The following is a 53,973-nucleotide window of genomic DNA, read 5'->3' as shown; positions in this document are numbered from 1 at the left end:
AAGCAGGACCTTGACCACCACCACCGACCCGAAACATACGTAAAAGGCGGGTCAATTCTCGGCGCAAATGCCGGGTCACTTCTCAGTGCAAATCAACATTCAACGGTTCTGAAGCGAGTGCAAAGGACCGCGAGCGCTACCGCCGCCGACCGCTCTGCTCCTGCCGAAGCCACGCCTTGCATGTCGCAAATCCATTTGGGCAGGGACTCTGCGCCGACGGGAGAAAGAAACATGCCTTTCGATATTCGCCAGCTTCGGCATGCAATCGCGGCTGCGGACTGTCGCAGCTTCCATCGCGCTTCGGAGGCACTCAACATCAAGCGATCGACGCTTAGCCGAAGCATCTTCCGCTTGGAGGATTGTTTAGGCGTAACGTTGTTCATGCGGACGCCTTCCGGGATTTCGCCCACCCGGGTTGGCAGGGAATTCATTCGTGAGGCGCGCCACATCGTCAACAAAGTCGATCAACTCGTTGCGGACATGCATGCTGCCGGACAAGGACGCGTCGGGGGCCTGACTATCGGCTATAATGTCCCCGTTTCTGCCGGGAACCTGCACGCTACACTGCTCAGCTGGCGCGAAAGCAATCCCGACGTGGAGATCGATGCCGTTGAAGCTCAACGCACGGATCTCGTGGACGGTCTCAACAAGCGCGCTGTCGATATTGCCATATTACCCGGCGAGGTAAGCTATTCTGAGATCAAACGGGCCGCCTTCTGGAGTGAGCGGGTGCTGGTCGCGATGGCGGCCGACCACCCGCTCACTGCATACGAGTCAGTGCAATGGTCGGACCTGCGCAACGAAACTTTCTGGCTTACTGCAAATGATCCGGGGCCCGAGACTCGCGACATGCTATTGGGTCGTCTATCGGCATTCGGAGCGCGTCCAAAAATCAAGATGCAACCGGTCAGCCGCGAATCGATCATGAACATGCTCGGCGCTGGGGTCGGCGTAACCATCACCTGCGAAGGCGCCGCAGGATTGCAGTGCCCGAACGTCGTCTTACGGGAGGTTCGCACCTCTCGCGGACTCTGCTTGATCGCATATTCCGGATACTGGCGCGAAGACAATTCCAATCCGGCGTTGAAGAATTTTCTTGGCTTCGTGCGCGATCGCTTTGCGCTGCCGTTTTGCCTCCCCTAGCGGCCATAAGGATCCTTGGCGGCATTCGCCTCCTGGACAGATCAGGACAGGACAGCCCTTGGGGTAGTGAGAGGAGGAATGGTGGGATTTCTTATCAACCATTTAGTCTACGAGCAGGTATGCGAGCAAATCTTCGCTCGCCCTCACTTCATTGTTGGGGGCGTTGCTGCCAAACCATTGGCGCACGATATCGGAACAAGCGTCATGCCGGTTCGCGAGGCCCTCATCCGCCTCGCCCAGCAAGACGCGCTCGACAGCATTCCTTCGAAGGGATTCTTTATTCCTCCTCTCAAGGCGCGTTACATCGAGAAGGCATTCAATATTGCGCGCCAACTCGTTGCCAAGCAGGACAGACCCGCCTCGGACGACGCTCGAGCCGAACTGAAGGACGCCATCGTGCAGAACGTGCTACTGGCCTGGCATTGGGACGTTTTTGAGTGGGTTGCCGCACCTTCAAGCTACAGTTCACTTAAGAGGGGGCAATGCGCTGATTTCGACAGGAAATTCCTTGCGGTGGCATCAAAGAGGATGGCGGAGGTCGATTGGACGATCGTGCGCTACATATGGGGCAAAACGATCCACTATCGATACTACATCTACAGCAACTTTGACCTCTACGCCGCCCCGGAGCCAAATGTAATCAAACAGCCCAGCCACTGGGACGAGGTCGCGTGCTTTGTCGACGAGGTGTTCAGGCGATATGCAAGCCTGGCCGGAATCGTCGCAGCATTGGCCGACGCCAACCAGCGCCCTTCGCCCTATATGTGATGGCAAATCACCGCTGCTCTATACGCATTCAGTTACGCCTGCCCGATCGTGTAGATCGACGACGTTGTCTGTATGATGGATCGTGCTCTTGCGATGGGTGATCGCCAGGACGGTCACTTCGCCTACAATCTTCCGAATATGGTCCATGATAGCCGCTTCCGTGGTCTCATCGAGGGCGGAACTCGCCTCGTCCAGGAACAGAAACTTCGGTTCACCGTAGAGCGCCCTGGCAATTGCAATTCGCTGACGTTCGCCACCAGACAGCTTCAGGCCACGCTCCCCTACGATCGTTGCGAACCCCGCGGGATACTCTTCGATCCGATCGAGGATCGCCGCCTTTGCAGCGGCCTCGCGCAGTCGCTGCTCAATTATCGGCCGCCCGAGAGCGATATTGGCTGCAAGGGTGTCGTTCAACAGCATCACGTCCTGCGGAACAACCCCTACCGCTCCATACCAATCCTGGCGGTTAACATCGCGCAGGTCGACTCCGTCTACACGAATTTGACCCTTGCAGGGTTCGAGTGTTTTCAACGCAAGCCTGAGAACCGTCGATTTTCCCGAGCCGGTCTCGCCAGTGATGAAGGTAATGGCCCCCCGCTGGGCGACAAAGCCTACGTCCGCTATTCCACGCCCGTCTTCGTAGGAAAAGCTAACGTTCTCGAATTCGAGCCGTCCGTCGCCTGTCGCGAATTCGCCTCGCGCGGCAGTCAGATCACTCTCCTCCGGATATGCCCACATGTCGGCGAAGGGCCTGAATTGCGCATAGGATCTCATCAGGCTTTCGATCGCCGAACCAACCATCTCGAAAGGCTGGTTGAGTTGAATGAGAAGTGCATTGAACAGCACGATGTCGCCGACAGAAACGATCCCCTGTCGGTAGCTGGGCAGGAGAATGGCGAAGGTGACCGCGTACTGAAGCGCGAGAGCAAGACCGTAGATGCCTGCATAGGCGATCCGTTTGAGACAATAACTCCGCCAGTTGTGGAGGACCTCTTCAGCGCCGCGTCTGAACCGGTCACTCATCCATCCGCAGCTTGCGAAGTAGCGCAGAGTCTCCATGGAGGAAATCGCGTTACCCACCAACTGCGCATTGGCTTGCCCGGCCGTTGTCGCTTTTTCAAGATGCGGCCGCGTCCATTTGTTGGAGAAATACGTCAGCGGGATGAACACCGCCCCGTATACGAGGACGACAAGGACGACCCTTGCATCAATGGCGGCACTCAACACGGCCAGGGTCAAAGCAAGCTGCACCAATCCGGGTATGAGGGCCATCAAGGCCAGTTCCACCACGACGATGAGGGCTTGGGCCCCTTGCATCTGCGCGGACTGAATCTCCGCGGGATTGTGCTCAACGAAGAACCGAGGTGACTTCTTGACCAAGCGCTCGAAAAAGCGAGTGTCGGCGATGAAATTCAGATCCTCGGCGCTCATCGCTGCGAGGTAATTCACGATGCTTTGCAGCGCGAGCGAGAGCCCAATGACGACGGCGTAAATCAAAAGACCCGCAGAAATCGTCTCCAGCCACGGATCAGCACTCAGGCGATCGACAAGCCGCGAGAAGAGATAGGGCGCGAAGACCGAGGCCAAAGACGCGCCGATCACGACGGCAGCAGCGAGCACTATCGTCTCCCGCGAGGCCTTCCAGAAGCTCAGAAGGATCCCGCCGAGCGGAGCCATCACAATGCGCCAGTCGCTCGGCTTTTCCGAAGTGGGCATCTCTAATGATTTCCTTCGGGCTAGCGGCGTCGACACGGGTCATGTCGCCACAAGCATCTGAAAGATGCCCGGACGCCGCGACTACGGCTAACGTTAATAGGAAGGGACCCACCGAGCGTAATAAGCGAAATATACCTCGATTATAACGTACGACTGACACGGAGCGACGACGCCATCACGGCAGGAAACGTGCTTTATAGATGATGCGGCTGAGACGGCTTGTTGAAGTTCTGGCAATATCAGCCGCCTTCACTCTGTCGTTCTGGTCTCCCCAACGTCAAAGAGTTGGTTTCGCCCGGCTTCTGCGCTTCAAAGATCACGCGGTGCGCGCATAACGTACGTCCTCGCTTTCGGCCATGTCCACGTTTGCCCCATCCAACAAAGCCACGAGCCGTCACTATCGGCTGGCCGTTGCCCTCGTCCAAACGCGCCTACCGCGGCCACTCGTGCTCAGAAGATAGATGTGACGACGACGCGAACACTGTAGGTCCCGGCCGTGATTGATGCTGTAGGGCGTCTCGTAGGTGCGGATGCCGATCTCGCGGATTTGCAGCGCGCGACATCAAGCTCGGATGGTCTTGTGGCGTAGGAACCGCGTGCCTGAGCTTGCTCTTCGCCGCCGAGGCGACGCGTCCTTGCGCGGGATGCCACTGGCCGGTGCAAGACAAGGCCCGTCCCAGGCTCCTTTCCATTGCGGCCCCTCGGTTCTCGCGCTTCTGCCGGACGGCGCCTTGCCGTCAATGGCCTGCCCGCGCCGGCCTTCGTGGGCGAGACGCCCCGGCGAAGGCCCGTGTTGGCCATGACGGCAGCGGTCGATGCCGCCCGGCCTTTCACGCCGCGTCCTTCGGGACAGAGCAACGAAAGGAGAAAGTCATGGGACTCGACATGTACGCCTGCACTCTTCGCGAACCGCCTGCCGCGCCGGTCGACTTTGAAGTCGAAGAGGCCACGGCGCTCCACTACTGGCGCAAGCATCCGAACCTTCACGGCTGGATGGAGCGGCTCTACCGCGAGAAGGGCGGCAACGACGTAAAATTCAATTGCGTGAACCTTCAGCTAACCGCCGACGATCTCGATCGCCTGGAAACGGCGATCCGCGATCGTACCCTACCGCCGACCGAAGGCTTCTTCTTCGGCGTGTCCGACGGCAGCGAAGTCAACGATGATCTCGCCTTTGTCGCCAAAGCCCGCGAAGCGCTGGCAGCAGGCTTTGTTGTCTTCTACACATCCTGGTGGTAGGCACGCTGCACCGGGACGGTCGGACCGTCCCGGTTTTCCGCCCGTCGGGAGGCGCCAGGCGGCGCGGCGGCGCTCGATTGATCCGTTGCTCATGAAACTGTCGGATCCTCCTTATGGTTGTTATCTGGAACTGTCCCGGCAATCCAGCGCCAGTTTCCCGTCCCGGGAAGCCCACGATGTGAGACTGAGCAGACTTCCGGCGCCGCCGGAAGTGCTTGATGCGACCTGTCCCGGGCAGCGGCTTCGTCTCGGCGCCGCTCGCGCCGTCAAAAGGTCGCAGTCACGACGACGAGATCGGTGTAGGTGCCAGCGGCGGGTGCCAGCGGCAACGGTGTGGTTAGTTGCCCGCAGACCTGGTGCTCGTTGATGTAGCGCACGACGGTGCCGATGCCGCCCAGCGCAGATGTTGGTGCCGTTGTCCAGGGAATGCTGCAGCCCGGCTGGAACAGCTGGTAGGCGAGGAAGTTGGTGCCGCTTTTCATTTGTCGCACGCCACCGCTGGCATTCTGTCCGTCATCGATGGTGATGGTGTAGTCCGTCTCGTAGGTGCAGCGGATCCCGACTTTGCCGAAGGCCCGCACTCCCGTCGAACTGGCCCGCGCTGCGGCGACAGAGCCCCAGGACCCGAAATCGATATTTTCGAAGTTTTCGAATTGACAATTCTCCGGAACACCCGAGGTGACGGTGACGATGGTGCCGGTTGGGTTGGGCAAGCCCGTGTCGCAGGTCGCATTGCCGGAGTTGACCAGGTACTTCGTTACGAGCTGGTAGGTGTTGGTATACGGGCCGGGCCGCACGCGATCCTGCTGCTGGCGGTCGAGATAGGTGAGCGTCAGCAAATTCTGGCCGCTGCCATTCGTAATCCACCCGCCGTTGCGCTCAAGAATCTTCAAGCCGCCGATCGAAATGCTGCCGCCGCCGTCCCGGGCATAGCGGCGGTTGTACTGATCGGTCATCTGCCAGGCCAGCCGGGAATCGGCATCCTTCGTCTGATAGAAGGCGTAGTCGCTGGGGCCCTCCTGGTCGCGCGGTTGGCTACTCCGACGTAAGCGCACAGCCGGACGTCTTTGAAGGGTACGAAGGATGAGCAGTTGTAGACGACCCTGCCAGATGCCGACGCCGCCGCATTCGGCACGATGTCCACCGTTGTCGTCCCGAAGTTGCTGATCTCGGTGACTTTGCAGGTCTGCGCCTGAGCGTCTGGGACCGCGAACAGCATCGCAAGCGCAACAAACGGTATGAGTAACAGCAGGCGGGAAGGCTTGGTCATCGGGGGCATTCAGACATTCTCTAATAGACGAGGTGAGACGGAAAAGTCGTGCAATTTGAGCGGCTCCTTGTGGCAGCGGATACCGACGCACAGAAGATGCAGCGACGGAGCGCGTCGGGTCCGGCGAGCCGAACCACGCATGTCCGGTCAACATGTTCGCAGACCGCCAACTTGCATCGAGAGCCGGTCCTAACAGGCGACACGGGCGCATCGCTCCCTCCTCTCTCATTGGCAAGGGACGGGACCGATCCCGGGCTAAGCGCCCATGTTCGGCCTCGTAATCGAAGCTGGCCCGGCACGTACCGGCCGCCTCGGGAAGCGTAACAGTGACCGTGTTTCGCCCTGCGAGGCCGGTCAAATAAGCCGGGCCGTCATGCCGGCCACCGTGGCCTGGTCGGGGCCGTCAAGCTGAACGACCGACCCAACGGGGTAGTGGCGATCCATCGGGGCCCGTCAGGGTGACGATGGCGGCCTCCACTTTCCTCACCCCGAAATCAACCACGGCCCCGGAGCGGTCGGCCGGCACCACCACCGTCTGTGTCGCTTCCGGCTGCACGTCGAGCGGCAGGTTGGTCTCCCCATTTTTTTGCCTTTGGCACAACAGTCCAAGCCGCCTCTGGTCTACCGAGCACAACCACGACGTCTGAGAGCTTTGGTTCCCGCCCGCGCGTGTTTCGGACGCGCTGATCACGCATGCAGTTCCAAGCGCGCCCGTTCCGGACCCGGGCCGGACGAACTGATGGCGATCGCCAATAAGATCATTGCCGAACTCGAAGCCGGTCGGTCTCCACTCGCCCGTACGCTCGTGCCGCATGTCCAGGTGCTGACGTTGCGCGTCGCCGAGCGGGATCACCGGGATCGACAGACTGCGCCCCCGATCCGTTGGACGCCAGTCACTCCACTGCGGCGTCAGTTTCACCACGGCGCCGGCTGAAAGCCGCCCACAGTCCTCATAGCGTCCGGTCCCCGCGCGCCGATCATGGCCGGTGCCTCCCGTGCTCGCCCGTCGAGGTGGGTCTCGGATGTGGCAGACGCTGCCGACCCTTCAACCCTGTTCCGCACCAGCACCGAGAACAGGGTGTGACAGGCCGGCCGATCGCGTCTGCCCCTGTCGCCTCGCCCTCGACGAAGAGGCGAACTTAAGGAGGCAGCCATGACCACGGATCACATCCCTCACACCCGGAACGACATCTACGAGCGCGTCACCAGCCAGATCATCGCCGCCATTGAGGCCGGCGCCGGCGACTACCGGATGCCCTGGCACCATGACGGATCAGCTATCACCACGCCGATCAACGTCGCCTCGTCCAAGGCCTATCGCGGCGTCAATGTCATAGCGCTCTGGGCCGCGGCACACATGGCGGGCTACCCTGCGAGCATCTGGGGCACCTATCGGCAATGGCAGGAACTCGGCGCCCAAGTCCGCAAGGGCGAACGCGGCCACCTGGTCGTGTTCTGGAAGATCGCCGATCGCCGCTGCGACGATCACGACCGGAACGGCGACACGGATCGCGATGAAGCCGGCCAACGCATGTTCGCTCGCAGCTACACGGTCTTCAACAGTGCACAGGTCGATGGCTACACACCGCCCGTGACGCCGGTGCTCCCGGAGGCCGAGAGAATCGGGCGAGCCGATCGTTTCTGTGCGGCGCTGGGCATCGACATCCGACACGGCGGATCACAGGCCTACTATCGCCCGTCTACCGACCACGTGCAGATGCCCGATTTCGCCTGCTTCCGGGACGCCGTCGCCTATTATGCCGTCATGCTTCACGAATGCGGGCACGCCTCCGGAGCCAAGCACCGCCTGGATCGCGATCTCTCCGGACGGTTCGGCTCGGCCGCCTACGCAATGGAGGAATGCACGGTTGAGCTATTGAGCGCGATGATCTGCGCCGATCTCAACCTCAGCCCCGAGCCGCGCCCCGACCACACCCGCTATATCGCCTCCTGGCTCGAGGTGCTGCGCATCGACAAGCGCGCCATCTTCACCGCCGCCAGCAGGGCGCAGGAGATTGCCGATTGGATGCATGCACAGCAGACTGACGCCCAGCGAGACAAACTGTCGGGTGCCGTATAGGCACCCCGGAGCTCACAGCGGTGTTCTGGTTCACGCGGTGGTCTCCATCGGCAACCCGGCGGCATTCCATTGCGTTAGCCCTCCCCGAGTTGGCGGACGATGTGGCCGCGCATTTTCGGGGCCGCAACCGCTTCGACAGGGACAAAGTAGGACTGCGGCGGTAGGCGATCAGTTCCGGATCTTGACTCCCCGCACGATGAGAACATAATAAGAACATTCATCGGCGCTGCGGCGCGCCAATCCGACAGACTGAGGTTATAAGGACTGCCTTGCAGTCGAGGGAGACGCGTGCCATGCGAACACTTAGGGATGAAATCGAAGCCGCCGTCGCCGTCGATCTTGCAGTCTTGGAGCCCCATCAGAGACGAGCCTACGCCGGGCTTGATCAATACCGTCGACCGGTCGAGGTGCGCGGAGTCCAGGAACTCGCCCGGAAGATAGCAGAGTCTTTTGGGGCTTTCGCGATTTTCGACGTCGGGACCGTGCTCCGCCATCCCGCGATTGCGCCTTTCGTGACTCAGACCCTTTACTCGGTTCCGATCGAGCTCCGGCGGGCGGCCTGTGACCGCGATCGGTTGAAAGCAGAGGGGGCGCGGAATGAGATAGCGCGGATGATCTCGGAGGCTCTGCTGAAAAGATATCACTTTGAGCCTCTGAAGCATGTGGGTACTTCCGGCCATCCCAATTGGGATCAGGCGTTCGAAGAACAGTTCGGCTCTCGCCGAGGAGAGCGTAAACATGAGTGATGAGGCGAGCACCACCGCCAACCCCCGGCAGGACCTGGCACTCTTCGTCCACTATTGCGAGAACCCAGGCTGCACGAAGTGGGGCAGCTTTGGCTTCGCAGTTGGACGGGCCGAGCCGAACTGGTTTTGTTTCGAGCACCGCCCGGACTGGAAAGCCCGACCGACCACCAGACCGTGTTGACGGCGCTGTTCGCCGCGATACCTTTGCCGCCGGGGAGGAAGGCCATGTGCGGACGCATCTACATCAAGAGCACGCTTGGAGACTTGCTGCGCAATTTCTCTTTCGTACAGCGCGGAGGCGTCGAGGGGCTCTCAAACCAGTTCCCGCGCTACAACGGCGCGCCCTCGCTCTACTATCCGATCATCATCAGAGATGTTGTTCGTGATCCGGATGTCTTCGGACCCACCTTCGTCAGCGCACGCTGGGGCTTGATACCGGGTTGGGCCAGGGAACAAAGGCCCGGCCACCCGCCTCCGGTCAACGCCCGACGCGAGGGCATTGCAACGAACGGCATGTTCAAGAAGGCCTATGCCAGCCGGCGCTGTCTCGTCCCGATCGACGGTTTCTTCGAGTGGAAGGACATCTACGGCACGGGTAAGAACAAGCAGCCCTATGCCATCGCCATGAAGTCGGGCGAGCCGTTTGCTCTCGCCGGTATCTGGGAGATCTGGCGCAATCCGCAAACCAGCGAGGACATCCGCACCTTCTGCGTGATCACCTGCCCACCGAACGAAATGATGGCGACGATTCATGACCGGATGCCTGTCATTCTGCACCGCGAGGACTATGAACGCTGGCTGTCGCCAGAACCGGACCCGTTCGACCTGATGAAACCGTCCCCAGCAGAACTCATGACCATGTGGCCGATTGAACGAAAGGTGGGCTCGCCGAGAAACGACACCGCCGATATCCTCGACCCAGCCGACCCCGTCCCATGAAGCCTTCGCATTTTCTGTTCGTCGCGGTCTCCCTCGGGATCGCCCTGCCCGCCCACTCTGCCGGTCCGATCATCGGCCGCGCCACTGTCATCGACGGCGACACGCTCGAAATCAAAGGCGAGCGCATTCGACTGCACGGCGTCGATGCTCCAGAGAGTTGGCAAACCTGCGAGGATGGCGACGGCGGCACCTACCGGTGCGGCAAGGAGGCAGCCTTCGCGCTCGATCAGTTTCTCGCCGAGTCCCGCCCTACGCGCTGTGAGTTCGTTGAGCGCGATCGGTATAAGCGGTTCGTCGGCGTCTGCTTTCGCGCCGACGGGCCGGAGGTCAATCGTTGGCTTGTCAGGAGCGGCAATGCAGTGAATTGGGAAAAATACAGCAAAGGCGCCTATGTAGGCGCTGAACAGCTCGCGCGTGCACGCGGAGCCGGCATCTGGCGCGGCAAGTTCCAGTTGCCGTGTCAGGCGCGGGCGGAGCGGGCCGGACAAGAGCCGGCTTGCTGACTGGGACCGAATGGATGCCGACAGAAGAAACGAAGAACGATCGTCGATCGATTGACCAGGAAATCGGAGCGCGGGTCCGGGCAACGCGAGAGGTGCTGGGCGTCAGCCAGCAAGCGCTCGCCGAGAAGCTCGGCGTGACCTATCAGCAAATCCAAAAGTACGAGCAGGGTATCAATCGCATATCCACGGCGACGTTGATCAGGCTCTGCCAATCGCTGAACATCAGTCCGATGGAGATCATTGGCATGTATTTCCCGCTCGAGAGGCCAAGCGGCGACCGCATGGACCGATTGCAGGAGAAGCTGCTGACAGCTGAGCGAAAACTTGCCGGAGTCCGACGGGCACTGCGGGACGAATAGTGCCCGAGCTGGAGCGGGCGCGAAGCCTGTGATGCCGGGGACGGCGCCCGAGTCTCGAATCACCGACTGTCGGGATGTTCTCCTTGAGACCAGCTGTCAGTCCTCCCGCTCCCCTGCGACCTCTTCAATGGCCTGATCTGCCCGAAGGTCGGCTGTCACCTCGATCGCCTGGCACGCAATGGCGTGGCAGCGACTTTCTTCCCCTGGGCTTCGCCCATTCCTCGCGAAATAACAAAGTCGCCTCCGCGCCATCCTCCGCTGACGCTGCGGTCGCAAGCGATGCGTCGTCGCTCGCCTCCGGCCGAAAGATCGCCATCGAGACCGCAATGGCGCGGGCTCGAAACACCAGATCAAGGAGAACTACCATGACGACCATCGGCACCTTCAAGAAGTCCGGCAACGAATTCGTCGGCGAAATCGTCACCCTCTCGGTCCAGGCCAAGAACGTTCGGATCGCCCCCGAAGCCGGCAGCGTCGGCAACAACGCGCCCAGCCACCGGGTCTTCGTGGGTCGTGCCGAAATCGGCGCCGCCTGGACCAAGCGCTCCAACGAAGGCCGCGACTATCTCGGACTGAAGCTCGACGATCCGAGCTTTTCCGCTCCGATCTACGCCAACCTCTTCAATGATGAGGACGGCAAGGGCTGGTCCCTCATATGGTCCCGTTCCAGCCGCCAAAACGTCGACTGAGCCCCACATCACCCTCGCCTCGCCCGAAACTCACCGGGCGAGGCGATGACCCTTAAACGACCGAATCAGTTCGCGCCAAACTGCTCTTTCTCAGGCGAATTGGGGCTACAAATGCTTGCTCATTTCGGCGAAGAACGACTATTATAGCCGTAGTTGTGGCGCAGGCGCTCCCGTCAGTGGGAGGTGATCGTTCATGATCACCGCCCGCCAGACGCGGGCCGCACGCGCGTTGCTCGGTTGGAACCAGGAGACGCTCGCTGATAAGGCCCGAATATCCCTGACTGCGCTCAAGCGCCTTGAGTCACCAAGTGACCTCAAGGTTTACGAGTCCACGCGTGATCAGGTTCGTCGCACGCTCGAGGCCGCCGGCATCGTCTTCATCCAGTCCAGCGATGGTGAAGGAGTGATGCTTGTACGTCGGAAACACACGAGCCGCGACTGACTTGGGATATGCCGAATTCAACTTGGCATGCAGATGTAAGGACGAAGGCCGGCGAACACGAAAAATCGCGCCGCCGATCACTAACAAAGGCACGGTTTCGCAGGCGCGTCGATCAGACGTTGTCGTCAGGCATGACCAGTTCGACGTGATTGACACCCAGGGCTTGGGCCAGCTCGTAAAGCGTAATCACAGTCGGGTTTCGCCGACCGCGTTCGAGGCTGCTAAGGTATTGTTGGCTAAAGCCGGAACGTGCTTCGACCTCTTCCTGCGTCAGGCCCTGCTCCCGACGCAAGCGGGCGAAGTTACGACCGACCAGTTTGCGCATGTCCATGCGCCGGAGGATCGTAATTTACACACTTTAAGTTTATCAACTATAGTATGTAAATGTGGTCGGCGCGACGAGTACGGTGATCAGGAGGATTGAAGTGACCGAGCCATCTTTTCTGGACGAGCCGCCGCAAAAACCGGCGCTTACGACCTATGACCGCCAGCACATGAAACTTTACACGCGCCTTCTCGACGCCGCAGCGGACGGGGCCACCTGGCAGGAAGCCGCGGCAGTTCTATTCGGGATAGATCCACTACTGGAGCCGGTGCGTGCACGGAAAGTCCATGACGGTCATCTGGCTCGCGCCCGATGGGTCAGCGAAAGCGGCTACCGACAGCTTATCGGGGAAGGCAACCGCTGATGTTTTTTGTGTTACATGAAATGCAACACGTGGCCCCCTCGCGGGGACTTCCGCAAGGCAATTAGCCCGGGAATCATCCTCAGAGCGCATGCGGAAAGGTTGCATGCGCTTGGAGGAAGCGGATGCGCCCAGATACGTCACAATGGCGATCCTCATCGACATACGACTATGTCGATGACCTTTCTTGCCCCGACCTCGCTTGGGAATTCCTGCGTCGTAACCCGGGCTACCAGCAAGATTTCCTGGCACTGCAACAAACCACCGCTGACCGCAAAGCGCTCTTATTAGCGCTCCGTCAGCGATGGGGGTTGCAATTTCGCAATTGCGCCGACACTCAAAGCCACTCAAACGATCGTAGCGTGGTCGCCGGAACTGAATACCGGCACAGTTCTGCTGACATCCACCCCCACCGTCCTGCCGACGGAGCAGAACCTGTTCCATCTGCTCGACCAGACCCAAGCTCAAACAGACGAGTTCGGCTCGTTCTCCCGCCTCGTCCTGCCTGACGGGGACGCGGTGCAGCTCCTGCGTCTCGCCGGGGTCGGGGCCGATCAACCCCTCGCCGCCCTCATCCCCCTCGATTTAGACGCGCTCGATCGGATCGAGGCGCTGCTTCGATTGGTCCAGAGCCTTTTGGGCCGACGCGTCTCAGAGGACACGCGTCTGACGCACCAGAAACGTCGTCGCGTGCGACGCATGCTGCAAGCCGTGGACGCGCGCACAAATGGCGCCAGTTACCGCGAAATCGCTGGTGTTATCTACGGACGAGAACGCGTGGCCTTCGAGCCTTGGAAAACCTCGGCTCTGCGTGACGCGACCATCGATCTCGTGAAGGACGGCCTCGCCATGGTCGCCGGCGGCTACCGAACCCTTTTGCGCCACCGCCGCCGCCGGTGAAGGGTACCCTTCCGCAGGGGTGGGACTTTTGGCTTCCTTATCTTCGCACTCCCCTCCGCCGGGTGTTCTTCGCCACCCTGCCCTTCGTCCGCCGCTCACGTCCGGCGCGCCCCATCGACATCCACGGAGGCTCTACATGGCATCGAATACCGCCGGCTTACCGCCACGCTATCTGCGCACGCCCGAGGCTGCCCGGTTCCTGGGCTTGTCCGGCCGCACTCTCGAAAAGCACCGAACCTACGGAACGGGGCCGGCCTACAGGAAGCTCGGCGGCCGCGTGGTCTATTCGATCGAGGATCTGCAAGCCTGGGCCGATCGCGGCATGGTGACTTCGACCTCCGACCCAGGAGGCAGCGTCCTTCCGGCGAAGCGCCATAGCGCCGTCGCGCAGGCATACACCAGCCGCCAATCACGTTGAGGCCGCCCTCTCATGAAGCGACCGCGTATCATCGCCCTCAGCGAACGGGCCAAGCTTGCCCCCTTCATCGTCGCCACAGGCGTCGCCAGTCCGCGCGATCAGCGCGACCTCATGGAGCGCCCCTTCTTTTCGTTGGCCAAGGCCAAGCGGGTTACGCCAATCCTCTACAAAGCCGGGGACGTAGAGGTAGAGGTGTTTGCCTTAGCCGAGCATGGCATGGCCACGATATGGGACGCCGACGTTCTCATCTGGGCCGCGGGCCAGATCGTCGAGGCCGAAAATATTGGCCTGAAGACGTCCCGCTTTCTGCGCTTTACGCCGTATCAGCTCCTGACATCCATCGGCCGTGATACCGGAGCTCGCGAGTACAACCTCCTCAAGGGCGCTCTGACACGGCTTCAATCCACTGCGATCCGGACAACCATACGGCAGGGAGAGCATTGGCGCCGGCATCAGTTCTCCTGGATCAACGAATGGGAGGAGTGCACCACACATGACGGGCGGACAGAGGGCATGGAATTTGTCCTGCCCGACTGGTTCTACCGCGGCGTCATCGACCGCTCACTCGTGCTCGCGATCGACCCGGCCTATTTCCGCCTGACCGGCGGCATCGAGCGCTGGCTCTATCGTGTTGCCCGCAAACATGCCGGCCGACAGATCAATGGTTGGATCTTCGAGATCGCTCACCTCCACGTGAAGTCCGGCAGCCTCGCTCGCGTTTCCGATTTCGCCTTTGATCTCCGGCGCATAGTCAGGCGACAACCGCTTCCTGGCTATCACCTGCGGATCGACCGAGATGGCCGGCGCGAGTTGTTGCGGATCCTCCCCGCCACTCGACCCAAGTGCCCTGTGGACGACGCTGAGGAACCACTCGGGACTTCGGGCGCAATGGCTATCGGGATTTCGGGCGCATCAACATCGGGATTTCGGGCGCATGGATCGCAACCAACCCTTTGGCCAGAAACGACCGTTCCCGGGCTTAACGTAGAATCTAACAAGGAATCTAACTTTCTTTCTGGCAGCGGCGATGTGGAAAGCACGTCCGCCGAACAACACCCGGACAATCGCGGACATCCTTGCGACGTCCAGACCTGTGAATTCCCAGCATCAATCGGAGACAACTCATGACCGGCACCGCGAAGCGCCGCGGGCGTTCGACGCCATTCGCCCGCACATCCGATAACCTGACCCGCGTCGAACTGACCTGGATCGAGAAGAAGATCGAAAACTGGATCCGCTTCGGCGAACCCGCGCACGAAAAGATGCTTAGTCGCAGCCGGCGTATCCTGTCTTTTCGCCCGGCGACAATATTTGCCTTTGTCCGCTGGGCGTCGAACGACTTCGGCACCATCATCTCGCGGATTGACATCGTTCGCACAGTTGCACCAGGCGAGGCTTACCAGACGCTCCCCTTCGTGCGGCCCGGCGGCGAGATTCTCCTCAAGGTCGAAGGCTGGCCGAAAGTCGAGCAGGTGCTTCGCAGGATCGATGCCATAGAGGCGCTCGACATCGCCGCGCCTGACGTCTCTCCGGATCACTGGCGTCACATCCATAACCGGTTAGCCGCAGGTCATGAGCCTCGCGCCTACACGCGCGAGCAACACCAGGCATACCTCCTGCGCCGGAAAACGACGTCATGACCCGCTTCGGTTATTTCATTACGACGCATCTCGCGACGACCGCGATTTTGCTCACGTCCGGCTTCCCAATTCCGCTGAAGCTTGTCTGGAACGCGTCGGCCAGCGCGCCGATCGGTCTCTATGTGATCGAGGCTCCTGAACAGCTCAAAGTGGCTGACTTGGTCGCTGTTTCTGCGCCCGAGTCGCTTGCAACCTTCCTCTCCGACCGTGGATATCTGCCGCGCGGCGTGCCGCTGATCAAGCACGTCGCGGCCCTGCCGAAGCAACAGGTCTGCCGCTTTGGTCGCATGATCATCGTCGATGGCGCGCTCATTGGCGCCGCGCTCAATCGCGACCGCCTGGGCCGCAATCTGCCCGTCTGGCAGGGCTGCCGCCTCATCGCTGATGACGAACTCTTCCTCATGAACTGGCAGGTCCAGGACAGCCTGGATGGCCGCTATTTCGGACCAATCCCAGCCAGTCTTGTTCTCGGCCGCGCGGTCCCGCTTTGGACCAGCAAAGGCGGCTTCAGCGAGCATTAGTCTGTGCACTGAATCTTCCATCCTCACACATAAAAGGAGACTTCCATGCCCAAGATCGGTCAATTCTTACGCACGAACACTGGCTATGCCGGCACGCTGCGGACCCTCTCGCTCAACGTTGAACTCGTGCTTGAGCACGCCGAGCCAACTGATGCCGAGAAGGCTCCGGACTTTCGCGTCCGCATCGGGGAAGACGGGCCAGAAATTGGCGCCGGATGGAAACGGACCGGCGAAAAGGCAGGCGAATACGTGACGCTGCTGATCGACGATCCCGCTTTCGCAGCACCGATCCGCGCCAACCTTTTTCAGTCTGGCGAGGACAGAAGCGCGTGGGATCTCTACTGGAACCGTCCGCAGAGACGCGCCGAGCGGAACTAAGCCGATGCATTTCAATCCATCGGCCCGCTTCACCCTCCCCGCGCTCGGACTGCCTGGTGGAGTCCGCCTCGGACGGCTCCTCCTCATTTCCGGCGTGCTCTCTGCTCCCACCCTCGACGTTAGCGTCTCCGCGCAAACTCAACCAGCAGCCGGGGATGCATACGCCGCTCACATCAACGAGGCGGCCCGCCGGTTCGCCATTCCGACGCCGTGGATACGCGCAGTGATGCGCGTTGAAAGCGCAGCCGAAGTTCACGCGCTTTCCCACTCCGGCGCCATGGGTCTGATGCAGATCATGCCTGAAACCTGGACCGAACTGCGTAACCGGTATCGTCTCGGCAACGATCCCTTTGATCCACACGACAACATCCTCGCGGGCGCGGCTTACCTTAAGGAAATGCATGATCGCTACGGTGCCCCGGGCTTTCTCGCCGCCTACAACGCGGGACCGGCCCGCTACGACGAGTACCTCGCGTCAGGTCGCGCCTTGCCCGACGAGACACGCGCCTATCTCGCGGCGATTGCTCCCCTCCTCGGCACCGGAGGTCTCCCGGTCTTCAACACGTCGAGCGCGGCGGATGAACCATCCTGGCGCCAGGCGCCGATCTTCTTCACCCGAACCGGCGTGGCGTTCGACGCCAAACCAATCCCGCAGCCGTCGCGCACCGACGGCGCAGAAAATATGGCATCACCGCGCGATTTTTCCGCGGCGAGACCGCGCCAGGACGGGCTTTTCGTTGCACGAAATGATTCAGGTGGTGCGCCATGAGCACCACCTGAGCGAAGCGTATCCCTGAGGGGTCCGGCGCATATCGGCGGGCGTTGGTGTGGGAAGCCGCGGCCACGGACGGGCGATGGCAGGATAAAGGGCCGCGATGTGCAGCTTGGGACGGACGTGGTTTTTCAATGGCTTGCAGTATGAATTCGCGAGGTGCGCCGGGGCGCCACGCCTCGCTATATCAACGATTATCGCGTTATTTCAATACGATATGACGATGTGCGGAACTATTCCATGAGCGATGACATTGAATTCCGCATCCGGCCTGGCCGCATCCGCTCGTCGAAGGCGGAGCGTTCGCGCCCGTTCGCTTGCCGCTGCCCAGCGCGCCGGGGGATTTGTGTCGCGCGGTGGCGCGATCAATTCCGGCCAACGATCTCACTTCGGCCGTGGCCGGCGCGCCTCCGTCCAGGCCAATCGCCTGATCACGTCGCGTTCGCGCGGCGCCGTCGTAAAGGCGCGCGTCGTCCAACTCCGCGGCCGCCGCGCACCGCTTGCCACTCACCTCGCCTATCTCCGCCGCGAGGGTGTGACACGTGACGGGGAGAAGGCGCGCCTGTTCGGCCCTGGTGGAGACGATGCGGATCCGAAGGCGTTCGCCGAACGCAGCGAGGATGACCGGCATCATTTCAGGTTTATCGTGTCGCCAGACGATGCGCTCCAGATGTCCGACCTCAAGGGCTTCACGCGCGACCTCGTCAGGCAGATGGAGAAGGATCTCGATACTCGCCTCGACTGGATCGCGGTCGATCATTGGAATACCGGGCATCCCCACATCCACCTGATCGTCCGCGGTGTGCGGGACGATGGCGAGAATCTCGTCATCTCGCGCAGCTACATCACGGAAGGGATGGGCGACCGCGCCCGCGACCTCATCACCCAGGAGCTAGGGCCGCGGACCGATCACGACATCCGCCAGACGCTCGAGCGCCAAATCGAAAGCGAACGCTGGACCAGATTGGACCGTCAGCTCGCGCGCGACAGCGACCGCACCGGCATGATCGATGTCGCACCCTATCCCGATCGACAGCCTGACGAGTTCCAAGCCCTCAAGATCGGTCGCCTGCGCAAGCTCGAAAGCCTCGGCCTCGCCGATCAGGTCGGCCCGGGCCAATGGGTCATCGCCGAGAATGCGGAAGCAACGCTACGCGAGCTCGGCGAACGCGGCGACATCATCAGACGTATTCATCGCGGCCTATCGGAACGCGGCATCGAACGCAGCACCGCCAGCTATGTCCTCGCGGGCGAGAACCTCGACATGCCCGTCATCGGGCGGCTCGTCGACCGTGGTCTGGATGACGAGCTCAAGGGCACGGCCTATGCAGTAATCGACGGCGTCGACGGACGCACTCACCACATCAAGCTTCCCGATCTCGACGCGGCGGGCGACGGACCATCCGGATCCATCGTCGAACTGAGAAAGTTCGATGATGCTCATGGTCGTCGTCGTGTTGCCCTCGCTGTCCGATCTGACTTGAGCATCGAACAGCAAATCACGGCGAGTGGCGCCACCTGGCTCGACCGGCAGGCAATTGCTCGCGAACTGGTCTCACTTGGAACCGGCGGTTTCGGCGCCGAGGTGCGCGACGCGATGGACCGCCGAGCCGAAGTGCTCGTTGAGCGCCGGCTTGCCGAGCGCCAGGGGCGTAGTGTCATTTTCGCGCGCAACCTGATCGAGACCCTGCGCCGGCAGGAACTCGATGCGCTCGGAGAGAAACTCGCCACGGGAATGCACAGATCATTCAACAAGGCCGCTTCAGGCGAGTATGTCGCCGGCACCTACCGCCAGCGCTTTTCTCTCGCCTCCGGCCGCTTCGCGATGATTGACGACGGTCTTGGATTTCAGCTCGTACCGTGGTCGCCCTCACTCGAAATGCACCTCGGCCGCCATGTTTCCGGTGTCGCTCGTGGCGACGGCGGGGTCGATTGGGGCTTTGGCCGCCAGCGGGGGATCGGCCTTTAGCACCCGTCTTTTGTTATTGTGCCGGAGTAACTGAGCGACGGTGGAAACGAGGTGTCGACTAAGTGATCGTTTTGGGTGGATCAGTTGTGTTCAGAGGATCTTCACATCGCCGATTAGCTGGCCCGCGCCTTTCCCGTCGATTGTCGCTCGACCAAATGACAGGCGAGTTCCACCCGTCGCGGCGGCATAGGCAAACCGGAAAGCTTGTCGCGCAGGAGATCGAGTGCGACCGACCCGATCTCCCGCATCGGAATATGCATCGTCGTCAGCGGAGGATTGAGGAAAACCGCCTGAGGCAGGTCGTCCATGCCCATCACCGAGACATCGCCAGGTACCGAAAACCCCATTTGTTGAATGCCGATCATCGCGCCCACGGCGAGGCTGTCGCCTGCAGCCAGAACGGCCGTGAAATCCAGACCGCGGGCCGAAATCCGCTGGGCAACAGCCTGCATGGCAAGCTCCGGTAGCCAGTCGTCGACGGGAACTATCAGATCATCCGTCGCCGGCAGTCCTTTCGCCAGCAGTGCATCGCGCCAGCCTTCGAAGCGCCGCTCGATGGTTCTGCGGCCAGGCCGCATGAGAAAGAGGATGCGGCTATGGCCGAGATCGATGAGATGATCGGTTGCCAGCCGTGCGCTCGAGCGGTTGCAGGGGGTGACGCTCGATAGCCTCATGAACGGGTCGTCACCGTTGAGCAGGACCACCGGCTTGTCGAAGTCGCGCGTCGCGGCAAGCATGCCCTCGTCATCAATGGTGAGGAACAGCAGGCCGGCGACCTGGTCGTCTTGCTGGGCCTCCTTCAGCACGGCCAATTCCTCGTCCCGATCCGCGATCGGACGGGTGACGATCTCAAGGCCGAGGGTCTGCGCACGATCCTTCAGCCCCTCCAGCACGTAGAGGGTGAACTGATTGCGCACATAGTCAATCATTGCCGCGCTCGATGCGGCGAGTATGACCTTCTGACCGGCGACCGCCGTCGGGATGACATAGTTCGCGTTCTTTGCCGCTTCGAGGACCTGATGGCGGATCTCCGGGCGAACACCTTTTTCGCCGGCCAGAGCGCGTGATGCCGTGCTGAGAGAAACACCGCATACCTCGGCGATGTCCTCGAGACGGACACGCTTGCTTTTCTTGCCACGCTTGCCGGACGGCGGTTTGGCGATCACTTCGCTGCTCCTTTTTCGCAATCATGAGAAAAATTTTCAGATTGCGCAAGAGAAAACCTCATGCCTTTATCTTCTCCGAGGAGCCGCGCAGGCGGTAAATATGGGAGGAACGTCATGGGTCCGAATGCCCGCGATATTCGCGTTGGTCTCGATCGTCTTGTCGCCGGCATGACCGGCCTCAGGCATGAGGGTCGTTTCCACGAGCCGAACCTCGACGGGACCGCGGGTGACTACATCAGCTTCGACAGTTGGGAATGGCCACAGGGCGTCGGTCTCTACGGCCTGATCAGGCTCTGGCTGTTCACCGGCCGCGACGATCTGCGCCAGCTCGTCGAGAACTGGTATGAAGCAAGGCTTGCAGCGGGCCTGCCCGAGCTCAACGTCAACACGACGGCGCCGATGCTCGGCCTCTCCGTGCTTTGGGCAAAGACCGGAAATCCGCGGTGGAAACCGGTGCTCGACGGTTGGGCGGACCGCGTGATTGCGGAAATGGGGCGCACGTCGGAAGGCGGCTTCGAGCATCATGTCTCCGACAAAGTCAACGACAACGAACTGTGGGACGACACACTTTATATGGTGGCGCTTTTCCTCGCCTCCTACGGCCAGGCGAGCGGCCGGCGTGAGCTCGTCGACGAAGCTTCGCGACAATTCCTCGTCCATGCCCGCTATCTCTCCGACCCTCAGACCGGCCTCTGGTTCCATGGTTGGACCTTCGACGGGCGGCACAATTTTGCGCGGGCACGCTGGGCACGCGGCAATGCCTGGATCACCGCCGGCATACTCGATTTCTTCGACCTCGCCGAGATCGCCAACCCGGTCAGGACCTTCCTTGAAGGAGTCCTTGTCAGCCAGGTCGACGCGCTTCTGCCGCTGCAGACCCCATCTGGCGCCTGGCGCACCCTTCTCGACGACTCGAGTTCCTACGAGGAGATCTCGGCCACCGCGGGGATCGGCTACGGGCTGCTCAAGGGCCATCGCCTCGGCCTCGGCACACCCGCCTGGCAGACTGCCGGCTTGAAGGCGCTCGAGGCGGTCATGAACAATATCGATGAGAACGGCACCGTGCTCAACGTCTCCTACGGGACGCGCATGGGCCCTGATCTCCAGTTCTATAAGGACATTCCGATCCAGCCGACCGGCTACGGACAGGCGCTGGCGATCCTGTGCCTTTCCGAAGCCCTTCAGCATGTCGGCGCAGAAGGACAGGCGGCATCACGATGAGAGTTTTGTACGGGGCCGGCCCCGAGGACATCAAGGGCTACGATACGGAGCGTCTGCGTCGCGAGTTCCTGATCACGGACCTCTTTGCCCCGGATGCGGTTAACTTCACCTACACCCATGTCGATCGTCTGCTGATCGGCAGCGCCGTGCCGGTAGCGAAAATCCTGACCTTCGGATCCGGCGCCGAAATCGGCACGCCCTATCTGCTTTCGGCACGAGAGATGGGTATCGCCAACCTCGGCGGCAGCGGCACGGTCATCGTGGACGGGCAGGAATTTACCCTTCAAAACCGCGACGTTCTCTATGTGGGACGGGGTGCAAAGGAAATCACCGTAGCGAGCCAGTCCGCCGATGCGCCGGCGCGCTACTACATGAACTCCGTTCCGGCCGGCACCGACCTGCCCCACCGGCTGATCCCGAGGCAGGAAGCCAAGCCGCTCGAGCTCGGCGACGCCAGGCGGTCGAACAAACGCCGCCTCGCGATGTACATCCATCCGGAAGTGGCTCCCTCCTGCCTGCTGCTGATGGGCATCACGGATCTGGCCGAAGGCAGCATCTGGAACACGATGCCACCGCATCTGCACGAGCGCCGCATGGAGGCCTACTGTTATTTCGACATGGCAAGCGAAGACCGGATCATCCATCTGATGGGCCGTCCCGAGGAAACGCGCCATCTCGTCGTCGCGGACGGCAACGCGGTGCTCTCGCCCGCCTGGTCGATCCATATGGGTGCCGGCACCGGACCCTATGCCTTCGTCTGGGGCATGACCGGAGAAAATCAGGAATACAACGACGTGAACCCCGTGGCCGTGGCTGAGCTCAAATGACTGATACGACGTTCCACCTGAAGAAGAATCTCGCCGAGGGCGAAGCCATCCGCTACTGGCAGCTTGGCGCGATCGCCGAAGAGCGTTTCGACGTGCCGGACCAGCCGATGAAGGGCGAGATGGATCCCTTCTTCTTCCTGACCAAGCACAAGAACTTCATTCCCCACGAATATCCCTGCCGCACGATCTTTGCCGAGCGCTATCGCGGCAAGCGGCCGGACGTGCGCGGCACTTTCGAAGCCACGCGCTGGTGGTTGCCGTTCGGCTCGCCACGGCTCGATCTCTCCGGCTTCTGGTTCCGTCCGACGCGGCTGTCGACCTGGGCGCGGACCTATATCGAGGCGGCAAACGCCGGGACGGCGAAGGTCCGTCTCGGCACCTGCGGCGGCGCGGTCCTCTGGATCAACGATGCCGAAGCGGGCTGGATGGCCCCCTATAGCCGCAATCTCGAGGCTCGGGCCGAGTACGACCTGCCCTTGAAGGCCGGGCTCAACAAGATCGAGATCTTCTTCGACGACCTTGCCGAGCGCGACGCGCGCTACTTCTTCCAGCTCGACTACCTCTCGGGTCCCAAGGCCAGCGTGGCGCTTCCCGTTCCCTGTGAGAGCGAGGCGGCAAGCAGGATCGAGGACGTGCTCGACGGCATGCACTTCGACCGCCCCGCCTATTTCGAGGGCGACATCACGCTGCTTTTCGCCACACCACTCCCGGTTGACGTCGGGGTCAATGTCACCGTCGAAGGCGATTTCATGTCGACCGAGCGTTTCGACCACGACTTCGTTCTGAAGGCCGGTGAACGGCGCCTCGTCATTGGCCCGGCCAAGCAGGCGCCAGCCGATTTCCGCCATTTTCGGATCACGCTCGATGCCGGCGGCTTCGTCGCATCGCGCTCGCTCGGCGTGGAGATCTGCCACGCCGGCCGACAGGGTGAAGCACCGTCGTCGCTTGCGGCTCGCATCACTGAAACGCTCGACGAGATTTCCGAATTCTCCGAGCGCGACACAGTGCGCGCCTTCGCGCGGCTGGCGAGCGGGCGCACGGGCGCGGACACCGACGCGATGATCGAAGAGATCCTGCCGTCGATCGAGGATTGCCACGACTGCGCCGATTTCTCGCTCGTGCCGCTGATCTGGTCCCGCACAGTCTGGGGTGAGGATATCGGCGAGCGGACGCGCGCCCGCGTCGATCAGGCCATTCTCAACTTCCGCTACTGGATGGACGAGCCAGGCAACGATGTGCAGTGGTACTTCTCCGAAAACCATGCATTGCTGTTCCATACCTCGGCCTATCTTGCCGGCCACCTTCTTCCGGGCGCCACGTTCCGCCGCTCCCGCCGCAAGGGCGAGGAACAAAGGGCAGTCGGCGCCGCCCGGGTGCGGGCCTGGCTCGACCATTTCGAAGCCTGGGAAATGGCGGAATTCAACTCCGCGCCCTATTTCCCCATCGATCTTAAGGGCCTGACGGCGCTTGCAGCGCTTTCGCCCGATGCCGACATCGCCGAGCGTGCCAGGAAAGGTATCGTCCGACTCTGCGAGATAATTGCCCGCTCCGCCCACCACGGCATGATCACCGCCGCCCAGGGGCGCTCCTACGAACACACACTTTGCGCCGGCCGCTCGCTCGAGCTTTCGGCCATCGCGCGCCTGCTCTGGGGCAAGGGCTGGTACGGCCGCCGCGTGCACGCGCTGCCGCAGCTTGCCGTTTGCCTGCGCGATCACGGCCTCGTCGTGCCGGAAAGCCTGGCAGCGGTTGCCTGCCACCAGGGCGACGAGCACCAGGAATGGCGGTTTGCCCAGGGCGAAAACCGGTTCGCCGCGCTCTATCACTACAAGGGACGGAATTTCGCGATGGGCTCTGCCAGCCACTACCGCTGGCGCGAGTGGGGCTATCAGGAAACCGTTCTGCATCTCAGGATCGGCGAGCGTCCGGAAGCAGCGGTCTGGATCAATCATCCGGGCGAGACGATCCAGTTCGGGTACGGTCGACCCTCCTTTTGGGGTGGTTGCGGCGCCCTCCCTCGCGCGCACCAGTACAGAGGGTTGGCCGTACTCGACTTTTCGACTTTCGAGGAGCAGCCTGATTTCACCCACGCCTGGTTCCCGATCGCCGAGTTCGACGAGAGCGCAATAAGAGGCAAGCGCGCCTTCGCGCGTAGTGGACGCGGCGCTGTCGCCCTCATCGGCAGCGGTGACCTGGAACTGGTGCAAGTAGGCCCCTCGGCCAAGGTGGAACTGCGCCAGTACGGCCGCATGACACGCTGGATCGTCCGGGTCTGCGACGCCACCAGGATCGAATCCGTCGAAACGAGATTTGCCGGCCTTTCGGTGGAGGAGGCCGAGGAAGGCACGGTTGTCATCGATGACCCCGATTATGGTCGTGTGGTGTTCCGCAAGGATGGATCGACGTTGGCCGAGGGCCGCACAATCGCACCGCTGGATTTCCCGGTCGCCGGCGAGGTCGCCATGCTGACCGCAGGATGACGAACCGGGCGCCGGTCGGGAGAAACCGGCGCCGGTCCAAAAGGCGAGCGGGAGAAGGCTCGCGCATGAAGAGGAGGAGGAGAAGATAATGACCAAGACAGGGACAATGCTCGCGGCTTTCGCGGTTGGGCTTCTGACGTCCACGGCCGCAACGGCCGGCGACGTGCGCATCATGTGGTATTCGGACGGGGTCGAAGGCGAGGTCCTCAAGGATCTGCTCGACCGCTTCATGAAGGAGAATCCGGGAATCAACGTCATCCTCGACAACGTCTCCTACAGCGTCGTTCGCGAACAGTTGCCGGTGCAACTCGAGGCCGGAAACGGCCCGGATATTGCGCGTGTTACCAACCTGAAGGCCCAGAGCCAGCACTGGCTTGATCTTCGCCCGTTTGTTGGCGATCCCGCCTACTGGGACGCGAACTTCGGCGACCAGGCTGACTGGATGCGCCCGGACGGCTCCAACCAGATTTCCGGCTTCATGACGCAGATCACGATCGCCGGCGGCTTCGCCAACAAGACGCTGTTCGACCAAGCCGGTGTCGCAATCCCGGGCAAGGATGCGACCTGGGACGAGTGGGCGAAGGCGGCGAAGCAGGTTGCAGAGAACCAGCAGGTGCCCTTCCCGATGGCGCTCGACCGCTCGGGCCATCGGCTTAGCGGACCGAACCTCTCCTTTGGAGCCAACTACATCGGTGCCGACGGCAAGCCGGCGCCGCTTGACGAAGGCTCGAAGGCCTTCCTCGAAAAGTTCGTCGGCTGGATCGCCGATGGCACCATGAGCAAGGACGTCTGGGTGTCGGCCGCCGGCTCCACCTATCGCGCCGCCGCCGACGACTTCATCAACGGCCAACTCGTCTACTATTATTCCGGCTCATGGCAGATTCCGAACTTCTCCACCAAGATCGGCTCGAACTTCGACTGGGTGGCGACGGGCAGCCCCTGCGGACCGGCGAACTGCACCGGCATGACCGGCGGGGCCGGGCTCGTGGCGGTCAAGTACACGAAGAACCCCAAGGAAGTCGCCAAGGTGATGGACTACCTCGCCCGGGAGGACATCGTGAAGGAATTCTCCGAGCGCACGTTGTTCCTGCCCGCGCATAAGGGTCTTGTGGCCAAGGGGCTCGACTTCAAGACCGACGACGCCCAGGCGAAAGCTGCGCTCGCCGAATTCATCGACGCAAGCAAGACGCTGTCCGATCTCGCGCGCAAGCTGCCCGGCTGGCACTGGTCCGATACGGTCTACGGCGCCCTCGTCACCCGCGTGAGCCAGGCAGCCGCCGGCGAGATGCCGCTCGACGAGGCGGTCACCCGCATCGATGCCGACATTGCGGCCAAGGTGAAGGACTCGGGCCTCTAGACACAGTCACCAAAACGCGGCCGACGGCACCAAGGCTCCAGGAGGAGCGCGCCGTCGGCCCCGCGCCATCCGCTCTCCACAGCACGTTGAAGCGCCAGAAACCGGGCTGTGCCGCAACTTATAGTCACTCGCTATCTGCGTCGTCAGGAAGGCAAACGATGAAGGCAGAAACTCCTAAATCGACCGGCTCCGGTTTCGGCGAAGCGATCATGGTCCCGGTCCGTCTCGCGATGGGCCTGGTCGATGCCCCCTTGCGTTGGGTGCAGCGGAAGTTCGGCCTTGGCGGCATGGCGGCCTTTTTCCTGCTGCCAAACATGCTGATCTTCGGCATCTTCGTGCTGCTGCCTTTCTTCATCAACTTCGCCTATTCGATGACCGGCGGAACGGCACTCTTCCTCGACGACCGAACCTTCGTCGGCACGGATCAATACACCCGGCTTTTCGACTGCTCAAACTATCTCGATCCGAATAGCTGCACCGAGGACACCTTCTGGACCGCCGTCGGCAATACTGCCTGGTTCGTCGTTCTCCAGGTGACGCTGATGATCCTCTTCTCGCTCGTCACCGCGCTGATCCTCAATCGCGAGCTGACGGCGCGCAGTTTCTGGCGAGCGGTCTTCTTCTTTCCCGTCCTTTTGTCCCCCGTCGTCGTCGGCCTGATCTGGAAGTGGATCCTGCAGCGGCAGGGCTTGTTGAACTTCGCGCTCTACGGCTTCGGATTCCAGCCTTATACTTGGCTCAACGACCGCAACTGGGCCTTTGCCGCGACGGTCGGCGTCTCGATCTGGGCGCATATGGGTTTCTATACACTGATCCTGCTTGCCGGCCTGCAGGCGATCCCGAAGGACCTCTACGAGGCGGCAGAAATGGACGGCACCCGCCCGGCGCGCGCCTTCTGGCGCATCACCTTGCCGCTGCTGATGCCCAACCTGCTCGTCGTCATCGTGCTCGTCCTCATCCGAGCCGTGCAGATCTTCGACGAGGTCTACGTCCTCACCGGCGGCGGTCCGGGCACCAGTACGCTCTATCTCACCCAATACATCTACGAGACCGGCTTTGCGACGCAGTTGCGAAACCCCGGCCTTGCCGCGGCCGCGTCGATCCTCATGGGCGGCGTGCTCATCGTCCTGACGCTGATCCAGCTTGGACTCGGCCGCTCCAGTGAGAAGAAGGGGAGCCGCAAATGAGCCGGATTGCCGCATTCATCTTCCGACGCAAGGGAGGCAACGGCTGGCACTGGACGGACATCGTCACCTGGATCTGGTTGGTCGGTGGCCTTCTCATCATGTTTGGCCCCGCCGTCTGGCTCGTCGGGTCCTCCTTCAAGTCGCCGGCGGCGCTCGCCGAGTTCCCTCCGACGCTCCTGCCCTATGTCACTCAGAAGGTAACCGTCGAAGGCTATGACAAGCCGCTCTATCTCTATGACGCGACGTTGCCGGACGGCAGCAAGGCGGTTCTGGCCGAAGTCCGCCGCATCGGCATCATCAGCCAGATGGTCGATCCGGAAAAACCCAGAGAAATCATCAAGGTCAACATAGCGCAGCGCACGCCAGTCAGGACCATGGCTTTCGCGACAACCAACTACACCGAGCCATTCATCCATTTCGACTTCGTGCGCTACCTCTGGAATTCGGTGTTCGTGACGGTGACCGCAACGCTGATCACCCTCGTCGTCAACTCGATGGCGGCCTTCGCGCTCAGCAAATACGAATTCCGTGGCCGGGCCGTCGCGATGCTCCTGATCCTCGCGACGCTAATGGTGCCGCTTTCCGTCATCATGGTGCCGCTTTATTCGATCGTCTCGGCACTCGGCCTCTTCAACAATCTCTGGGGCGTGATCCTGCCGACGGTGGCGACGCCGACCGGCGTGTTCATCCTCCGCCAGTATATGCTCACCATTCCCGACGAGTTGATCGACGCCGCACGCATGGACAAGGCTTCGGAATGGCAGATCTACTGGCGCATCGTCCTGCCACTGACGGCACCTGCCCTCGCCGTTCTTGCGATCTTCTCCGTCGTCTGGCGCTGGAACGACTTCCTCTGGCCGCTGATCGTGCTGTCGCGCAAGGAGCTCTATACATTGCAGGTGGGCCTGAGCATCTATTCCGGCGAACTCAACGTGCAGTGGCATTTCATTCTCGCCATGACGGTCGTGACCATGATCCCCGTCGTTCTGGTCTTCATCTTCCTGCAGCGCTTCATCACCACCGGCATTGCCGGAACCGGACTGAAATAAGGGGGCACCATGGGCCACATCAAGCTCACCAACGTGACCAAGTCATTCGGCGCCGTCGACGTGCTTCATGACATCAACCTGGAGATCAAGGACGGCGAGTTCGTCGTCTTCGTCGGACCGTCCGGCTGCGGCAAGTCCACGCTCCTGCGCACGATCGCGGGCCTCGAAAAGCCGACGGGCGGCGAGCTTGCCATAGACGGCAAGGTGGTCAACACTGTGCCCGCCGCCGATCGCGGGCTCGCCATGGTCTTCCAGTCCTACGCGCTCTATCCCCATATGAGCGTGCGCCAGAACCTCGCCTTCGGCCTCGAAAACACCAGGATGCCGAAGGACGAGATCGCCGCGCGTATCGCCGAGGCGGCGCGCATGCTTGAGATCGAGCCCTATCTCGATCGCCGGCCCGGCCAGCTTTCCGGCGGGCAGCGCCAGCGTGTCGCAATCGGCCGCGCGATCGTGCGCCGGCCGGTCGCCTTCCTGCTCGACGAGCCGCTTTCGAACCTCGACGCCGAGCTGCGCGGCTCGACGCGCGCCGAACTTGCGGCGCTGCACGCTCGCCTTTCGGCCACGATGATCTATGTGACCCACGACCAGGTCGAGGCGATGACGCTCGCCGACCGCATCGTCGTGCTCCGCGCCGGGCGGATCGAACAGGTCGGCACACCCCTGGAGCTCTACAACCGGCCGGCAAATCGCTTCGTCGCCGGCTTCATCGGCTCGCCGCACATGAATTTCCTCGAAGGTACGGTCGAAGCGGTTCCTTCACAGAAGGCGATCGCGACACTCGCCGGGGGGCATCGGCTGGAGCTTCCGGTCGGCGCCGACATAGAAACGGGATCGCGCATCACCCTCGGCGTCAGGCCGCAGCACATCGCCCTCGGCGCCGGCGACAACAGCGTTCCGGCAAAGGTTAGGCTCGTCGAGGCGCTCGGCTCGGAAACGGTGCTGCATGCCGACGTCGCCGGACAGAAGGTTCTGGTCGTCGCTCCAGGCCAGTACGACCTTTCGCCGGGTGCCGACATCGACCTGTCGCTATCGGCCGCGCCCATCCATCTCTTCAACGAAAGAGGGCTTCGCCTTGAACGCGCTGTTTGATCTTACCGGCAAGACGGCACTCGTGACCGGCGCCCGGACGGGCCTCGGCCAGGGCATGGCATTGGCGCTGGCACGGGCGGGCGCCAATGTCGCAGCGCTCGGCTCCTCGCCGATGCCAGAAACAGCAGAGCTGGTTCAGCAAGCGGGCGTACGCTTCCGTGCCCTGCAGGTTGACCTGTCGAAGCCCTTTGACGCAGCCGCGATTGTCGACGAGGTCGCAACGGCCTTCGGCGGCATCGACATCCTCGTGAACAATGCCGGCATCATTCGTCGTGCCGACCTCCTCGACTATACCGATGAGGATTGGGACAGCGTCATCAATGTCAACCTGAAGGCTGCGTTCCTCCTGTCGCAAGCAGTCGCGCGGCACATGGTTGCGACCGGACGCGCCGGGCGGCTCATCAACATCGCCTCCATGCTGACGTTCCAGGGCGGGATCCGCGTCCCGGCCTATTCCGCTTCGAAGCACGGCCTCGCGGGCCTCACCAAGGCCATGGCGAACGAACTGGCCCTGCATGGAATAACTGTCAACGCCATCGCCCCGGGCTACATGGCGACCGACAACACCGAGGCGCTGCGCAATGACGCCGAGCGCAACGCCCAGATTTTGGCACGCATCCCTTTGGGGCGCTGGGGCAGCCCGGACGACCTGAGCACCGCGGTCCTCTTCTTTGCCTCCCCTGCCTCCGCCTATGTGACCGGTGCTGTGCTACCGGTCGACGGCGGCTGGCTGGTGCGCTAAGTGTTGCGTTGACCGGAGTACTGCTCGGGAATCGTGAAGACCGCATACGCGCAAATCCACGCTTCCGCGACCCTGCTTACGAGGCGGCCATTGAACGCTAGGGCCATTGTTTGCCTCTTGATCTTGCTATCGTATATCCGTCTGTATCGGATCGCTATGGGTCAGATTTTCACCACTAGATCGTTGGCGCTCGGCTCTCTATTGACGAGCATACCCTGTGCTCGCACAGCATGTCCTCAAGGTCGCTGTGGCTCACAGCGCAGGCCATACCACCGAACCGTCCGCAGAATGATGCCGCGGAAATGCAACCCAGCCTCAAACACAGAAGGCTCAAATCCCGCGATCGCCGTATTTTTTGCTCTCCCAACTGACGGCGTCTAGGGGGTAAAGACCTCGTTGGCGGGGGAAGCCGAGCCGCCCGGCGTCGGTCCGCCGCCGATGACGAACATCCGGCCATCGACCACGGCCGCCCCCAGGCCGTGCCGCGCCGTCGGCATTGCTGCAAGGCGCTGCCAGTCGTCGCTCACCGGGTTGTAGGCCTCGACCGTGTTGAAGGTGCCCTGGGGCGCTTCGCCGCCAACCACAAGGATGCGTCCGTCGATGACGGCCGCAGCGATCCCGCTGCGTGGCGTCGGTAAGTCGGCGCGGCGTTCCCAGCGGTCGCTCGCCGGGTCATAGACCTCGTTGGCGGCGAGGTTGCTGGCATAGCTGCCGTCGATGCGGCCACCGATGGCATAAAGCCGCCCGTCCACCACGGCGACTGCCAGATGGTCGCGCGCGGTTCGAAGAGCCGCATGGCTCGACCAAGTGTCACTGGCGGGATCATAGACCTCATGCGCAGGCGTATTGCGCCGACCGTCTCCGGCGCCGCCGACGACGTGGATCTTGCCGTCGAGCGCCGCTGCAGCAAGCGCACCTCGTGCTGTTGGCATTGATGCCAGGCCGCGCCAGCGATCGTGCGCCAGATCATATTCATAGAGCGTGGCAACCGGCGTCCAGCCGTCAGAATAGCCGCCGACCACATAGAGCTTGCCGTTCAGGCCGACCGCCCCTGCATGATGCAGCGGCTGCGGGGGTGGCGCGCCGCGGCTCCACCGGTCGGCGCGCGGATCGTAGATCTCAAGCTCACTGGCCCCGGAGAAGCCACCGACCACATAGATCTTGCCGTCCAGCCCCGCGACGGCGACCTCGGACCGCTCGGAGGCCATCGGCGCGGCGCTACGCCACTGGCCGGCACCCGGCTGCGCCGTCGCCGCGCTGCTCAGCAGCAGCCAAACAAACAGGAGCGTGAGGAAGGGGTATGTTTGGGATAATGGCATATTGAGCCTCTTCGCCGGTGCCAAAAAATGGGCCAAAGGCGGGACACAGAGAACCATCCGCCGAAGAATACCTGAAAGGTTACGGCAGCCACAGACCCTAAGCTCAGGAAGCTCGGCTGGAAATCGCCGTTATCTCCTTGATCCGGCGTTCGGCCGTTTTCGCTGACTGGTCAAGCCGGTGCCGTCATTGGCGCGATGTGCACCGGCCGGCGATGGGCGCCCCAGTGACCCGGGTGCGGCTCGAAGATGCCGGGGCAAGGCGTGCCGCAGCGGTGGCAGAGGCCTTCGGCGTCGAGTGCCCAGGTCAACAGGCTGTACCAGTCGCGAGCGATAAGGCATGCGCCGCAGGCATGGCACCAGGTGCTGCCACCGATGTCATCATGCACGTTACCGCAGTAGACGTACCGCAGCCCGTTTTGGAGGCCGATCCGGCGCGCCCGTGTCAGCGTTGCGGGCGCGGTGGGCGGCTTGTCCATCATTTTCCAGTCGGGGTGGAAGGCCGTGAAGTGAAGCGGCACATCCGGGCCTAGTTCTTCCATGATCCATTGCGTCAGGGCCTCGATCTCCGCCTCAGAATCGTTCACGCCGGGAATGAGCAGCGTCGTGATCTCGAACCAGACGGAGGTCTCGCGCTTGAGATAAACAAGCGTGTCGAGCACCGGCTGGAGTTGGCCGCTGCAGACGCGTTGGTAAAAGCGCTCGGTGAAAGCCTTGAGATCGATATTGGCCGCATCCATGTGGCGGTAGAATTCGGTGCGTGGTTCGGAGCAGACATAGCCGGCCGTAACCGCGACGCTTTTGATCCCCAACTCGCGGCACGCATCGGCCACGTCGGTGGCGTATTCATGGAAAATCACAGGGTCGTTGTAGGTGAAGGCAACGCTGCGGCAGCCGAGATCGGCCGCCGCCCGGGCGATCGCCGCGGGAGAAGCGGCGTCGGCGAGTGTATCGATCGCGCGAGACTTGCTGATGTCCCAATTCTGACAGAACCGACAGGCGAGATTACAGCCGGCCGTGCCAAACGACAGGACGGCGGTGCCCGGCAGAAAATGGTGGAGCGGCTTTTTCTCGATCGGATCCGCGCAGAAGCCGCTGGAGCGACCGTAGGTCGTTAGCACCATCCGGTCGCCCTGACGGGCGCGGACGAAGCAGAGCCCCCGTTGCCCCTCATGCAACTTGCAAAATCGCGGACAGAGGTCGCATTGGATGCGCCCGTCGGCAAGCGCATGCCAATAGCGGCCCGGCACAATCGACGCGTCATGCGGCTGCAATTCCGGGCGGACTGCGGTCGTGGCGTTGGGGATTGAGGACATGCTGGCATGATAGACCTGTCATGGTATCGTTCAATGGGTGATGGACCGCTCCCGGGGAGCACGTGCCCCCTCGGCGATCGCCGACGGCACGCAGGTCTTCTCGGCGATACTGTTTCTGCTCTGTGGGGTCGGTTCCGGCCAGCGCACTCGGTATCTTGACGGTCTCCTGCGGCTTGCCGGAACATTTTTGGCGGCTTCGGCCGCTCCGTGCCTTTGATGCCGTCTCTTATGTTTTGGCATTCCGGCCCACGTCCTCAAGGGGCGATCTCGATGGGGCTACCGACCGAAAGGGCAAGCTCGCGATCCGCGCGTCCGCGGTTGACGGCGACCTCGGCCAGCCCGTTCGAATTCTCGTACCAGAACGCGCCACTCGGCAACTGGGTACTGAACGTTCTGGCCCGTTCCAGGATGTGGCCGAGGGCCGAAAATCCGTAAACAGCACGATCGTGTGGCCAGCTTGCGCCTAAGGGAGCGGAGGGATGCGAGCTGGATCGGGGCCAAGGTCTTCGTCTCCCCGGCTCAGGTCTGGTACGCGCCCGGTAAGCGGACTCTGGTGTCAAAAGCCAAGAACAGCCACGAGCCCTTCGGGAGAGGCGACAGGAGAGCATGGCGTGCTTCGGCCCGAGGTCTTCGCCCTCGAGCAGCCGGTCCAGCCGCTCGGCCCCGCAATAGCCCAGGTCGTAGTAGGGCAAGGCGGCTGTGGTAAGCTCAGGCTTCCGCGCATGGGAAATCGTCGAAGCCGACGATGCTGACATCATTTGGGATGTTCAGTCCCAGGCACAAGGCTGCGCAGTCGTACCACCCGGCAATAAACCCGCCGACCGGCTTCCGCGCCGCCTGATGATGCTCACCCAGTCGGTCGCGATCGCGCTCGCAGTTTTTCTGGCGGTCATGGTGCTGGGGGAGGAGCGCCGATCTGGGCCATCTCGCGGCGGCGGCGGGGCGTGGCCGACGCGCGGGCACATCCACGCGGTCGTCAGGACGCCGAATGGCAACGACTACGGCAAAGACTTGCTGCGCCAGCACCACGACCTTCGGAACAAGAGTTGCTCGACATCGTACGCTAGGCTCGACGAAACATGAACTTCCGAGTTGGAACGCTTGAGAGAGAAGAGGATTCCAATTGACTATTCGGGAGTTAACGTGTCGCGTCCCCTCGACCTGGTTCCCTCGCATGTGCCGCCAACTGATTCAGTTGCTCGGCTTACCCGCACTGCAATGCTGTTGGATGAAGTCCGACAGGAAGGTTGAAGCGTGAACACACCTCCGATGCACAGCGATCGCCTGAGGCACTTTCGAGAATGTCCCCTCAACAATGCGGAAACCTGGATTCTCTTCGCAGAAACGTGACAGGGACTCGGTCAATCCCGCAGCCGCATCGCACTGGGAGGATACAAGCATGTCCAGGGCGGAGGCGGGACTTTCGGTATGGAGGACAATTGCATTTCTAACCTGTCGCTCAAGCTGCTTTGTATACGCAGCGGTTCTTGCGGCGGCAATGCGCACCCCTTCGACGTCAACATGCTCCACGCTGCCTAGCGGGCTACCGTCTGACACCAGAAAGCTGGCGGTTACCGCGGTATAGGGGGGCGAGAAGGAGAACCTGTCGGCACGTGATGGATCGGAAGCAATGAACGCAACGTCCCACTCGTTGCCTTCGGCAGCCGCAAGAATGTCAGCGGCCGATCCGTATTGAACCAGCGACAAACCGCAGTCGAGTTCTGCCGCAAGTTCGATCGCGATCTGCGCGCTCGGCCCCGTTAGAGAGCCTGTCACTGGATCGAGTTGGACAAGTGCGGCATTCGACATGTTGACCGCCGCTCTGATGACTCCCGTCGGTGCGATTTCAGTGAGGAGCTCATCACGTTGCGACATCGTGGTACGCTCCCTGAGATGCAAATCGTGCCGCGAGTGCTTCCGATCCCCTTGCCAGAACAGCGACATCGACACCAACGGCAGTAAATAGCGTCCCCAGCGAGAGGCACCGTGCCGCGAACTTCTCATCCGGGGTAAGAATGCCCGCAGGCTTGCCCAACGCTTTCAGGCGTTCAATCGCGTCGACAATTGCGTCGACGACCTCCGGGTGGCTCGGTTGGCCCCTGTGTCCGAAACTCGCTGCCAGGTCCGCCGGTCCTACGAATATGCCGTCCACTCCCTCTACCGACGCAATCGACTCGAGGTTGCCAAGCGCTTCCCGCGTCTCAACTTGCAGCAATAGGCAAATTTCCCGTTCCGCATTTTGCGCATAGTTCACAACTCGGCCGAAACGAGTGGCGCGCGTCAGGGCGGAAACCCCACGAATTCCATCCGGAGGATATCGCACGGCCGCCACGGCGGCTTTCGCCTCTTCTGCGTTCTGAACGTAGGGAATGAGCAGTGTCTGAACGCCAATATCCAGGAAACGTTTGATGAGAACGGGGTCGTTGATGGCCGGGCGGACGACTGGGGAAACGTCGTATGGTGCGACCGCTTGCAATTGCGGCAGGACAGTCAGAACGTCACCCGGAGAATGTTCCGTGTCGAACAGGAGCCAATCGAAACCTGAAGGCGCGACGATTTCCGCGGCGTAGTTTCCCGGCAAGCCACACCACAGGCCGATCTGACTTTGACCAGTAAGAAGCTTCTGCTTGAACCGATTGACAGGATGTTCCATCTAGCACCTCACACGAACGACACGCCGATGGAGCCAACAGGGCCATAGTCGGCCTGAATGACATCACCTTTCGCGATATCGACAGGACGCGTGAAGGAGCCGGCCAGGACTATTTGTCCCTTCTTCAGGCCACCGCCCACAGCATGAAGCTTGTTGACCAGCCACGCGATGCCGGCTGCCGGATGTCCCATGATCGCCGCCGACACGCCCGACTCCTCGATGATGCCGTTCTTGGAAAGAGTCGCTCCGACCCAACGGATATCAATGTCCATCGGGCGAATTATACGGCCGCCAACGACGAGGGCACCGAAAGCTGCGTTGTCCGCAATGGTGTCGGTGATCGCTCGAGGGACTTCGGTCCGGTAGTCGATAATCTCGAGCGCCGGGACAACGAACTCGGTCGCACGCATGACATCATATATCCTGGTGCCGGGCCCGACGAGATCCTCACCCATAACAAAGGCCAGCTCGACCTCGAGGCGCGGTTTGATAAACAAGTCAGCCCTGATCTGCGCTCCGTCGTTGTAAAGCGCATCGTCAAGAATGCAGCCGTAGTCCGGCTCCGTCATCTTCGAAGCCATCTGCATTGCGCGTGACGTCAGGCCAATCTTATGCCCGACGATCCGTGCGCCCTTGGCTACCCTCGCCTCCGCCCACAAAGCCTGAATTTGGTAGGCGTCCTCGAGTTCGAGGTTCGGGTAGGTCTCGCTAGGCTGTATGATCGGCTTGCGCTCGATTTCAGCTTTGAGCAGCGCGTCTGCCGCGGCCCGGCGTTCTTCTTCGGTGATCATATCGTTTGCTCTGCTGATCGTGATTTATTTGATCGGGGGACGCGGCAAAACGGCTTCGCCGGGCTCCATGACATAGGTGTAGTCGAGCGAGAACCACGGACCAGGAATATCCGCTTCGGTCGGATGGGGCTCCTCATGACGAATGAAGTCGCCGGTCAGCGCTGCCGTGACACCGAACTGAACATCGGAGTCGATGTTCGGGTCGCTGGGGTCGAAGACCTGGGAAATCAGCGTCTTGTATCCATGCTTGAAGATCAGTGCATGCAGGTGCGCTGGTCGGTACGGATGGCGTCCCTGAGCTTTGAGCAGGCGTCCGACCACGCCATCGACCGGTATCGGATACCCGACCATCTTGACGGTCCTGAACCAGAACCGACCTTGCTCGTCGGTCATGAATTTGCCGCGCAAGTTCATCTCGGCCTGGTCTGGGTCCTGGTTTTCATAAAGACCGACGGGAGATGCATGCCACACATCCACTTCGGCGCCGGCAATTGGCTTACCGTCGCGGTCAACGACCTTGGCATGCACGAACAGGGGAGTGCCCGGCGTCTCGGATCGGATGATCGACCCGCCATTTTCGACTCGCGGAGAGTTGAGGCGCCAGAATGGACCCAACAGCGACTGGGAGGTCTCAGTCTGTCCTCTGTCGCCGTTGTTCAGCAGACAGACAAGTGAAGACACGCCAAGAGAACCGGCCATCAGCACAAACTCGTTGTGGTGATCAGTATGCAGCTTCCCGATCTCATTCAGCATGGCTGTCGCCTCCCGAAACTCGACCTCCGTCAGTCGAACTTCGCGCACGAAGGCATGAAGATGCTTGACCATCGCCACGAGGATTTGTCGCAGGCGGGGGTCTTCAGTGCGATTCATCACAGCGAGGACGGCTGGCGTCAGATCGCTTTCAGTTTTGATCACCATGTGGGCTACCTCCCGATTTCCCCGACTATCTCAATAATCGATTATCTGTCAAGGCCGCCATACATTCTCGCGGCGCCACTAAGCCGAAAGAAACAGGAGGGCGGCATACAACGCATTGAATAAATTGCATATCGTTGGCGAAGAGGAAGCTGAGGCTTAACTTTGTGCAGATTCGAGCGCTCTCAAGTTGACACGAATAATCGTTTATTGTATCGATCATCGACAATTAGTTCGGGGAGCCGTGGGAGGAACAATGGTACCGGATGACGACGGCGCATTTGCTCCGACGACAGAAGATGCTCCGTCGTCTTCTGGCTTTCTTGACGACGGCAAAAACACAATTGGGAGCCAGCTTGCATCCCGTCTTCGTGAGGCGATCATCTCCGGCGAGCTTCAGGCCGGCAGCAAGATCAATCTCGACAAGGCGCGCAAGACGTTCAACGTAAGCCTCAGTCCGCTGCGTGAAGGCTTGGCGCGGCTGATATCGGACGGTCTGGTGGAGTTCGAGGACAATCGCGGCTACCGCGTTTCATCAATTTCCTTGGCCAATCTGGAAGAGGTCACCACCCTGCGCGAAGAGTTTGAAGTCTTTGCGCTTCGCGAGTCCATGCGGCTCGGCGATGTGGAGTGGGAGGGCAACGTCATGCGCGCGCTGCATCGCCTTAACCGCACCGAGCGTGACGCGGCTCGGCCAGAGACACTGGAGCGCTGGGAAGAGCTCCACCGCGAATTTCATCTGACACTCATATCTGGCTGCGGGAAGCCGATCCTGCTCCATTTCTGCAGATTGCTTCTTAATCTCAACGATCGTTATCGTCGGGTGTTTCTGACCCGCACGTCGGGCGACCGCAACGTCAGCCAGGAGCACAGCGAGATTGCTCAGGGAGCCGTCGCGCGGGATCTTGACTATTCGTGCGACATGTTGCGTCAGCATATTCACCGCACGGGAACCAATCTGCGCAATCACCTCGCGACAAAGGGGATCTTGTGATGACCGTCGCGACGCCAGGACCGAGCCTTGAACTGGGCGTGGCGCATTTTTCATCCATCGCGCTGCCGCCCAAGGAATTCGCCGTGATGGCTGCTCGGGCGGGTTTTGCATCGATAGGTCTGCGTCTGCACCCCGCCTTTCCCGGAGCCCCTTTCTACGAGTTGCCGGTGGGCAGCCACAGTGCCCAGGAGTTCAAGACAGTTGCCGATAGCGAAGGTATCAAGGTGTTCGATATCGAGTTCTTCGTGATCGACGAGAACTTCGTTGCGGCCTCCCACGAGGCGACCGTGGCAGCCGCTGCGAACATAGGGGCGCGCCGGCTGAGTGTTTGCGGCGATGATCGAGACGGCGGCCGTCTTGCCACAAACCTTTCTGAGTTTTGCGCCCTCGCGGCGCGATATGGCATGTCAATCGACGTCGAAAACATGGGCTGGCGGACGGTAAGAACCTTTCGCGACAGCGTAGGGCTCGTGAATTCCTGCGGAGCGGAGAACACCGGTGTCCTTGTTGACGGGATTCACTTCTTTCGAAACGGAGCCTCGATCGACGAGCTTCGCGCAAATGCAGGGAAGGTAAAACACGTCCAGCTTTGCGACGTCCGCGGGCCTGCTCCCAAAACATCGGACGCAATGATCGCCGAGGCGAGAAGCGGCAGGCTCGCTCCTGGAGAAGGCGAATTGCCATTGAAGGACCTCTGGGCGGCAACCGAATACGGCGCTGCTATCTCGGTTGAAGTGCCACTCGTCGGGCCGGTGGACCCGGAGGCACATCTAAAACATCTGCATGATAGCGCACTGGGGATTTTGAAACCGGATCATTGATCCGGCGCCGACGCGGCGTAAGCCGGTCGGAGGGAGGAAGTCTTACATGACTTATACGTTTGATTTCGGTGCGGTCCTCGACCGCGCCCCGGAATTGCTATGGGGTTCGCTTGGAACGCTCGGCCTTGCGTTGGCTGGGATGCTCCTCGCACTCGTCGTCGGAATCCTGGGCGTTGTTGCAAGGACTTCCAAGAGCGAGATCACGCGCACCCCCGTCATTGTCTTCGTCGAGGTCGTGCGTAATACGCCATTTCTGGTGCAGATCTTCTTCATATATTTTGCCCTTCCTCTCATGGGCATACGCCTCAATCCGACCGTCACGGCGATCATTGCCCTCGGCATCAATGGTGGGGCGTACGCAATCGAAATCATCCGAGGCGGGGTCGAAAGCGTGTCGCGCGGCCAGATCGAAGCAGGTTTCGCACTTGGTCTGCACAAGGCGGACGTCTTCCGGCTCATCGTGCTCAAGCCGGCGCTGCGGGCGATTTATCCCTCGCTCACAAGCCAGTTCATCATGCTGACACTGACAACGTCTGTCTGCACGTCAATCGCCGCCTACGAACTGACCTCGGCCGCGCAGCGCATTGAGTCTGACACCTTCCGCAGCTTCGAAGTCTATTTCACGGTGACCGCTATCTACCTGGTTATCTCGACGCTGATGATGGGCCTCTTTGCCCTCATTTCTCGTCACTACTTCAACTACCCGACGCGATAGGAGGCAGCCATGGGTCCCATCGGCGAAAATGAATTCTTCTTTTTGATGCAGGGTTTGCAGTGGACCGTGCTGCTCGCGATCGTGGGTTTCATCGGTGGGGGGATATTCGGAATCCTGATCGCGCTGCTGCGCACCTCGAAGAAGAAGGTCGCCCGGACGATCACCGCAGGCTATATCGGCGTCTTCCAGGGCACGCCCCTTCTGATGCAGCTCTTCGTTGTCTATTACGGCGTTGCGCTGTTGGGCATCGAGGTCAACGCGTGGATCGCGGTCGCAATCGCCTTCACGCTCCATGCCAGTGCTTTCCTGGGCGAGATCTGGCGCGGCTCCATCGAGGCTGTGCCGAAGGGCCAGACGGAGGCCGCCAACGCCCTCGGTCTGCATTATGTCTCGCGGATGAAAGACGTCATCCTGCCGCAGGCCCTGAAAATCTCGATGCCGGCCACGATCGGCTTCCTTGTCCAGCTCATCAAGGGCACGTCGCTGGCAGCAATCGTCGGCTTCATTGAACTCACTCGCGCCGGTCAGATCATTTCAAACCAGACCTATCGTCCGCTGCTCGTCTTCGGGATCGTCGGCGCAATCTACTTCATCATTTGCTGGCCGCTCTCCCATGCCGGAAGTGGCCTCGAAAAACGGATGGCGAAAGCTGCCCGCTAACCGCTTCGCTCGAAGCAAAACTCTTGAGGAGGAGAATAAGCATGCATAACAATCGTCGGAATTTTCTCGGGCTTGCACTGGCAACCGTTGCCTTCGCAACCGTTGGCGCTGCCACCGCCTCTGCGGCAACTGTGGAGGAAATCAAGACCAAGGGCACGCTTGTGGTCGGCATCCAGGGCGACAATGCGCCATGGGGGTTCGTCAACACAAGCGGCGTGCAGGACGGCTTCGACGCTGACGTCGCCAACCTTTTTGCCAAGGAATTGGGCGTGAAGGTTCAATTCCAGCCGCTCGCCGTTGCCAACCGAATTCCGGCGCTTACGACCGGCAAAGTTGACATCCTGTTCGCAACGATGGCGATGACGGAAGAACGCGCGAAATCAATTCAATACAGCAAGCCCTACGCCGCCAACACGATTTCGCTTTATGCCGCGAAGTCCGACACGGTTACGAAGCCTGAAGAAGTTGCGGGATGGGAGATCGCCGTTCCGAAGTCCAGTTCGCAGGATAAGGCAGTAACGGACGCCGTCGGAGCCACCGCAACGGTCCGCCGCTTTGATGACGACGCCGCTACCATCCAGGCTCTCATCTCCGGCCAGGTAAAGGCGGTGGGCGGCAACCAGTTCTATGGTCAGCGTCTGGATGCGGCGAGTCCCGGCACCTATGAGCGCAAGATTGACTTTCTGACGACCTACAACGGCGTCGGGACCCGTCTCGGCGAGAAGGACTGGAACGAAGCCGTCAACGCCTTCCTCGACAAGATCAAGGCCAATGGTGAGCTTGCCGCCATCACGAAGAAGTGGATGGCGATCGATCTGCCGCAGTTCCCGGAATCCATTCCGAACATCCCGTTCACCGTCAATTAAAGCCCAAATGGAGGGTTCCGTGCTCAATTCCGCAAACCATCAACCGACGCTGATTTCCCTTGAGGACGTGCAGAAGTGGTACGGCGCTTTCCATGCCTTGAAATCCATCAGTCTGTCGGTCCGCAAAGGCGAAAAAATCGTCCTCTGCGGGCCGTCAGGCTCCGGGAAATCGACGTTAATCCGCTGCATCAATGCCCTCGAAACGATCGAGGAAGGCAAGATCGTCGTCGAGGGTCAGGTACTGGACGGAAGCACCAAATCCGTCGATGCGATACGTCGCGAAGTGGGAATGGTCTTCCAGAGCTTCAATCTGTTCCCCCACATGACCGTACTTCAGAACTGTACGCTCGCCCCGATGCGTGTTCGAGGCACAAGCCGGACTGACGCAGAGCGACTGGCTCGAAAATATCTCGAGCGCGTTCGAATCCTTGATCAGGCGGAAAAGTATCCTGCGCAGCTATCCGGCGGACAACAACAACGCGTTGCCATCGCTCGCGCGCTCTGCATGGAGCCGAAGGTCATGCTCTTCGACGAACCAACCTCTGCCCTCGACCCCGAAATGGTGAAGGAAGTGCTCGACACCATGATCGGGCTCGCCCGTGACGGCATGACGATGATCTGTGTCACGCACGAAATGGGGTTTGCCCGTCAGGTCGCTGATCGCGTGATCTTCATGGCTTCCGGAGAAATCGTCGAAGAGGCCGAACCGGAGGTCTTCTTCAAGTCTCCCAAGCACCAACGCACGAAAACCTTCCTCGGCGAAATCCTGGCCCGCCACTGACCTCCGAAAGCGATGCCCATGCACGACAAGAAATTCCTCGTGGGACTGATCGGTGCCGACATTCAAATGTCAAAGTCCCCGGCGCTCCACGAAACGGAGGCTCGACATCAGGGCCTCGATTACCGCTACGAGCTTTTCGACCTGGCCGAGCGAGGCCTTCCCGCCTCGGCGCTGCCGGACCTCCTCGACGAGGAATCGCGGCGCGGTTTTGCCGGGAGCAACATTACACATCCGTGCAAGCAGTCGGTGATCGCCCACCTCAGTCGCCTTTCCGAGGATGCGGAGATACTCGGTGCGGTCAACACCGTGGTCTTTCGTGACGGCGAGAGGATCGGCCACAACACTGATTGGTACGGTTTCTACGAGAATTTCCAGCGCGGCCTTCCGGACGTCGCGAAGTCGCATGCCGTCCTGCTTGGCGCCGGCGGCGCCGGTGTCGCCGTGGCGCATGCCGCAATCAAGCTCGGTATTGAGAGATTATCGATCTTCGACCAGGATTCGAAACGGGCAGAAACCTTGGCTGGGCAGTTGAACGATCGGTTCTCAAGGGATTGTGCTCGTGCCACAACGGATGTCGGCAGCGCCCTGCGCTCCGCCGACGGCCTCATCCACGCGACGCCGACGGGCATGAAGAGCCATCCTGGTTTGCCGATCGACGCGGAATGGCTTCTGCCACGGCATTGGGCCGCCGACATCGTCTATATGCCGCTCGTCACAGAGCTCCTTGCTCTCGCCGAAAGAAAAGGCTGCCGGACCCTTCGTGGCGGCGGCATGACCGTCTACCAGGCAGCAGCGGCTTTCGAATTGTTCACCGGGATCGCACCCGACGCAGAGCGCATGTCCCGTCACTTTATGGACTTGTGCCGCCTGTCGGCTTGATGGGGAGATCCCAAATGCCGCATATCATCATCGATTATAGCCGGGGCGCAGGCGAGCATGTAGCCATGGACCGGCTGACGCTCACCGTGCATCGCTGCGTTCGCGATGGCGGCCTGGTGAAACCTTCCGCCGTGCGCACGCTTGCGCGGGAGGCGACATACTCCTGCGTGGGCGATGAGCATGTCGATAATCATTTCATCCAAATCATCGTGCGGATGGCACCGGGTCGTACCGCAGAGACCAAGCAGAAGCTTCTCACTGCCGTTCTCGACGCCGCGCGGGCGATCGCCGCGCCTGCTCTCGAAGCGGGAAGGCTCGGCTTGCGCGCAGATCTCTACGAGTCGGACCCTGATTTTGCCGTTCAAGCAATCGCGTTCGTCTGACCAGGACGACGTGCTCAAGAAGGACACTATACTATGAGCCTGATCTACGTTCTCAATGGACCGAACCTCAATCTGCTTGGCAAACGCCAGCCGCACATCTACGGGCATGAAACGCTCGCAGACGTAGAGGCGGACTGCCGCAAACTGGCAGCCGAACTCGGCCATGAACTCCGCTTTCATCAGAGCAACCGGGAATACGAGATCATCGACTGGATTCATGAGGCGCGCGAGGACGGTGCGGGCATCGTCATCAATCCGGCAGCCTTTACCCATACCTCACTCGCCATCCTCGACGCTCTGAACACATTTGAAGGGCCTGTGATCGAGATCCACATTTCCAATGTGCACAAGCGCGAAAGCTTCCGACACCATTCGTTCGTTTCGCACCGCGCGGACGGCGTGATCTGCGGCCTTGGAACAGAAGGATACCAGCTTGGCATCCGGCGCGCGGCGACAATGATCAAGGCGGCGAGCAAGGGCTGAGGTGACCATGACCCAGCGGGTTAAGCTGGCCGTACTTGGCGCAGGCCTCATCGGTAAGCGCCATATTCAGCACGTCCTGACCGAGCCCTCGGCGCAACTCAGTGCCGTGGTCGATCCCACCCCGGTTGGCGAGACCATTGCCAGGGAAGCCGGCGTGAAGTGGTTTACAAGCTTCGCACAGATGATTGCCGCAGACCGACCTGACGGGATCATTGTGGCTACGCCCAACCAGGCTCACGTCCAGAACGGGTTGGAAGCCGTTGAAGCCGGCGTTCCCGCACTCATCGAGAAGCCTATCGCCGACGACATTATATCCGGGGAAAAGCTGATCGCAGCTGCCGAGGCAAAAGGTGTTCCTCTTTTGACCGGCCATCACCGCCGACACAATCCGGTGATGCAGAAGGCAAAGGAAATCATCGAAAGCGGGAAGCTCGGCCGCGTTCTTGTTGTCAATGCGATGTTCTGGCTGTTCAAGCCCGACGATTACTTCGACATCTCGTGGCGTCGTGAGCGCGGTGCGGGGCCGGTTTTCCTCAATCTCATCCACGATGTCGATAATCTGCGTTACCTTTTCGGCGATGTGGCCGCGGTTCAGGCACGCGAGTCCAACGCAGTGCGCGGCAACGCAGTTGAGGAAACGGCTGTGATCCTGATCGAGTTCAAGAATGGAGTTTTGGGAACTGCAACAGTCTCGGACTCGGTGGTCGCACCGTGGAGCTGGGAGATGACAACGGGAGAGAATCCGACCTACCCTAGAACCGAGCAATCCTGTTACATGATCGGAGGAACGCACGGGTCGCTGGCTGTTCCGTCGCTCGAGGTCTGGCGCAATCCTGGTAAACGCAGCTGGTGGGAGCCACTTGACCAAAAGCGTATCGAGGTCGACGACGAGGACCCGCTCGTCCTGCAGATCCGGCAATTCTGCAAGGTGATCCGCCGAGCCGAACCGCCGCTTGTCAGCGGGCGTGAGGGGCTCGAAACCTTAAGGGTAATCGATGCGGTAAAACGCTCGGCGGCAACGGGAGAACGTATTGAGTTGAACTGACGCCTGAGCAATGTGTAACGCAACGGCCTGCTCGCCCTTCGCGTCTCCTTGCATCCGATGCGAGGAGAACGCCGGCTCAACACCGACGAACGAGCAGTTGCGGCGGTCCTGTTTTCGAGCGCTTCTGTTCGAGATCGCTGGCAGTTAAGCCACTTCGACATTCCTGAAATCGGCTGCATGCGCCGCATGTCGGATAGCTGGCCACGCTCGGCTTAGGCATCGCCCTTCTGGCGGACGAAATCGTCGCCGAGGATTTGGCCGATGGCCGTCTGCGTCACTGCGGCCGCTCTGTCTTCGCCACCATCGAAACGCGCCCGCTTCCGGCAACGACGCAACGCTTCATCGAATTTCTGGGTGACTGGTTGGAGCCGACTCAGGCGAGAAATCAATGTCCGCCTTGAGCGTACCTTTTTGTCATTCGGTACTTGGGTCCGGATGTCCGCAACGGGTCGAAACGCGACCTTCTCGAAGGCCGCACGGTTATGCTGGAAATGTGCCTTGGCACGCCCGACGGTCATCACCGCCCGTACATGCACGGCGTCGCCACTTGCGCCTGAAGCTCGTGCGGGGATGATGATCAAGTTGCGCGACGGCCTGTATTTATGCGCCTAGTCCACCGATTCTTCTCCCTACCCCTTTGGCGGCTTGAACACGCCGATCAATATTTCCGATCTTGGCGCCAAGTGCCGTCAAGAAAGTCGGAGCATGTCCGCGACCAAGATCCTCTGGGGCCAGATTCTCGCCGTCTTCCTGATCGTGCTCGCCATGGCCTGGGCAGCAACGCAATGGACAGCGTGGCAGCTCGGCTTTCAGCCGCAGCTTGGTAGACCCTGGTTCGCGTTCGCCGGTATGCCCGTCTATTATCCGCCCTCGATTTTCTGGTGGTGGTACTTCTATGACGCTTATGCGCCCGACGTTTTCTGGAAAGGCGGCATCATCGCAGCTTCCGGCGGTTTCATCGCCATTGCGGTCGCCATCGGCATGTCGGTATGGCGGGCACGGGAAGCGAAGGACGTCGACACCTACGGCTCCGCCCGCTGGGCACGCACCGATGAAGTTAAGGCCGCCGGCCTTCTCGGGCCTGACGGCGTCGTGCTCGGCAGCCTGGAACCGGATTACCTCCGCCATGATGGGCCAGAGCATGTGCTGTGCTTCGCCCCCACCCGATCCGGCAAAGGCGTAGGTCTCGTCGTCCCTTCGCTTCTAACTTGGCCAGGCTCGGCGATAGTCCACGACATCAAAGGTGAGAACTGGCAGCTCACTGCCGGCTTCCGGGCCCGACACGGTCGAGTGCTGCTGTTCGATCCGACGAATGCGAAATCCGCTGCCTACAACCCCCTGCTGGAAGTACGTCGGGGCGAATGGGAGGTGCGTGATGTCCAGAACATCGCCGACATCCTTGTCGATCCAGAAGGTTCACTCGAAAAACGAAACCACTGGGAGAAAACCAGTCACGCGCTGCTCGTGGGCGCTATACTCCACGTCCTGTACGCCGAACCCGACAAGACCCTCGCCGGCGTCGCCGCATTTCTATCCGATCCGAAGCGGCCCATCGAGTCCACCCTCGCCGCTATGATGAAGACCGCGCATCTCGGCGAGGCAGGCCCCCACCCCGTCATCGCGAGTGCCGCACGCGAGTTGCTGAACAAGTCGGACAACGAGCGCTCCGGCGTGCTCTCGACCGCCATGTCGTTCCTCGGGCTCTATCGCGACCCGGTCGTCGCCGAAGTGACGCGACGCTGCGACTGGCGAATAGCCGATGTCGTTGGCGGCGATCGGCCCACCACCATCTACCTGGTCGTCCCGCCCTCTGACATCAACCGGACGAAACCGCTCATCCGGTTGATCCTCAATCAGATCGGCCGGCGCCTCACGGAAGACTTGCAAGCAAAAACCGGCCGCCACCGTCTCCTGCTCATGCTCGACGAGTTCCCGGCACTCGGCCGGCTCGACTTCTTCGAGAGCGCCCTCGCCTTCATGGCGGGATATGGCCTCAAGAGCTTCCTGATCGCGCAGTCGCTCAACCAGATCGAGAAAGCCTACGGCCCCAACAATTCGATCCTCGACAACTGCCATGTGCGCGTCTCCTTCGCGACCAATGACGAGCGCACAGCAAAGCGTGTCTCCGATGCCTTGGGCACCGCCACCGAGATGCGTGCGATGAAGAACTATGCCGGGCACCGCCTCTCGCCATGGCTCGGCCACCTGATGGTCTCGCGTTCGGAAACGGCCCGTCCCCTCCTGACACCCGGCGAGGTGATGCAGCTTCCGCCTGCCGATGAGATCATCATGGTTGCAGGGACACCGCCAATCCGCGCCAAGAAGGTCCGCTACTATGAAGATCCTCGACTTGTGGAGCGCATCTTGCCGCCACCCCAACTCAACGGCGGCAACGGCCGAAGTCCCGACGACTGGAGCACCTTACCTCTTCCGCGCCGGTTCAGCGTTGAACCCGCTCCCTTGGAAGTAAACGGCAATGGAGAGGATGCGACCGGTTCAGAGCGCCGCCAGCAGCCCGAATTGAGTCTCACCCGCACGATCGAGAAGAAAGAGCCGATTGACAACGAGTTCGACTACGACCTGCCGGAGGATGCGCAGGAAGACGCAGACCGAAACCGTCGCATGGGCCGGCTCATGCAAGGTGTTGCCCGTCAGGCTGCACTCGACCCGAATGACGGAATGGAGTTGTGAAACACGCGATGACGAAAGCTCCCAAGAAACAGCGTCTCTCCGTCTATCTCGACCCACCCGTTATGAAGGCACTTGTCGAATATGCGGCGCGCCGCAATCAATCGCGCTCGCTCGTCGCCGAAGCCTCCATCGCCTCCTTCCTCTTTCCCGATGCGGCGGAGCGCCAGGAGGCCGCGACCACACGGCGGCTCGATCAGCTCGATCGACGTATGACCCGGCTGGAACGAGATCTCGGCATAGCGGTCGAGACGCTCGCTGTATTTGTGCGCTTCTGGCTGACCACCAATCCCCCATTACCCGAACCGGCGCAAGCCGCCGCGCGAGCCAAAGCGGGCGAACGCTACGATGCCTTCGTCGCTGCCCTGGGGCGCCGTCTCGCCAAGGGCCCTCAGCTGAGGCAGGAGATTTCAGAGGATGTCGCGGCGCTGCCGACAGAGGATTAGGACTGGCTGCGGGGCAGGTTTCAACGGCTAGCATAAAAACGCCGTTGCGCCGGTTTCCGTCTTCGGCTTTGGAAAAGTGGAGAATGCCGAACAGCTCGGCGTGAACCTGCCCGCGATTGGTCCGCGGTGTCGACACGATCTCGCCGATCACGAGCGCAGAACAAATCTCGACGAGGGCCCACACATCGTCCATGTCCAGCCTTAGCGTTACCGTTTCCCGCTACTCAGAGCCTTGGGCTAGTACCCGGTCATCTCAAGGTAGCCCCTCCCACGGACACTGCCCTCGAAGGCGATCGGTCCCTCCCAATACGGTATGGACGTTGACATCCATGCTTGGTCGTTCAGAGGCTGGGTTGTGACGTCAAAGCCGCGACTGGGAATCCGAACGTTCCAGGAGACCGGTATTTGACGCCCCGCGACTTTGGCGGTACGCACGGGAACGATCTTCAGGGCTGCCGGCGGTAAGGGGTCCGGTCGCCCGTCGGCAGTGATCCAGGTGGCGGCGGTGAATCCCTCCCCCTCGTCTCTGAGACGGAAGCCCATCAGCTTCTCCCCTGTATCGAGGTGCAGCGAGAACCACTCCCAGCCGGTCTGGTCTTCCGCGAGCGGCTGTGACGACCATTCGCGGTCAAGCCAAGCCTTCCCCGTCACTGCGACATTCCCGGTCGGCAGCGAAAGCGAGCCAGTCACCGCATAGAACGGTTGCGAATAGTAGTAGCTGGCCTGTCCCGTCGCTGATTTCACTGAATAGCCGTTATCGCCCTGCGGCACCAGCGGGCCCGTGGCCAATAGGCGGAGTTCGTAGCCGAATTCCTCTGCCGTCGCAGTCAGGCGGATGTCGGCCAATTGATCCGCTCCCGGGACGGCATGTCCCGTCATCTGCCAGTCGTCGATCCAAGCCGAGAAGGGCCCCGTGACAACACCAGCCTGCCCCACTCCCCCGCGTGAAATGCGTTCGGCGGCGAAGTGATTCTCTGATGTGGTGACGGCTGCGTGACCCATCCAGAGCTGTGGGCTCGACCATCCGTTGGCCTCCGTTGGCGCAAGCGCTGACCGAAAAAGGGTCCACTGCGCTCCGTATTCAGTCCCGTCGGGAGCTTCAAGATTGGCCGTCAGATACCACCACTCTATCCGGAAGTCCGGATGTGGGCCGTGGTCGGCAGGGAAACGGAACAGCAGGCCGGGCTGCGGCACCGAAAACCCTTCGGCCGCCGAGCCGAGGCCAGCAAAACCCTGGTAGGCCGCTTGGCTTCCGGACAAGCTGGCCATGGTCGTTATCGCAAAAGCGATCGCTATCGATCTAACGCTCATTGGCGAACACCTTCAGAAGTTCCGACGGCGCGATTCCCGCCAGCCGGCGAAGGGGGATGAATACCGACACGACCGCAGCGGCGAGCGCAACGAGACCGAGCCTGCCCCACTCGAAAGGAAAGATATACATCGGCAGGCGCCAGCCGAAGGCTTCGACGTTCACCACCGCGAGAAGCACCCACGCCAGCGCCAGGCCGAGTGGCAAAGCGGCAATAAATGTCGCCAGCCAGAGCACCAGCGTCCTCAGAAGCTCGAGGAGAGCGAGATCGCGTCTTGTGACCCCCGTGGCCCACACGGGTGCAAGCTGCGGGAGGCGCATTTCCGAAAGCGTGAGCAGGCTCGAGAACATAGCCAGTCCTGCGACCCCGAGCGTGAATATGTTCAACGCGCCGGTAACCAAGAATGTGCGATCGAAGATCCGCCGTGACTGCTCCTTGAGTGCCGCTTGGTCGACGATGTTCTCCGGTGGTAGCCCGAATTCGTCCGAGAGGCTCGAACGCAGATCCGCAACCTGATCAGGCTGGACTCGCAGACCGTAGCGCAGGCGTGAGACTTGCGGGTAGCGAAAGGTCAGGGCGTCTATTCCGGCGATGACCTGGCCCTTTGGGTTTCCGTAATCCGAATAGACGCCGACAACCGCCGCCTTCCAGTCGCTCGCCAAATCCAGCTCATCGCCGATGCGGAGCCGCTCCCGCCTCCAAAACTGTTCGTTGACCAATATCCCGTCACCGGACGCTACCCGATCCCAGACGTCCGGCGTGCCAACGAACAGCGGCCAGTGCTTCCTGTAGGTCGGATCGTCAACGACACCGAAGATCTGCACCGGCTGCCCCCGGATCTCGGCGTCTACGCTTGAGATCGGTAGCACCGATTCCACCCTCGTCGCGAGCCATGCCCTGAGCCTGTCTGCCTCGGATTCGTCCCGGGCGGCGACGTAAAGCTCCGCGGCGAGGCGTTGGTCGAGCCAGCCGACGAACGTGAGACGGAAGCTCGACACCATCGTTCCGACGCCTACGTTTGCCGCCAGCGCAAGAAGCAATGCCATGAGCGCAAGGGAAAGTCCCGGCAGCTGCTGCCACGCGTCGGCCCAGAACCACGTGACGAGCGCACGCGAAGACGTCCGCTGCATCAAGGTGAGAAATCCGGAGAGCACGGCGGGGAGAAGTAGCGCCGCGCCGAGCAGCAGACAGCCAAGCACGCCAAAGCCCGCCTGGAGTCCATCGACCCACAGAAGAAGAGCTCCCGAGAGGGCGAGCAAAGCCGCAGCGGCGAGCACCTGAAACCGCCGCCCCTTTTCCGACGATCGCCCCCAGGCCCGAGGCTGAGCCGCCGCCAGCAGGGGCACCCTCATCAAGCGCAACAGGCTCTGTGTCGACGAAACCAATGTTCCGGCCAATGCGATGGCAAAGCCCGATACCCACCACTCCGGCCGTAGAGAAAGCGTGCCCGGCACGCTGGCTCCGTAGAGACCTTCGAGGGTTGCGGCCACTCCGGGTAGCAGCAGCGACGCGACTAGATATCCAATTGCGATACCCACCGCCCCCGCGGCAACGGCGAAGAAGACAAGCTCAGCGAGCAGCAGGACCGCAAGCCTGCTCAATGAAACGCCAAGGCAGCGAAGCGTCCTGAAGGTCGGCCGCCGTTGCTCGAAGGCGAGACCGATCGTCGAGTACACTATTAACAACCCTACCGCGAAGGCGAGAAAACCGAAGGCCGTCAAATTGAGATGGAAGCTCTCGGTAAGATGCTTCACTTCGGTTTGTGCATTCGGCTCGCGAACCGAGAGCGCCGGAACAAGCCTTCCGAGCGGCTCCAGACCGGGACGTTGCTCTTCGGCGATCACAATCCGACTGAGTTCGCCGTCTCTTCTCAATAGCCTCTGGGCCAAGCCAATATCGATGAACGCGGCGCCGTCGAGCATCCGATCCGAAACACGCAATGCGAGGCCGGTCTGCCCTCGGATCTTCTCCGCTGTTTTAGGAGAGACGACCAGCATGCCCGGAGGCGTGATGAAGGAAAACAGCTCCCCGGCATTTTCCAGATCGACGCTGTTTGTCTCCGCGGGCATCGTCAGTGGCTCTATGCCGATCACCCTTAACCGGGTGGCTCCGAACCGATATTCCCCTTCCAAGACTGGCGACACGTTCCAACCCGCACGTCTGAGCCGCACGAAGGCCGACTCAGGAATCGCGAGGCCGTTTGGAGACACCAGGTTCGCCAACCCGTTCTGGTCAAGCACAGCCGCGGCGCGGGCGTAGCTCGCGCGGGCTTCTGCGTTGATCGCCTGCACTCCGGACCACAGGGCCGTCGCCAGCGCCAGGCCCGACAAGAGAGCGCCAAGTTGCAGCGGCCGTTGTCGCCAGTGAGACAGAAGTGCCGTGGCTGCGGTCCACATTGTCATTCGATCTTCCCGGATCGCAAATGCACCTGCCGGTCGAGCCTGTCCGCCAGTCTTTGCGAGTGTGTCACCAGGAGCAGCGTCGATCCGGTTTCCTTCGAAAGTGAGAGCATCAGTTCCAGGACGACGTCTCCGTTGGCCTCGTCCAGATTTCCTGTGGGTTCATCTGCCAGAATCAACCCGGGACGTGCGGCAAGGGTTCGCCCGATCGCCACCCGCTGCTGCTGTCCGGTGGAAAGCTGCTCGGGATATCTGGTCAGCAATGTCCCTATTCCGAGGTGCTCCACGAGTTCAATTTCCCATTTTGTATCGTGGCGTCCCGCAAGCTTGGCGTGGAAAGCGATGTTCGCGGCCACGTCTAATGACGGGACAAGGTTGAACTGCTGAAACACGATGCCGACTTCTGTCCGCCTATAAGCGGCGCGTTCCCGCTCGTTCAGCTTGGAAATGTCTCGACCCCCGATCACGATCTCGCCTGAGTCCGGGCGGTCAAGGCCGGCTACGAGATGCAGGAGAGTGCTCTTTCCGCTACCAGACTCCCCCGTCAGGGCAACGCTGTCTCCGGCTCCGAGATCGAGGTTGATCCCTTTCAGCACGTCAAGCCGCCCTTCGGCAGTCTCATAGGATTTCCAAAGATTGCGGAGAGCGATCACCATGGGGCGGCCATGAACGGGACGATTGCACTTATGTAACTCTCTGCGGCCGCTTGAAAAGGCCTACGGTGAGGCGATGCGAATGCAGAGCTCTTCGATCGTCAGGTTCTTCGAAAAACGGCTCGTCTCTCGAAGCATAACAAGCCGTTTTTCGAGGCCTCCCGTCCTGGTTCGGCTCCTCATTTATCGACCAGTTCCACAACTGTGCGGGTCCCTACGTCAGCGATCACGCGCTTGTCGTTCACCAGCGCAAAGCCGTACCGCTTATCTGCGGGGACCACGGTGAGAAACACCGTGTCCGGGACCGGCACGCCGATCGCAATCCGCTCTTGAATGACGAGCGAATGCGATGGAAGCGGCTGCGCCACAACAAAGTCGACGACCCTCGGCGGCGGCGGGTCGATTACCGCGCCACCCGTCGCTCCCGCGGCTTCAGTGGCGTCCTCCGCCACCCCGGCGGTCGCTACGCGGTTCTCAGATGTATCGTGGGCTACAGCAGGCGCGGCCACCAAGAAAATCAACCCAACAGCGACCACGAATCCCGTCATCGCCGGCTTCTCCAACAGAAGCGTCCCTTCCGATAGAAAAAAGTCGCCCCGAGCTTTGTTCCAAAGAGCGTCCAGCGCCCACGAGACGTGTCGGACTTTGGTCTGGATACCCAAGCGCAAGGGTCCTAAGCGGGTTGAACGCTACTCGCCCTGGTCCATACTCCCTCGACCTCGGCGGCAACCTCGTCAGCGCAGGGGTATGAATGGAAGTCTCAGCGCCTTTGCGATTGTCGAACCCAACCGTGCTGGGGCCTTTCTTCCATAACGCGGGCCCGTACACGAGAAGCGTCGATCGGCGAAGTGCTACGGGAGTCTCCAAGCATTCTGTGAAGCCGTTAGCCTTAGAAAAGCTACCAAACTGTCCGGATCTCGCCCACCACATGATCGCGTGAAGGTACGACTTGCGGCGGGAGCTGGACGGTCTTCGACGTCTTTCCACCGGCAATTTTGGACGAGAGATTGGGATTACAGGCTTGCCTCCGGGCCACTCCAGACGAGGCCGATCAGGTGCTCGATCTGCCGAACCTTGCGGACGCTCTGCGGCGGCGGCGTTCTCACATGGCCTAGGGGGAAGCAGTAGGAAGAAGGCTTCCCTCGTCGCCAGCCAACAACATTTTCAAAAGCTCCTGTCGATCGGTCAGCTCGAACTCGCGGATCATATACAGAACCCTCAGGCCTTCGCTCACGGCAGCGTGGCTCATCGGGTCCACCCGCCGCAGGTCGCACCAATCGGCGACGACCTGCTCGACAAGCGCGGCCTCAGCTGCTTTTGTCGGTGGCTTTCCTCTTCGTAGATGTTTGACCATCGCGGCTTCTCCAAAAGCACGAAACTGTAACCAGGGATGATGGTTCCGATCGGAGGAGAACTCGATCCTCCCAGATTGCCACTGCCGCAGCTTTCCTTGCCCCCTCGGATAGTGTCCGCGGAGATGGTGTAATTTCGGGGGCGATTTGAGTGGAAGTTGCGGTGGAAATTACACTGCGGTTTCCGCAAGACGTCGGGTGGGCACCG

At 61.2% G+C, this 53,973-nt stretch carries 58 protein-coding genes and 2 pseudogenes; 42 read left to right on the top strand and 18 right to left on the bottom strand.

All coding sequences use genetic code 11. The features are described from left to right. A partial coding sequence (locus QN224_RS30765; RefSeq protein WP_283979761.1) for a LysR family transcriptional regulator occupies nucleotides 1–1,143 on the top strand: 1,143 nt, incomplete at its 5' end. Nucleotides 1,144–1,224: 81 nt separating this feature from the next. Then, nucleotides 1,225–1,911, top strand: a complete 687-nt coding sequence (locus tag QN224_RS30760) for a GntR family transcriptional regulator (RefSeq protein ID WP_283979760.1) — start codon at nucleotides 1,225–1,227, stop codon at nucleotides 1,909–1,911. 18 nt (nucleotides 1,912–1,929) lie between these two features. Here QN224_RS30760 and QN224_RS30755 read toward each other — a convergent pair whose 3' ends face one another. Then, nucleotides 1,930–3,627, bottom strand: a complete 1,698-nt coding sequence (locus QN224_RS30755) for an ABC transporter ATP-binding protein (RefSeq protein ID WP_283979759.1) — start codon at nucleotides 3,625–3,627, stop codon at nucleotides 1,930–1,932. A gap of 873 nt (nucleotides 3,628–4,500) precedes the next feature. Here QN224_RS30755 and QN224_RS30750 point away from each other — a divergent pair. Beyond that, nucleotides 4,501–4,866, top strand: coding sequence for a phosphoglycerate kinase (locus tag QN224_RS30750; protein WP_283979758.1), 366 nt, complete (start codon nucleotides 4,501–4,503; stop codon nucleotides 4,864–4,866). A 266-nt stretch (nucleotides 4,867–5,132) separates the two neighbouring features. Here QN224_RS30750 and QN224_RS30745 read toward each other — a convergent pair whose 3' ends face one another. Continuing rightward, nucleotides 5,133–5,822 (bottom strand): spore coat U domain-containing protein, encoded by a 690-nt coding sequence (locus QN224_RS30745; protein WP_283979757.1) that lies wholly within the window; start codon nucleotides 5,820–5,822, stop codon nucleotides 5,133–5,135. 1,053 nt (nucleotides 5,823–6,875) lie between these two features. Between QN224_RS30745 and QN224_RS30740 the strand changes: the two genes are divergently transcribed. From QN224_RS30740 to QN224_RS30700, 9 genes are all read left to right on the top strand, one after another. After that, a complete protein-coding gene (locus tag QN224_RS30740; protein ID WP_283979756.1) occupies nucleotides 6,876–7,070 on the top strand; it encodes a hypothetical protein in 195 nt (64 codons plus the stop codon). A gap of 219 nt (nucleotides 7,071–7,289) precedes the next feature. Next, nucleotides 7,290–8,216, top strand: coding sequence for a zincin-like metallopeptidase domain-containing protein (locus QN224_RS30735; protein WP_283979755.1), 927 nt, complete (start codon nucleotides 7,290–7,292; stop codon nucleotides 8,214–8,216). A 293-nt stretch (nucleotides 8,217–8,509) separates the two neighbouring features. Beyond that, the gene (locus QN224_RS30730) at nucleotides 8,510–8,962 is read left to right on the top strand and encodes a hypothetical protein (RefSeq protein WP_283979763.1); all 453 of its coding nucleotides are present in this window, start codon (nucleotides 8,510–8,512) and stop codon (nucleotides 8,960–8,962) included. Further along, entirely contained in the window at nucleotides 8,955–9,143 is a 189-nt protein-coding gene (locus tag QN224_RS30725; protein WP_283979754.1) for a hypothetical protein, read from the top strand. Before QN224_RS30730 ends, QN224_RS30725 begins: the two co-directional genes overlap by 8 nt. 44 nt (nucleotides 9,144–9,187) lie before the next feature. Next, complete coding sequence (locus tag QN224_RS30720; protein WP_283979753.1) at nucleotides 9,188–9,901, top strand: SOS response-associated peptidase; 714 nt, start codon at nucleotides 9,188–9,190, stop codon at nucleotides 9,899–9,901. Beyond that, nucleotides 9,898–10,404 (top strand): thermonuclease family protein, encoded by a 507-nt coding sequence (locus QN224_RS30715; RefSeq protein ID WP_283979752.1) that lies wholly within the window; start codon nucleotides 9,898–9,900, stop codon nucleotides 10,402–10,404. Before QN224_RS30720 ends, QN224_RS30715 begins: the two co-directional genes overlap by 4 nt. A gap of 14 nt (nucleotides 10,405–10,418) precedes the next feature. Next, a complete protein-coding gene (locus tag QN224_RS30710) occupies nucleotides 10,419–10,763 on the top strand; it encodes a helix-turn-helix domain-containing protein (protein ID WP_173513643.1) in 345 nt (114 codons plus the stop codon). 365 nt (nucleotides 10,764–11,128) lie between these two features. Continuing rightward, nucleotides 11,129–11,452: a DUF736 domain-containing protein gene (locus QN224_RS30705; RefSeq protein ID WP_283979751.1), complete on the top strand. Its 324-nt coding sequence runs from the start codon at nucleotides 11,129–11,131 to the stop codon at nucleotides 11,450–11,452. Nucleotides 11,453–11,645: 193 nt separating this feature from the next. Next, nucleotides 11,646–11,894, top strand: a complete 249-nt coding sequence (locus tag QN224_RS30700) for a hypothetical protein (protein ID WP_173513645.1) — start codon at nucleotides 11,646–11,648, stop codon at nucleotides 11,892–11,894. 112 nt (nucleotides 11,895–12,006) lie between these two features. Here the strand turns inward: QN224_RS30700 and QN224_RS30695 are convergent, their stop codons facing one another. After that, a complete protein-coding gene (locus tag QN224_RS30695) occupies nucleotides 12,007–12,225 on the bottom strand; it encodes a helix-turn-helix domain-containing protein (RefSeq protein ID WP_173513646.1) in 219 nt (72 codons plus the stop codon). A 94-nt stretch (nucleotides 12,226–12,319) separates the two neighbouring features. On the opposite strand from QN224_RS30695, the gene QN224_RS30690 reads away from it, so the two are divergent. The 10 genes and pseudogenes from QN224_RS30690 to QN224_RS30645 all read left to right on the top strand — a co-directional run bounded on the left by QN224_RS30690 (nucleotide 12,320) and on the right by QN224_RS30645 (nucleotide 19,178). Next, nucleotides 12,320–12,583: a DUF2285 domain-containing protein gene (locus QN224_RS30690; RefSeq protein ID WP_283979750.1), complete on the top strand. Its 264-nt coding sequence runs from the start codon at nucleotides 12,320–12,322 to the stop codon at nucleotides 12,581–12,583. A gap of 122 nt (nucleotides 12,584–12,705) precedes the next feature. Continuing rightward, a complete protein-coding gene (locus QN224_RS30685; RefSeq protein ID WP_283979749.1) occupies nucleotides 12,706–13,089 on the top strand; it encodes a DUF6499 domain-containing protein in 384 nt (127 codons plus the stop codon). 10 nt (nucleotides 13,090–13,099) lie between these two features. Next, complete coding sequence (locus tag QN224_RS30680) at nucleotides 13,100–13,480, top strand: DUF2285 domain-containing protein (RefSeq protein ID WP_283979748.1); 381 nt, start codon at nucleotides 13,100–13,102, stop codon at nucleotides 13,478–13,480. A 136-nt stretch (nucleotides 13,481–13,616) separates the two neighbouring features. Continuing rightward, nucleotides 13,617–13,898: an AlpA family transcriptional regulator gene (locus tag QN224_RS30675; protein ID WP_173513648.1), complete on the top strand. Its 282-nt coding sequence runs from the start codon at nucleotides 13,617–13,619 to the stop codon at nucleotides 13,896–13,898. Nucleotides 13,899–13,910: 12 nt separating this feature from the next. Further along, nucleotides 13,911–15,026 carry a replication initiator protein A gene (locus tag QN224_RS30670; protein WP_283979747.1) on the top strand — a complete coding sequence of 372 codons (1,116 nt, stop codon included), beginning with the start codon at nucleotides 13,911–13,913 and terminating at the stop codon, nucleotides 15,024–15,026. Next, nucleotides 15,023–15,538, top strand: a complete 516-nt coding sequence (locus tag QN224_RS30665) for a DUF2840 domain-containing protein (RefSeq protein ID WP_283979746.1) — start codon at nucleotides 15,023–15,025, stop codon at nucleotides 15,536–15,538. The genes QN224_RS30670 and QN224_RS30665 overlap by 4 nt, the downstream gene beginning before the upstream one ends. Continuing rightward, the gene (locus QN224_RS30660; RefSeq protein ID WP_283979745.1) at nucleotides 15,535–16,059 is read left to right on the top strand and encodes a S26 family signal peptidase; all 525 of its coding nucleotides are present in this window, start codon (nucleotides 15,535–15,537) and stop codon (nucleotides 16,057–16,059) included. Before QN224_RS30665 ends, QN224_RS30660 begins: the two co-directional genes overlap by 4 nt. A 45-nt stretch (nucleotides 16,060–16,104) precedes the next feature. Next, nucleotides 16,105–16,437, top strand: coding sequence for a DUF736 domain-containing protein (locus tag QN224_RS30655; protein WP_283979744.1), 333 nt, complete (start codon nucleotides 16,105–16,107; stop codon nucleotides 16,435–16,437). Nucleotides 16,438–16,441: 4 nt separating this feature from the next. After that, nucleotides 16,442–17,206, top strand: coding sequence for a lytic transglycosylase domain-containing protein (locus QN224_RS30650; RefSeq protein WP_283979743.1), 765 nt, complete (start codon nucleotides 16,442–16,444; stop codon nucleotides 17,204–17,206). A gap of 243 nt (nucleotides 17,207–17,449) precedes the next feature. Further along, nucleotides 17,450–19,178 (top strand): annotated as a pseudogene (locus QN224_RS30645) (relaxase/mobilization nuclease domain-containing protein). A gap of 113 nt (nucleotides 19,179–19,291) precedes the next feature. Here QN224_RS30645 and QN224_RS30640 read toward each other — a convergent pair. Next, nucleotides 19,292–20,344 carry a LacI family DNA-binding transcriptional regulator gene (locus tag QN224_RS30640; RefSeq protein ID WP_283979742.1) on the bottom strand — a complete coding sequence of 351 codons (1,053 nt, stop codon included), beginning with the start codon at nucleotides 20,342–20,344 and terminating at the stop codon, nucleotides 19,292–19,294. A 114-nt stretch (nucleotides 20,345–20,458) separates the two neighbouring features. Between QN224_RS30640 and QN224_RS30635 the strand changes: the two genes are divergently transcribed. The 8 genes from QN224_RS30635 to kduD all read left to right on the top strand — a co-directional run bounded on the left by QN224_RS30635 (nucleotide 20,459) and on the right by kduD (nucleotide 30,299). Beyond that, nucleotides 20,459–21,565 carry a glycoside hydrolase family 105 protein gene (locus tag QN224_RS30635; RefSeq protein ID WP_283979741.1) on the top strand — a complete coding sequence of 369 codons (1,107 nt, stop codon included), beginning with the start codon at nucleotides 20,459–20,461 and terminating at the stop codon, nucleotides 21,563–21,565. Beyond that, the gene (gene kduI / locus QN224_RS30630) at nucleotides 21,556–22,392 is read left to right on the top strand and encodes a 5-dehydro-4-deoxy-D-glucuronate isomerase (protein WP_173513805.1); all 837 of its coding nucleotides are present in this window, start codon (nucleotides 21,556–21,558) and stop codon (nucleotides 22,390–22,392) included. Before QN224_RS30635 ends, kduI begins: the two co-directional genes overlap by 10 nt. Continuing rightward, the gene (locus QN224_RS30625; protein ID WP_283979740.1) at nucleotides 22,389–24,872 is read left to right on the top strand and encodes a hypothetical protein; all 2,484 of its coding nucleotides are present in this window, start codon (nucleotides 22,389–22,391) and stop codon (nucleotides 24,870–24,872) included. The genes kduI and QN224_RS30625 overlap by 4 nt, the downstream gene beginning before the upstream one ends. An 88-nt stretch (nucleotides 24,873–24,960) precedes the next feature. After that, nucleotides 24,961–26,229 (top strand): ABC transporter substrate-binding protein, encoded by a 1,269-nt coding sequence (locus QN224_RS30620; protein WP_283979739.1) that lies wholly within the window; start codon nucleotides 24,961–24,963, stop codon nucleotides 26,227–26,229. A gap of 158 nt (nucleotides 26,230–26,387) precedes the next feature. After that, complete coding sequence (locus tag QN224_RS30615) at nucleotides 26,388–27,416, top strand: sugar ABC transporter permease (protein WP_283979738.1); 1,029 nt, start codon at nucleotides 26,388–26,390, stop codon at nucleotides 27,414–27,416. Next, on the top strand, nucleotides 27,413–28,465 hold the full coding sequence (locus QN224_RS30610; protein WP_173513660.1) for a carbohydrate ABC transporter permease: 1,053 nt from the start codon (nucleotides 27,413–27,415) through the stop codon (nucleotides 28,463–28,465). The genes QN224_RS30615 and QN224_RS30610 overlap by 4 nt, the downstream gene beginning before the upstream one ends. A gap of 9 nt (nucleotides 28,466–28,474) precedes the next feature. Further along, entirely contained in the window at nucleotides 28,475–29,557 is a 1,083-nt protein-coding gene (locus QN224_RS30605; protein WP_283979737.1) for a sn-glycerol-3-phosphate ABC transporter ATP-binding protein UgpC, read from the top strand. Further along, nucleotides 29,541–30,299 carry a 2-dehydro-3-deoxy-D-gluconate 5-dehydrogenase KduD gene (gene kduD / locus QN224_RS30600; protein WP_283979736.1) on the top strand — a complete coding sequence of 253 codons (759 nt, stop codon included), beginning with the start codon at nucleotides 29,541–29,543 and terminating at the stop codon, nucleotides 30,297–30,299. Before QN224_RS30605 ends, kduD begins: the two co-directional genes overlap by 17 nt. 377 nt (nucleotides 30,300–30,676) lie before the next feature. Here kduD and QN224_RS30595 read toward each other — a convergent pair whose 3' ends face one another. The 8 genes and pseudogenes from QN224_RS30595 to QN224_RS30565 form a co-directional block, all read right to left on the bottom strand. Next, nucleotides 30,677–31,618 carry a kelch repeat-containing protein gene (locus QN224_RS30595; RefSeq protein WP_283979735.1) on the bottom strand — a complete coding sequence of 314 codons (942 nt, stop codon included), beginning with the start codon at nucleotides 31,616–31,618 and terminating at the stop codon, nucleotides 30,677–30,679. A 170-nt stretch (nucleotides 31,619–31,788) separates the two neighbouring features. Beyond that, complete coding sequence (amrS, locus tag QN224_RS30590) at nucleotides 31,789–32,931, bottom strand: AmmeMemoRadiSam system radical SAM enzyme (protein WP_283979734.1); 1,143 nt, start codon at nucleotides 32,929–32,931, stop codon at nucleotides 31,789–31,791. Nucleotides 32,932–33,185: 254 nt separating this feature from the next. Next, nucleotides 33,186–33,539, bottom strand: a complete 354-nt coding sequence (locus QN224_RS34160) for an SAM hydroxide adenosyltransferase (RefSeq protein ID WP_369292624.1) — start codon at nucleotides 33,537–33,539, stop codon at nucleotides 33,186–33,188. Then, nucleotides 33,522–33,720 (bottom strand): annotated as a pseudogene (locus tag QN224_RS30585) (substrate-binding domain-containing protein); the annotation flags it as partial. The gene QN224_RS34160 and the pseudogene QN224_RS30585, both read right to left, overlap by 18 nt. Before the next feature lie 402 nt (nucleotides 33,721–34,122). After that, nucleotides 34,123–34,806 carry a transporter substrate-binding domain-containing protein gene (locus tag QN224_RS30580; protein ID WP_173513665.1) on the bottom strand — a complete coding sequence of 228 codons (684 nt, stop codon included), beginning with the start codon at nucleotides 34,804–34,806 and terminating at the stop codon, nucleotides 34,123–34,125. Next, complete coding sequence (gene hpaI, locus QN224_RS30575) at nucleotides 34,793–35,584, bottom strand: 4-hydroxy-2-oxoheptanedioate aldolase (protein WP_283979733.1); 792 nt, start codon at nucleotides 35,582–35,584, stop codon at nucleotides 34,793–34,795. Before hpaI ends, QN224_RS30580 begins: the two co-directional genes overlap by 14 nt. A gap of 8 nt (nucleotides 35,585–35,592) precedes the next feature. Then, the gene (locus tag QN224_RS30570) at nucleotides 35,593–36,375 is read right to left on the bottom strand and encodes a fumarylacetoacetate hydrolase family protein (protein ID WP_283979732.1); all 783 of its coding nucleotides are present in this window, start codon (nucleotides 36,373–36,375) and stop codon (nucleotides 35,593–35,595) included. Between the two features lie 24 nt (nucleotides 36,376–36,399). Next, complete coding sequence (locus QN224_RS30565) at nucleotides 36,400–37,293, bottom strand: intradiol ring-cleavage dioxygenase (protein ID WP_283979731.1); 894 nt, start codon at nucleotides 37,291–37,293, stop codon at nucleotides 36,400–36,402. Between the two features lie 253 nt (nucleotides 37,294–37,546). On the opposite strand from QN224_RS30565, the gene QN224_RS30560 reads away from it, so the two are divergent. From QN224_RS30560 to QN224_RS30515, 10 genes are read left to right on the top strand one after another with little or no spacing between them, the layout of a single operon-like run. Then, nucleotides 37,547–38,284: a GntR family transcriptional regulator gene (locus QN224_RS30560; protein ID WP_173513669.1), complete on the top strand. Its 738-nt coding sequence runs from the start codon at nucleotides 37,547–37,549 to the stop codon at nucleotides 38,282–38,284. Beyond that, nucleotides 38,284–39,105: a sugar phosphate isomerase/epimerase gene (locus QN224_RS30555; protein WP_283979730.1), complete on the top strand. Its 822-nt coding sequence runs from the start codon at nucleotides 38,284–38,286 to the stop codon at nucleotides 39,103–39,105. The genes QN224_RS30560 and QN224_RS30555 overlap by 1 nt, the downstream gene beginning before the upstream one ends. 46 nt (nucleotides 39,106–39,151) lie before the next feature. Next, complete coding sequence (locus QN224_RS30550; protein ID WP_283979729.1) at nucleotides 39,152–39,820, top strand: amino acid ABC transporter permease; 669 nt, start codon at nucleotides 39,152–39,154, stop codon at nucleotides 39,818–39,820. A gap of 9 nt (nucleotides 39,821–39,829) precedes the next feature. Beyond that, a complete protein-coding gene (locus QN224_RS30545; protein WP_283979728.1) occupies nucleotides 39,830–40,480 on the top strand; it encodes an amino acid ABC transporter permease in 651 nt (216 codons plus the stop codon). Between the two features lie 41 nt (nucleotides 40,481–40,521). Beyond that, complete coding sequence (locus QN224_RS30540; RefSeq protein ID WP_283979727.1) at nucleotides 40,522–41,346, top strand: transporter substrate-binding domain-containing protein; 825 nt, start codon at nucleotides 40,522–40,524, stop codon at nucleotides 41,344–41,346. A 7-nt stretch (nucleotides 41,347–41,353) separates the two neighbouring features. Further along, complete coding sequence (locus QN224_RS30535) at nucleotides 41,354–42,127, top strand: amino acid ABC transporter ATP-binding protein (RefSeq protein ID WP_283979726.1); 774 nt, start codon at nucleotides 41,354–41,356, stop codon at nucleotides 42,125–42,127. 18 nt (nucleotides 42,128–42,145) lie between these two features. Further along, a complete protein-coding gene (locus QN224_RS30530; RefSeq protein ID WP_283979725.1) occupies nucleotides 42,146–43,006 on the top strand; it encodes a shikimate dehydrogenase in 861 nt (286 codons plus the stop codon). Nucleotides 43,007–43,020: 14 nt separating this feature from the next. Further along, nucleotides 43,021–43,389, top strand: a complete 369-nt coding sequence (locus tag QN224_RS30525; protein ID WP_015886723.1) for a 5-carboxymethyl-2-hydroxymuconate Delta-isomerase — start codon at nucleotides 43,021–43,023, stop codon at nucleotides 43,387–43,389. A gap of 33 nt (nucleotides 43,390–43,422) precedes the next feature. Further along, complete coding sequence (gene aroQ, locus QN224_RS30520) at nucleotides 43,423–43,872, top strand: type II 3-dehydroquinate dehydratase (protein ID WP_065998771.1); 450 nt, start codon at nucleotides 43,423–43,425, stop codon at nucleotides 43,870–43,872. A 7-nt stretch (nucleotides 43,873–43,879) separates the two neighbouring features. Then, nucleotides 43,880–44,917 (top strand): Gfo/Idh/MocA family oxidoreductase, encoded by a 1,038-nt coding sequence (locus QN224_RS30515; RefSeq protein WP_283979724.1) that lies wholly within the window; start codon nucleotides 43,880–43,882, stop codon nucleotides 44,915–44,917. A gap of 212 nt (nucleotides 44,918–45,129) precedes the next feature. Here the strand turns inward: QN224_RS30515 and QN224_RS30510 are convergent, their stop codons facing one another. Further along, the gene (locus QN224_RS30510) at nucleotides 45,130–45,498 is read right to left on the bottom strand and encodes a hypothetical protein (protein ID WP_283979723.1); all 369 of its coding nucleotides are present in this window, start codon (nucleotides 45,496–45,498) and stop codon (nucleotides 45,130–45,132) included. 124 nt (nucleotides 45,499–45,622) lie between these two features. Between QN224_RS30510 and QN224_RS30505 the strand changes: the two genes are divergently transcribed. After that, entirely contained in the window at nucleotides 45,623–47,608 is a 1,986-nt protein-coding gene (locus QN224_RS30505) for a conjugal transfer protein TraG (RefSeq protein ID WP_283979722.1), read from the top strand. Between the two features lie 8 nt (nucleotides 47,609–47,616). Beyond that, the gene (locus tag QN224_RS30500) at nucleotides 47,617–48,051 is read left to right on the top strand and encodes a CopG family transcriptional regulator (protein ID WP_173513678.1); all 435 of its coding nucleotides are present in this window, start codon (nucleotides 47,617–47,619) and stop codon (nucleotides 48,049–48,051) included. A gap of 237 nt (nucleotides 48,052–48,288) precedes the next feature. Here the strand turns inward: QN224_RS30500 and QN224_RS30495 are convergent, their stop codons facing one another. From QN224_RS30495 to QN224_RS30475, 5 genes are all read right to left on the bottom strand, one after another. Next, the gene (locus tag QN224_RS30495; protein WP_283979762.1) at nucleotides 48,289–49,320 is read right to left on the bottom strand and encodes a lipocalin-like domain-containing protein; all 1,032 of its coding nucleotides are present in this window, start codon (nucleotides 49,318–49,320) and stop codon (nucleotides 48,289–48,291) included. 31 nt (nucleotides 49,321–49,351) lie between these two features. Continuing rightward, a complete protein-coding gene (locus tag QN224_RS30490) occupies nucleotides 49,352–51,763 on the bottom strand; it encodes an FtsX-like permease family protein (RefSeq protein WP_283979721.1) in 2,412 nt (803 codons plus the stop codon). Next, nucleotides 51,760–52,416, bottom strand: a complete 657-nt coding sequence (locus QN224_RS30485) for an ABC transporter ATP-binding protein (protein WP_283979720.1) — start codon at nucleotides 52,414–52,416, stop codon at nucleotides 51,760–51,762. The genes QN224_RS30490 and QN224_RS30485 overlap by 4 nt, the downstream gene beginning before the upstream one ends. Nucleotides 52,417–52,592: 176 nt before the next feature. After that, nucleotides 52,593–53,075 (bottom strand): DUF1236 domain-containing protein, encoded by a 483-nt coding sequence (locus QN224_RS30480; protein ID WP_283979719.1) that lies wholly within the window; start codon nucleotides 53,073–53,075, stop codon nucleotides 52,593–52,595. Nucleotides 53,076–53,524: 449 nt separating this feature from the next. Beyond that, entirely contained in the window at nucleotides 53,525–53,767 is a 243-nt protein-coding gene (locus QN224_RS30475) for a hypothetical protein (RefSeq protein ID WP_173513683.1), read from the bottom strand. Nucleotides 53,768–53,973 lie beyond the last annotated feature (206 nt).

Origin of the sequence: Sinorhizobium sp. 7-81, from assembly GCF_030124405.1 — a bacterium.
In the GTDB taxonomy this organism is placed as follows: Bacteria; Pseudomonadota; Alphaproteobacteria; order Rhizobiales; family Rhizobiaceae; genus Sinorhizobium; species Sinorhizobium psoraleae.
This window is presented reverse-complemented; position numbering and strand designations above follow the sequence as displayed.

Excerpts from the sequence above, each read along its gene's own strand:
- QN224_RS30755 (WP_283979759.1), bottom strand. The coding sequence starts at position 3,627 with ATGCCCACTTCGGAAAAGCCGAGCGACTGGCGCATTGTGATGGCTCCG.
- QN224_RS30750 (WP_283979758.1), top strand. The coding sequence starts at position 4,501 with ATGGGACTCGACATGTACGCCTGCACTCTTCGCGAACCGCCTGCCGCG.
- QN224_RS30745 (WP_283979757.1), bottom strand. The coding sequence starts at position 5,822 with ATGACCGATCAGTACAACCGCCGCTATGCCCGGGACGGCGGCGGCAGC.
- QN224_RS30740 (WP_283979756.1), top strand. The coding sequence starts at position 6,876 with ATGGCGATCGCCAATAAGATCATTGCCGAACTCGAAGCCGGTCGGTCT.
- QN224_RS30735 (WP_283979755.1), top strand. The coding sequence starts at position 7,290 with ATGACCACGGATCACATCCCTCACACCCGGAACGACATCTACGAGCGC.
- QN224_RS30730 (WP_283979763.1), top strand. The coding sequence starts at position 8,510 with ATGCGAACACTTAGGGATGAAATCGAAGCCGCCGTCGCCGTCGATCTT.
- QN224_RS30725 (WP_283979754.1), top strand. The coding sequence starts at position 8,955 with ATGAGTGATGAGGCGAGCACCACCGCCAACCCCCGGCAGGACCTGGCA.
- QN224_RS30720 (WP_283979753.1), top strand. The coding sequence starts at position 9,188 with ATGTGCGGACGCATCTACATCAAGAGCACGCTTGGAGACTTGCTGCGC.
- QN224_RS30715 (WP_283979752.1), top strand. The coding sequence starts at position 9,898 with ATGAAGCCTTCGCATTTTCTGTTCGTCGCGGTCTCCCTCGGGATCGCC.
- QN224_RS30710 (WP_173513643.1), top strand. The coding sequence starts at position 10,419 with ATGCCGACAGAAGAAACGAAGAACGATCGTCGATCGATTGACCAGGAA.
- QN224_RS30705 (WP_283979751.1), top strand. The coding sequence starts at position 11,129 with ATGACGACCATCGGCACCTTCAAGAAGTCCGGCAACGAATTCGTCGGC.
- QN224_RS30700 (WP_173513645.1), top strand. The coding sequence starts at position 11,646 with ATGATCACCGCCCGCCAGACGCGGGCCGCACGCGCGTTGCTCGGTTGG.
- QN224_RS30695 (WP_173513646.1), bottom strand. The coding sequence starts at position 12,225 with ATGGACATGCGCAAACTGGTCGGTCGTAACTTCGCCCGCTTGCGTCGG.
- QN224_RS30685 (WP_283979749.1), top strand. The coding sequence starts at position 12,706 with ATGCGCCCAGATACGTCACAATGGCGATCCTCATCGACATACGACTAT.
- QN224_RS30675 (WP_173513648.1), top strand. The coding sequence starts at position 13,617 with ATGGCATCGAATACCGCCGGCTTACCGCCACGCTATCTGCGCACGCCC.
- QN224_RS30670 (WP_283979747.1), top strand. The coding sequence starts at position 13,911 with ATGAAGCGACCGCGTATCATCGCCCTCAGCGAACGGGCCAAGCTTGCC.
- QN224_RS30665 (WP_283979746.1), top strand. The coding sequence starts at position 15,023 with ATGACCGGCACCGCGAAGCGCCGCGGGCGTTCGACGCCATTCGCCCGC.
- QN224_RS30660 (WP_283979745.1), top strand. The coding sequence starts at position 15,535 with ATGACCCGCTTCGGTTATTTCATTACGACGCATCTCGCGACGACCGCG.
- QN224_RS30655 (WP_283979744.1), top strand. The coding sequence starts at position 16,105 with ATGCCCAAGATCGGTCAATTCTTACGCACGAACACTGGCTATGCCGGC.
- QN224_RS30650 (WP_283979743.1), top strand. The coding sequence starts at position 16,442 with ATGCATTTCAATCCATCGGCCCGCTTCACCCTCCCCGCGCTCGGACTG.
- QN224_RS30635 (WP_283979741.1), top strand. The coding sequence starts at position 20,459 with ATGGGTCCGAATGCCCGCGATATTCGCGTTGGTCTCGATCGTCTTGTC.
- QN224_RS30625 (WP_283979740.1), top strand. The coding sequence starts at position 22,389 with ATGACTGATACGACGTTCCACCTGAAGAAGAATCTCGCCGAGGGCGAA.
- QN224_RS30620 (WP_283979739.1), top strand. The coding sequence starts at position 24,961 with ATGACCAAGACAGGGACAATGCTCGCGGCTTTCGCGGTTGGGCTTCTG.
- QN224_RS30615 (WP_283979738.1), top strand. The coding sequence starts at position 26,388 with ATGAAGGCAGAAACTCCTAAATCGACCGGCTCCGGTTTCGGCGAAGCG.
- QN224_RS30610 (WP_173513660.1), top strand. The coding sequence starts at position 27,413 with ATGAGCCGGATTGCCGCATTCATCTTCCGACGCAAGGGAGGCAACGGC.
- QN224_RS30605 (WP_283979737.1), top strand. The coding sequence starts at position 28,475 with ATGGGCCACATCAAGCTCACCAACGTGACCAAGTCATTCGGCGCCGTC.
- QN224_RS30595 (WP_283979735.1), bottom strand. The coding sequence starts at position 31,618 with ATGCCATTATCCCAAACATACCCCTTCCTCACGCTCCTGTTTGTTTGG.
- amrS (WP_283979734.1), bottom strand. The coding sequence starts at position 32,931 with ATGTCCTCAATCCCCAACGCCACGACCGCAGTCCGCCCGGAATTGCAG.
- QN224_RS34160 (WP_369292624.1), bottom strand. The coding sequence starts at position 33,539 with ATGCTCTCCTGTCGCCTCTCCCGAAGGGCTCGTGGCTGTTCTTGGCTT.
- QN224_RS30580 (WP_173513665.1), bottom strand. The coding sequence starts at position 34,806 with ATGTCGCAACGTGATGAGCTCCTCACTGAAATCGCACCGACGGGAGTC.
- hpaI (WP_283979733.1), bottom strand. The coding sequence starts at position 35,584 with ATGGAACATCCTGTCAATCGGTTCAAGCAGAAGCTTCTTACTGGTCAA.
- QN224_RS30570 (WP_283979732.1), bottom strand. The coding sequence starts at position 36,375 with ATGATCACCGAAGAAGAACGCCGGGCCGCGGCAGACGCGCTGCTCAAA.
- QN224_RS30565 (WP_283979731.1), bottom strand. The coding sequence starts at position 37,293 with ATGGTGATCAAAACTGAAAGCGATCTGACGCCAGCCGTCCTCGCTGTG.
- QN224_RS30560 (WP_173513669.1), top strand. The coding sequence starts at position 37,547 with ATGGTACCGGATGACGACGGCGCATTTGCTCCGACGACAGAAGATGCT.
- QN224_RS30555 (WP_283979730.1), top strand. The coding sequence starts at position 38,284 with ATGACCGTCGCGACGCCAGGACCGAGCCTTGAACTGGGCGTGGCGCAT.
- QN224_RS30550 (WP_283979729.1), top strand. The coding sequence starts at position 39,152 with ATGACTTATACGTTTGATTTCGGTGCGGTCCTCGACCGCGCCCCGGAA.
- QN224_RS30545 (WP_283979728.1), top strand. The coding sequence starts at position 39,830 with ATGGGTCCCATCGGCGAAAATGAATTCTTCTTTTTGATGCAGGGTTTG.
- QN224_RS30540 (WP_283979727.1), top strand. The coding sequence starts at position 40,522 with ATGCATAACAATCGTCGGAATTTTCTCGGGCTTGCACTGGCAACCGTT.
- QN224_RS30535 (WP_283979726.1), top strand. The coding sequence starts at position 41,354 with ATGGAGGGTTCCGTGCTCAATTCCGCAAACCATCAACCGACGCTGATT.
- QN224_RS30530 (WP_283979725.1), top strand. The coding sequence starts at position 42,146 with ATGCACGACAAGAAATTCCTCGTGGGACTGATCGGTGCCGACATTCAA.
- QN224_RS30525 (WP_015886723.1), top strand. The coding sequence starts at position 43,021 with ATGCCGCATATCATCATCGATTATAGCCGGGGCGCAGGCGAGCATGTA.
- aroQ (WP_065998771.1), top strand. The coding sequence starts at position 43,423 with ATGAGCCTGATCTACGTTCTCAATGGACCGAACCTCAATCTGCTTGGC.
- QN224_RS30515 (WP_283979724.1), top strand. The coding sequence starts at position 43,880 with ATGACCCAGCGGGTTAAGCTGGCCGTACTTGGCGCAGGCCTCATCGGT.
- QN224_RS30505 (WP_283979722.1), top strand. The coding sequence starts at position 45,623 with ATGTCCGCGACCAAGATCCTCTGGGGCCAGATTCTCGCCGTCTTCCTG.
- QN224_RS30500 (WP_173513678.1), top strand. The coding sequence starts at position 47,617 with ATGACGAAAGCTCCCAAGAAACAGCGTCTCTCCGTCTATCTCGACCCA.
- QN224_RS30495 (WP_283979762.1), bottom strand. The coding sequence starts at position 49,320 with ATGGCCAGCTTGTCCGGAAGCCAAGCGGCCTACCAGGGTTTTGCTGGC.
- QN224_RS30490 (WP_283979721.1), bottom strand. The coding sequence starts at position 51,763 with ATGACAATGTGGACCGCAGCCACGGCACTTCTGTCTCACTGGCGACAA.
- QN224_RS30485 (WP_283979720.1), bottom strand. The coding sequence starts at position 52,416 with ATGGTGATCGCTCTCCGCAATCTTTGGAAATCCTATGAGACTGCCGAA.
- QN224_RS30475 (WP_173513683.1), bottom strand. The coding sequence starts at position 53,767 with ATGGTCAAACATCTACGAAGAGGAAAGCCACCGACAAAAGCAGCTGAG.